62 protein-coding genes (2 of these 62 running past the window's edge) are annotated in these 56,387 nt (G+C 69.3%); 33 read left to right on the top strand and 29 right to left on the bottom strand.

Going from position 1 to position 56,387, the window contains the following annotated elements; translation table 11 throughout:
- From OG205_RS37505 to OG205_RS37495, 3 genes are all read right to left on the bottom strand, one after another.
- Positions 1–626 carry the 5' portion of a glycosyltransferase family 2 protein gene (locus OG205_RS37505; RefSeq protein WP_442916855.1) on the bottom strand. 253 nt of this gene lie to the left of the window's left edge, so the window shows 626 of its 879 coding nt (coding positions 1–626); it begins with the start codon at positions 624–626; the stop codon falls past the left edge of the window.
- 89 nt (positions 627–715) lie between these two features.
- Positions 716–1,843 (bottom strand): glycosyltransferase family 4 protein, encoded by a 1,128-nt coding sequence (locus OG205_RS37500; protein WP_330278315.1) that lies wholly within the window; start codon positions 1,841–1,843, stop codon positions 716–718.
- Positions 1,844–1,923: 80 nt separating this feature from the next.
- The gene (locus tag OG205_RS37495) at positions 1,924–2,895 is read right to left on the bottom strand and encodes a glycosyltransferase family 4 protein (protein WP_330272568.1); all 972 of its coding nucleotides are present in this window, start codon (positions 2,893–2,895) and stop codon (positions 1,924–1,926) included.
- A 20-nt stretch (positions 2,896–2,915) separates the two neighbouring features.
- On the opposite strand from OG205_RS37495, the gene OG205_RS37490 reads away from it, so the two are divergent.
- Genes OG205_RS37490 through OG205_RS37470 form a run of 5 tightly spaced genes read left to right on the top strand, consistent with a single transcriptional unit; the run spans position 2,916 to position 8,463 of the window.
- A complete protein-coding gene (locus OG205_RS37490; RefSeq protein ID WP_330272567.1) occupies positions 2,916–3,818 on the top strand; it encodes a glycosyltransferase family 2 protein in 903 nt (300 codons plus the stop codon).
- The gene (locus tag OG205_RS37485; RefSeq protein ID WP_330272566.1) at positions 3,815–4,333 is read left to right on the top strand and encodes a hypothetical protein; all 519 of its coding nucleotides are present in this window, start codon (positions 3,815–3,817) and stop codon (positions 4,331–4,333) included. The genes OG205_RS37490 and OG205_RS37485 overlap by 4 nt, the downstream gene beginning before the upstream one ends.
- Positions 4,330–4,881: a hypothetical protein gene (locus tag OG205_RS37480; RefSeq protein WP_330272565.1), complete on the top strand. Its 552-nt coding sequence runs from the start codon at positions 4,330–4,332 to the stop codon at positions 4,879–4,881. The genes OG205_RS37485 and OG205_RS37480 overlap by 4 nt, the downstream gene beginning before the upstream one ends.
- Positions 4,882–4,884: 3 nt before the next feature.
- A complete protein-coding gene (locus tag OG205_RS37475; protein WP_330272564.1) occupies positions 4,885–7,371 on the top strand; it encodes a glycosyltransferase in 2,487 nt (828 codons plus the stop codon).
- Positions 7,372–8,463 carry a glycosyltransferase family 4 protein gene (locus tag OG205_RS37470; RefSeq protein ID WP_330272563.1) on the top strand — a complete coding sequence of 364 codons (1,092 nt, stop codon included), beginning with the start codon at positions 7,372–7,374 and terminating at the stop codon, positions 8,461–8,463.
- A 237-nt stretch (positions 8,464–8,700) separates the two neighbouring features.
- On the opposite strand, the gene rfbD is transcribed toward OG205_RS37470, so the two are convergent.
- Both rfbD and rfbB read right to left on the bottom strand, forming a co-directional pair.
- Positions 8,701–9,549 carry a dTDP-4-dehydrorhamnose reductase gene (gene rfbD, locus OG205_RS37465; RefSeq protein WP_330272562.1) on the bottom strand — a complete coding sequence of 283 codons (849 nt, stop codon included), beginning with the start codon at positions 9,547–9,549 and terminating at the stop codon, positions 8,701–8,703.
- Positions 9,550–9,553: 4 nt separating this feature from the next.
- Positions 9,554–10,540 carry a dTDP-glucose 4,6-dehydratase gene (rfbB, locus tag OG205_RS37460; RefSeq protein WP_330272561.1) on the bottom strand — a complete coding sequence of 329 codons (987 nt, stop codon included), beginning with the start codon at positions 10,538–10,540 and terminating at the stop codon, positions 9,554–9,556.
- Between the two features lie 194 nt (positions 10,541–10,734).
- Here rfbB and OG205_RS37455 point away from each other — a divergent pair, with 194 nt between their 5' ends.
- The 3 genes from OG205_RS37455 (at position 10,735) to OG205_RS37445 (ending at position 14,160) form a co-directional block, all read left to right on the top strand.
- Positions 10,735–12,210, top strand: coding sequence for an LCP family protein (locus OG205_RS37455; protein WP_330272560.1), 1,476 nt, complete (start codon positions 10,735–10,737; stop codon positions 12,208–12,210).
- A 68-nt stretch (positions 12,211–12,278) separates the two neighbouring features.
- Positions 12,279–13,466, top strand: a complete 1,188-nt coding sequence (locus OG205_RS37450; protein ID WP_330272559.1) for an LCP family protein — start codon at positions 12,279–12,281, stop codon at positions 13,464–13,466.
- A 10-nt stretch (positions 13,467–13,476) separates the two neighbouring features.
- Positions 13,477–14,160 carry a TIGR03089 family protein gene (locus OG205_RS37445; protein WP_330272558.1) on the top strand — a complete coding sequence of 228 codons (684 nt, stop codon included), beginning with the start codon at positions 13,477–13,479 and terminating at the stop codon, positions 14,158–14,160.
- On the opposite strand, the gene OG205_RS37440 is transcribed toward OG205_RS37445, so the two are convergent.
- From OG205_RS37440 to OG205_RS37430, 3 genes are all read right to left on the bottom strand, one after another.
- Positions 14,141–14,557 carry a DoxX family protein gene (locus OG205_RS37440; protein ID WP_330272557.1) on the bottom strand — a complete coding sequence of 139 codons (417 nt, stop codon included), beginning with the start codon at positions 14,555–14,557 and terminating at the stop codon, positions 14,141–14,143. The genes OG205_RS37445 and OG205_RS37440 overlap by 20 nt on opposite strands.
- Positions 14,558–14,686: 129 nt before the next feature.
- Complete coding sequence (locus OG205_RS37435; protein WP_330272556.1) at positions 14,687–15,445, bottom strand: META domain-containing protein; 759 nt, start codon at positions 15,443–15,445, stop codon at positions 14,687–14,689.
- A gap of 85 nt (positions 15,446–15,530) precedes the next feature.
- Entirely contained in the window at positions 15,531–16,463 is a 933-nt protein-coding gene (locus tag OG205_RS37430; protein ID WP_330272555.1) for a trypsin-like serine peptidase, read from the bottom strand.
- Positions 16,464–16,776: 313 nt separating this feature from the next.
- Here OG205_RS37430 and OG205_RS37425 point away from each other — a divergent pair, with 313 nt between their 5' ends.
- From OG205_RS37425 to OG205_RS37410, 4 genes are all read left to right on the top strand, one after another.
- Positions 16,777–17,103 carry an ArsR/SmtB family transcription factor gene (locus OG205_RS37425; RefSeq protein WP_330278314.1) on the top strand — a complete coding sequence of 109 codons (327 nt, stop codon included), beginning with the start codon at positions 16,777–16,779 and terminating at the stop codon, positions 17,101–17,103.
- Positions 17,100–17,579, top strand: a complete 480-nt coding sequence (locus tag OG205_RS37420) for an SRPBCC family protein (protein ID WP_330272554.1) — start codon at positions 17,100–17,102, stop codon at positions 17,577–17,579. Before OG205_RS37425 ends, OG205_RS37420 begins: the two co-directional genes overlap by 4 nt.
- A 71-nt stretch (positions 17,580–17,650) precedes the next feature.
- Entirely contained in the window at positions 17,651–18,373 is a 723-nt protein-coding gene (locus OG205_RS37415; protein WP_330272553.1) for a hypothetical protein, read from the top strand.
- A gap of 182 nt (positions 18,374–18,555) precedes the next feature.
- A complete protein-coding gene (locus OG205_RS37410) occupies positions 18,556–19,011 on the top strand; it encodes a macro domain-containing protein (protein WP_330272552.1) in 456 nt (151 codons plus the stop codon).
- 70 nt (positions 19,012–19,081) lie between these two features.
- On the opposite strand, the gene OG205_RS37405 is transcribed toward OG205_RS37410, so the two are convergent.
- The 7 genes from OG205_RS37405 to OG205_RS37375 all read right to left on the bottom strand — a co-directional run bounded on the left by OG205_RS37405 (position 19,082) and on the right by OG205_RS37375 (position 25,154).
- Positions 19,082–20,245, bottom strand: a complete 1,164-nt coding sequence (locus OG205_RS37405) for an acyl-CoA dehydrogenase family protein (protein ID WP_330272551.1) — start codon at positions 20,243–20,245, stop codon at positions 19,082–19,084.
- Between the two features lie 79 nt (positions 20,246–20,324).
- On the bottom strand, positions 20,325–20,813 hold the full coding sequence (gene purE, locus OG205_RS37400) for a 5-(carboxyamino)imidazole ribonucleotide mutase (RefSeq protein ID WP_319975146.1): 489 nt from the start codon (positions 20,811–20,813) through the stop codon (positions 20,325–20,327).
- Positions 20,810–22,006, bottom strand: a complete 1,197-nt coding sequence (locus tag OG205_RS37395; RefSeq protein ID WP_330272550.1) for a 5-(carboxyamino)imidazole ribonucleotide synthase — start codon at positions 22,004–22,006, stop codon at positions 20,810–20,812. The genes purE and OG205_RS37395 overlap by 4 nt, the downstream gene beginning before the upstream one ends.
- Positions 22,007–22,038: 32 nt before the next feature.
- Complete coding sequence (locus OG205_RS37390; RefSeq protein ID WP_330272549.1) at positions 22,039–23,106, bottom strand: hypothetical protein; 1,068 nt, start codon at positions 23,104–23,106, stop codon at positions 22,039–22,041.
- Positions 23,103–23,897, bottom strand: coding sequence for an ABC transporter ATP-binding protein (locus OG205_RS37385; RefSeq protein ID WP_330272548.1), 795 nt, complete (start codon positions 23,895–23,897; stop codon positions 23,103–23,105). The genes OG205_RS37390 and OG205_RS37385 overlap by 4 nt, the downstream gene beginning before the upstream one ends.
- A complete protein-coding gene (locus OG205_RS37380) occupies positions 23,894–24,274 on the bottom strand; it encodes a GntR family transcriptional regulator (RefSeq protein ID WP_330272547.1) in 381 nt (126 codons plus the stop codon). Before OG205_RS37380 ends, OG205_RS37385 begins: the two co-directional genes overlap by 4 nt.
- A gap of 112 nt (positions 24,275–24,386) precedes the next feature.
- Positions 24,387–25,154 (bottom strand): GGDEF domain-containing protein, encoded by a 768-nt coding sequence (locus OG205_RS37375; RefSeq protein WP_330272546.1) that lies wholly within the window; start codon positions 25,152–25,154, stop codon positions 24,387–24,389.
- Between the two features lie 142 nt (positions 25,155–25,296).
- Here OG205_RS37375 and OG205_RS37370 point away from each other — a divergent pair, with 142 nt between their 5' ends.
- The 3 genes from OG205_RS37370 to OG205_RS37360 all read left to right on the top strand — a co-directional run bounded on the left by OG205_RS37370 (position 25,297) and on the right by OG205_RS37360 (position 28,691).
- Complete coding sequence (locus tag OG205_RS37370; protein ID WP_330272545.1) at positions 25,297–27,516, top strand: sigma-70 family RNA polymerase sigma factor; 2,220 nt, start codon at positions 25,297–25,299, stop codon at positions 27,514–27,516.
- 112 nt (positions 27,517–27,628) lie between these two features.
- Positions 27,629–28,228: a GtrA family protein gene (locus tag OG205_RS37365; RefSeq protein WP_442916854.1), complete on the top strand. Its 600-nt coding sequence runs from the start codon at positions 27,629–27,631 to the stop codon at positions 28,226–28,228.
- Entirely contained in the window at positions 28,158–28,691 is a 534-nt protein-coding gene (locus tag OG205_RS37360; RefSeq protein WP_330272544.1) for a GtrA family protein, read from the top strand. The genes OG205_RS37365 and OG205_RS37360 overlap by 71 nt, the downstream gene beginning before the upstream one ends.
- Position 28,692: 1 nt before the next feature.
- Here OG205_RS37360 and OG205_RS37355 read toward each other — a convergent pair whose 3' ends face one another.
- Both OG205_RS37355 and OG205_RS37350 read right to left on the bottom strand, forming a co-directional pair.
- Positions 28,693–29,967 (bottom strand): ATP-binding protein, encoded by a 1,275-nt coding sequence (locus tag OG205_RS37355; protein WP_330272543.1) that lies wholly within the window; start codon positions 29,965–29,967, stop codon positions 28,693–28,695.
- The gene (locus tag OG205_RS37350; RefSeq protein WP_330272542.1) at positions 29,967–30,641 is read right to left on the bottom strand and encodes a response regulator transcription factor; all 675 of its coding nucleotides are present in this window, start codon (positions 30,639–30,641) and stop codon (positions 29,967–29,969) included. Before OG205_RS37350 ends, OG205_RS37355 begins: the two co-directional genes overlap by 1 nt.
- A gap of 32 nt (positions 30,642–30,673) precedes the next feature.
- Between OG205_RS37350 and hisN the strand changes: the two genes are divergently transcribed.
- Positions 30,674–31,453 carry a histidinol-phosphatase gene (hisN, locus tag OG205_RS37345; protein ID WP_330272541.1) on the top strand — a complete coding sequence of 260 codons (780 nt, stop codon included), beginning with the start codon at positions 30,674–30,676 and terminating at the stop codon, positions 31,451–31,453.
- On the opposite strand, the gene OG205_RS37340 is transcribed toward hisN, so the two are convergent.
- Genes OG205_RS37340 through OG205_RS37325 form a run of 4 tightly spaced genes read right to left on the bottom strand, consistent with a single transcriptional unit; the run spans position 31,434 to position 35,125 of the window.
- Positions 31,434–31,688: a hypothetical protein gene (locus OG205_RS37340; RefSeq protein ID WP_319975136.1), complete on the bottom strand. Its 255-nt coding sequence runs from the start codon at positions 31,686–31,688 to the stop codon at positions 31,434–31,436. The genes hisN and OG205_RS37340 overlap by 20 nt on opposite strands.
- Positions 31,685–34,327 (bottom strand): TNT domain-containing protein, encoded by a 2,643-nt coding sequence (locus OG205_RS37335; RefSeq protein WP_330272540.1) that lies wholly within the window; start codon positions 34,325–34,327, stop codon positions 31,685–31,687. Before OG205_RS37335 ends, OG205_RS37340 begins: the two co-directional genes overlap by 4 nt.
- A 1-nt stretch (position 34,328) precedes the next feature.
- Positions 34,329–34,643, bottom strand: a complete 315-nt coding sequence (locus tag OG205_RS37330; protein WP_330272539.1) for a hypothetical protein — start codon at positions 34,641–34,643, stop codon at positions 34,329–34,331.
- Positions 34,640–35,125, bottom strand: coding sequence for a YbaB/EbfC family nucleoid-associated protein (locus tag OG205_RS37325; RefSeq protein WP_330272538.1), 486 nt, complete (start codon positions 35,123–35,125; stop codon positions 34,640–34,642). The genes OG205_RS37330 and OG205_RS37325 overlap by 4 nt, the downstream gene beginning before the upstream one ends.
- Before the next feature lie 96 nt (positions 35,126–35,221).
- On the opposite strand from OG205_RS37325, the gene OG205_RS37320 reads away from it, so the two are divergent.
- Positions 35,222–35,659 carry a MaoC family dehydratase gene (locus tag OG205_RS37320; RefSeq protein ID WP_330272537.1) on the top strand — a complete coding sequence of 146 codons (438 nt, stop codon included), beginning with the start codon at positions 35,222–35,224 and terminating at the stop codon, positions 35,657–35,659.
- A gap of 1 nt (position 35,660) precedes the next feature.
- Here OG205_RS37320 and OG205_RS37315 read toward each other — a convergent pair whose 3' ends face one another.
- Genes OG205_RS37315 through OG205_RS37305 form a run of 3 tightly spaced genes read right to left on the bottom strand, consistent with a single transcriptional unit; the run spans position 35,661 to position 37,918 of the window.
- Positions 35,661–36,590, bottom strand: a complete 930-nt coding sequence (locus OG205_RS37315) for a hydroxymethylglutaryl-CoA lyase (RefSeq protein ID WP_330272536.1) — start codon at positions 36,588–36,590, stop codon at positions 35,661–35,663.
- Positions 36,577–37,101 carry a PH domain-containing protein gene (locus OG205_RS37310; protein ID WP_330272535.1) on the bottom strand — a complete coding sequence of 175 codons (525 nt, stop codon included), beginning with the start codon at positions 37,099–37,101 and terminating at the stop codon, positions 36,577–36,579. The genes OG205_RS37315 and OG205_RS37310 overlap by 14 nt, the downstream gene beginning before the upstream one ends.
- Before the next feature lie 13 nt (positions 37,102–37,114).
- Positions 37,115–37,918, bottom strand: a complete 804-nt coding sequence (locus OG205_RS37305) for a biotin--[acetyl-CoA-carboxylase] ligase (RefSeq protein WP_330272534.1) — start codon at positions 37,916–37,918, stop codon at positions 37,115–37,117.
- Between the two features lie 117 nt (positions 37,919–38,035).
- On the opposite strand from OG205_RS37305, the gene OG205_RS37300 reads away from it, so the two are divergent.
- Positions 38,036–39,682 carry an acyl-CoA carboxylase subunit beta gene (locus OG205_RS37300; protein WP_330272533.1) on the top strand — a complete coding sequence of 549 codons (1,647 nt, stop codon included), beginning with the start codon at positions 38,036–38,038 and terminating at the stop codon, positions 39,680–39,682.
- Positions 39,679–39,900 carry an acyl-CoA carboxylase subunit epsilon gene (locus OG205_RS37295; RefSeq protein WP_330272532.1) on the top strand — a complete coding sequence of 74 codons (222 nt, stop codon included), beginning with the start codon at positions 39,679–39,681 and terminating at the stop codon, positions 39,898–39,900. Before OG205_RS37300 ends, OG205_RS37295 begins: the two co-directional genes overlap by 4 nt.
- Positions 39,901–39,925: 25 nt before the next feature.
- Here the strand turns inward: OG205_RS37295 and OG205_RS37290 are convergent, their stop codons facing one another.
- Positions 39,926–40,378, bottom strand: coding sequence for a hypothetical protein (locus OG205_RS37290; RefSeq protein ID WP_330272531.1), 453 nt, complete (start codon positions 40,376–40,378; stop codon positions 39,926–39,928).
- Positions 40,378–40,764 (bottom strand): hypothetical protein, encoded by a 387-nt coding sequence (locus OG205_RS37285; RefSeq protein WP_330272530.1) that lies wholly within the window; start codon positions 40,762–40,764, stop codon positions 40,378–40,380. The genes OG205_RS37290 and OG205_RS37285 overlap by 1 nt, the downstream gene beginning before the upstream one ends.
- A 77-nt stretch (positions 40,765–40,841) precedes the next feature.
- Here OG205_RS37285 and OG205_RS37280 point away from each other — a divergent pair, with 77 nt between their 5' ends.
- From OG205_RS37280 to OG205_RS37270, 3 genes are all read left to right on the top strand, one after another.
- On the top strand, positions 40,842–42,251 hold the full coding sequence (locus OG205_RS37280; RefSeq protein WP_330272529.1) for an MFS transporter: 1,410 nt from the start codon (positions 40,842–40,844) through the stop codon (positions 42,249–42,251).
- The gene (locus OG205_RS37275; protein WP_330272528.1) at positions 42,211–42,810 is read left to right on the top strand and encodes a Maf family protein; all 600 of its coding nucleotides are present in this window, start codon (positions 42,211–42,213) and stop codon (positions 42,808–42,810) included. The genes OG205_RS37280 and OG205_RS37275 overlap by 41 nt, the downstream gene beginning before the upstream one ends.
- 183 nt (positions 42,811–42,993) lie before the next feature.
- Positions 42,994–44,280, top strand: coding sequence for a dicarboxylate/amino acid:cation symporter (locus OG205_RS37270; RefSeq protein WP_330272527.1), 1,287 nt, complete (start codon positions 42,994–42,996; stop codon positions 44,278–44,280).
- Here the strand turns inward: OG205_RS37270 and OG205_RS37265 are convergent.
- The gene (locus tag OG205_RS37265; RefSeq protein WP_330272526.1) at positions 44,277–44,933 is read right to left on the bottom strand and encodes a hypothetical protein; all 657 of its coding nucleotides are present in this window, start codon (positions 44,931–44,933) and stop codon (positions 44,277–44,279) included. The two genes, OG205_RS37270 and OG205_RS37265, sit on opposite strands and share 4 nt — an antisense overlap.
- Positions 44,934–45,067: 134 nt before the next feature.
- Here OG205_RS37265 and OG205_RS37260 point away from each other — a divergent pair, with 134 nt between their 5' ends.
- The 8 genes from OG205_RS37260 to OG205_RS37225 all read left to right on the top strand — a co-directional run bounded on the left by OG205_RS37260 (position 45,068) and on the right by OG205_RS37225 (position 51,932).
- Entirely contained in the window at positions 45,068–46,834 is a 1,767-nt protein-coding gene (locus OG205_RS37260; protein WP_330272525.1) for an acetyl/propionyl/methylcrotonyl-CoA carboxylase subunit alpha, read from the top strand.
- A gap of 318 nt (positions 46,835–47,152) precedes the next feature.
- Positions 47,153–47,539: a DUF1707 SHOCT-like domain-containing protein gene (locus tag OG205_RS37255; protein WP_330272524.1), complete on the top strand. Its 387-nt coding sequence runs from the start codon at positions 47,153–47,155 to the stop codon at positions 47,537–47,539.
- On the top strand, positions 47,518–48,294 hold the full coding sequence (locus OG205_RS37250; RefSeq protein WP_330272523.1) for an HAD-IA family hydrolase: 777 nt from the start codon (positions 47,518–47,520) through the stop codon (positions 48,292–48,294). The genes OG205_RS37255 and OG205_RS37250 overlap by 22 nt, the downstream gene beginning before the upstream one ends.
- Positions 48,295–48,303: 9 nt before the next feature.
- A complete protein-coding gene (locus OG205_RS37245) occupies positions 48,304–48,870 on the top strand; it encodes a GNAT family N-acetyltransferase (RefSeq protein ID WP_330272522.1) in 567 nt (188 codons plus the stop codon).
- A 6-nt stretch (positions 48,871–48,876) separates the two neighbouring features.
- Positions 48,877–49,461, top strand: coding sequence for a DUF3558 domain-containing protein (locus tag OG205_RS37240; protein ID WP_319975116.1), 585 nt, complete (start codon positions 48,877–48,879; stop codon positions 49,459–49,461).
- Between the two features lie 157 nt (positions 49,462–49,618).
- Positions 49,619–49,924 (top strand): transcriptional regulator, encoded by a 306-nt coding sequence (locus OG205_RS37235; RefSeq protein ID WP_330272521.1) that lies wholly within the window; start codon positions 49,619–49,621, stop codon positions 49,922–49,924.
- 2 nt (positions 49,925–49,926) lie between these two features.
- The gene (locus tag OG205_RS37230) at positions 49,927–51,126 is read left to right on the top strand and encodes a PPE domain-containing protein (RefSeq protein ID WP_330272520.1); all 1,200 of its coding nucleotides are present in this window, start codon (positions 49,927–49,929) and stop codon (positions 51,124–51,126) included.
- A complete protein-coding gene (locus OG205_RS37225; protein WP_330272519.1) occupies positions 51,126–51,932 on the top strand; it encodes an ESX secretion-associated protein EspG in 807 nt (268 codons plus the stop codon). Before OG205_RS37230 ends, OG205_RS37225 begins: the two co-directional genes overlap by 1 nt.
- A gap of 28 nt (positions 51,933–51,960) precedes the next feature.
- On the opposite strand, the gene OG205_RS37220 is transcribed toward OG205_RS37225, so the two are convergent.
- On the bottom strand, positions 51,961–52,410 hold the full coding sequence (locus OG205_RS37220; protein WP_319975113.1) for a gamma-glutamylcyclotransferase family protein: 450 nt from the start codon (positions 52,408–52,410) through the stop codon (positions 51,961–51,963).
- Positions 52,411–52,519: 109 nt separating this feature from the next.
- On the opposite strand from OG205_RS37220, the gene OG205_RS37215 reads away from it, so the two are divergent.
- The 3 genes from OG205_RS37215 to OG205_RS37200 all read left to right on the top strand — a co-directional run bounded on the left by OG205_RS37215 (position 52,520) and on the right by OG205_RS37200 (position 55,437).
- Positions 52,520–53,923 carry an NAD(P)H-quinone dehydrogenase gene (locus tag OG205_RS37215; RefSeq protein WP_330272518.1) on the top strand — a complete coding sequence of 468 codons (1,404 nt, stop codon included), beginning with the start codon at positions 52,520–52,522 and terminating at the stop codon, positions 53,921–53,923.
- 63 nt (positions 53,924–53,986) lie between these two features.
- Positions 53,987–54,622 carry a hypothetical protein gene (locus OG205_RS37210; RefSeq protein ID WP_330272517.1) on the top strand — a complete coding sequence of 212 codons (636 nt, stop codon included), beginning with the start codon at positions 53,987–53,989 and terminating at the stop codon, positions 54,620–54,622.
- 272 nt (positions 54,623–54,894) lie between these two features.
- Positions 54,895–55,437: a sortase domain-containing protein gene (locus OG205_RS37200; protein ID WP_330272516.1), complete on the top strand. Its 543-nt coding sequence runs from the start codon at positions 54,895–54,897 to the stop codon at positions 55,435–55,437.
- Positions 55,438–55,599: 162 nt separating this feature from the next.
- Here OG205_RS37200 and glpK read toward each other — a convergent pair whose 3' ends face one another.
- Positions 55,600–56,387 carry the 3' portion of a glycerol kinase GlpK gene (glpK, locus tag OG205_RS37195; protein ID WP_330272515.1) on the bottom strand. 721 nt of this gene lie beyond the right edge of the window, so only the last 788 of its 1,509 coding nucleotides appear in the window; its start codon lies off the right edge, out of view; its stop codon occupies positions 55,600–55,602.

Here is a 56,387-nt window from a genome sequence, read left to right as displayed (position 1 = left end):
AAGTACATGAAGTACCGCTCATCGAACCCGCCGACGGAGTCAAAAGCCTCACGCCGCATCAAAAAACAGGACCCCGACAACCACCCGGCAGTCCGCTCGACGGGCGACTTCTCCTGCCGATAGGCCCGAGTCCAAGGATTCGACTTCCAGACAGCCCCAAACAAAGCATGCCCAACCCCACGCCCGAACGAGGGCAACAGCCGAGCAGACGGGTAGACCTCCCCAGAGGGTTCCCGAATCAAGGGCCCGAACATCCCACCCCGAGGCCACCGCTCACCAGCAGCGATCAACGCGTCCACACTGCCGGGCGCGAACTCGATGTCAGGGTTGGAAATCAACACCCACCCGACATCGGACCCAAGAGCGGCAACCCCGCGATTGGCCCCGCCGCCATACCCGAGGTTTCCCCCAGTGGGCAGAAAGGTCACATGATCCCGAGACGCGGCAACCTCCTCCGGCACCCCGTCGGTGGACCCGTTGTCGGCCAGGATCACCTGCACCGGCCGGGAAGTTGCCTTCGAAAGGGTGTCCACAAAGGGAGCCAGCGTCTCGCCCGGCGAGTACGTGACCGTCACGACACCAAGTCCGTCGCCGTAGTTCACGCGCGTCACCCTAGCGTCGCCCAGTCAGCCGCCGAAGCCGCACCAAGCCAGCGCACCGAACCAGTACACCAAGCCAGCGCACCGGGCCAGCACACAGCGCAGCACACCGGACGTCAGCGCCGGCGTCGCACCAACGCCGCGCGCTCGTAGGCCAGCCGATGACGATCGGCGCTGACCGCCCACGAGAAGTCCTTGGCCCGCTGCTGCCCGGAAGCCGCGAGCGAGGCCCGGCGAGCCGGGTCGTCCAGCAGGTCGGCGACGGCAGCGGCGATGTCCCCGGCGCCGACACCGCAGTAGGCAACGGCCTCGCCACCCACCTCGGGCAGCGACAGCCGACGCGTCGTCAGAACACACGCGCCACAAGCCATGGCCTCCAGCACCGGGAGCCCGAAGCCCTCACCCAAGGACGGATAGGCCACCAGTTCGGCACCGCCCAGGAAGCCGGCGAGTTGCTCGAACGGCAGGTAGCCGGCGCGGATCACGCGAACGCGGTGCGGAACGGAGTCCAGGGCACGCTCCACCTGGCTGTCCCAGCCGGGCTGACCGGCCAGCACCAGGGCCGGCGGCTCGGCTCGGCCCACCATCGCCTGGGCGAAGCCGCGGATCAGTGCCGGGACGTTCTTGCGCGGCTCCAGGGCCCCCAGGAACGCGACGTAGGGCGTGTCCCCCAACGACAGGGCCTTCCGGACCGCCAGGACCTCGTCCGGTGACGGTGGGTGGAAGCGTTCGGTGTCGACGCCGTGCTGGGCGATGTGCAGGACTCGGCGGTCGGCGCCGGCCACGCGGACCAGTTCGTCAGCCGTTGCCTGGGACGGGACCACGCACAGGTCCGCGCGTCTGAGGGACGCTCGGGTCCAGGTGCGGAAGAAGCGGGCCTTCACCGACGAGTGCAGCACCGGGTCGGTGAAGAACGTGGCGTCGTGCAGCGTCACGACCGAGGCGGCCTTGCCGGCCAACGGGAGTGTGTAGTGCGGTGAGTGCACCACGTCGATGCCCAGGGTCCGGATCAGGCGCGGCAGTGTCGTCTGTTCCCAGGCCAGGCGGGCCGTCCTGGTGGCGACTGCGTCAGCGGCCCTGATGACCCTGGCGTTCGGCGCGATCTTGGTGAACAGGTCCTCGTCGCGTGGCTGGCACACGACGGAGAGCCTGGCCCCGTCCGCGTCCAGTGCCGCGACGAGCGAATCCACGTAACGGCCGACGCCGCCCCGGTCTGCGGGGATCGCGGTGGCGTCGATCAACACGCTGGGTTCGACGGTGGGCACGATCAGCTAGCGTAATGTCATTTGCTAAAGCGTTTAACGGGAATGCACTAATCCGGTCGTTAAGCGTGTGTGTCCCAGACACCCTGTGCCGTATTTTCCCAGGTGAACTCACTCGCGCGGGTGATTCCGGCCTCGACGGTGTGATGAGGATCAGCCAGGACGGCCCGCAGACCTTCCGTCAACGAGGCCAGATCGCCACGCCGCACGACGGTTCCGGCGCCTCCCGCGACCTCCACCAGAGCCGGGTCGTCGGAGTGCACGACGGGCACGCCCGCGGCCATCGCCTCCAGCACCGGCAGGCCGAAACCCTCGGCCAGGCTGGGCGCGGCGAGCACGGTGGCACCAGCCAGCACCGAGGCGAGCCGCTGGTCGGAGACCTTGCCCAGCAACGTCACGTGCGGCGCGCCCAGGTCGACGTCACCCCAGCCCTGCTGGCCGATCACCACCAGCGGCACCCGCAGCCGTTCGGTCGCGCGCACCAGCAGCCCGAAGCCCTTGCGCGGCTCCACGGTGCCGATGGCGAGCACGTACGACGACGGCAGGTCGTCGGCTGGCGGGGCAACGAGTCGCGTCACGCCGTTGGGCACCACGTGCACAGGAACCTCGACGCGCACACACGCCGCCAACTGAGACGCAACGGCATGCGTCGGCACGACCAGAGCGCGCGCCTCGCGTGCCGCCCGCGCGATCACCTTGCGGTGCCAGGCGACCCCGCGCGGAGTCAGCGTCTCCGGATGCGTCCACGGCACAACGTCGTGCACGGTGACGACAGCGCCCGGCAGCGGAGCGAGCGGCGTCGGGGCGTGCACGTGCGGGCCGAGTTTCGGCGGAAGACCGCGCTCCCACAACGCCACCAGCGCCCGGCGCGGCACCCTGATCACGCGGTCGGCGCGGGACGTCGCCGCGGTCACCACGGACCAGCCGTCAGGAACGCTCTCCCCCAACGCCTTGAGCAGCTCCGCCGTGTAGCGGCCGGTTCCGCCGGGGACCGGGGCGTTGAGTTGCTCGGTCAGCACTACTAGCTCGGGCACGTCGCGTACCGTCTCACGCCGTGTCGGCAGTCAGCACCGTGGTGGTCGTGACGTGGCGAGGCCGTGACCACATCACGGCGTGCCTGGACGCTCTCGCGGCCCAGAAGAGTCCACATAGGACGATCATCGTGGACAACGCGTCCGATGACGGCACTGCCGAGCTGATCAGCGGACATGAGGTCGTGCGGCTGCCGCGCAACCGCGGTTACGCGGGCGGTCTCGCCGCCGTTCTGGACATGGTCGACACCCAGTTCGTCGCGTGGCTCAACGACGACGCGGCGCCGGAGCCGTCGTGGCTCGCCGAGCTGGAGAGCGCTCTCAACGGTGAGCCCGGAGCAGCCGCCGCCACCTCGTCGATCTTGCTCACGGACGGCTCGACGCAATCCGTCGGCGTGGCGCTGACCGCGGACGGCCACGGCAGGGACGTCATGCTCGCCGGACGCGAAGTGTTCGGGTTCTGCGGCGGCGCGGCACTGCTCAGGACCGACGAACTCAGGGCCGTGGGCGGCGTCCCGGCGAGCTTCTTCTGCTACTACGAGGACACCGACACGGCCTGGCGGCTGCGGCTGGCCGGGCACCGGGTGATCTCGGTCGGACCGGCGCGGGTCAGGCACAAGCACGGCGCCAGCACGCGTCCCGGCTCGACGCTCTTCCACCGCTGGAACGAACGCAACCGCCTGCTGATGCTGCTGCGGTGCGCGCCCGCCTCGGTCGCACTCACCCAGCTCGCCCGGTTCGTCGCGATCACCGCGATGCTGCCGTTCCGCAAGAACGTCCCGGACGCGGCCAACTTCCGGCTCGGCCTGCGCACCCGTGTGCTGGCCGAGGTGCTGCTCCGGCTCCCGGCGACGCTCGTCCAACGCCTCGGGATCAAGACCGAGGTCACCCGCACAAGCGTCTGGCAGGACTGGGCCGGCCGGTGAAGACCGCCTGGCGGTTGGTCGCCGGCGGGCTGACCGCACTGACGATCGGCATCGGCCTGAGCATCACGCTGACCTACGGCCTGATGTTCATCGGCCTGCTCGGTGGCCTCGCCTACGCGCTGGGCGTGAGCGGGCTCGCCGAACGCAAGTGGATCGCACTGCCCGCGTTCGTCCTCGGTCTCACGGCGCCGTTCGTGCTGACGTTCGGTGTGCACAGCGTGCTGATGCAGCGGACCGGGCACGTCGAGCGGTGCGCCGTCACCGCGACCGACGAGCACCCGTTCGCCAAGAACCCCGGCGTCGACTACGTGCTGGCGTGCCCGAGCGGTGAGGTCGAGCTGGACCGCGACTGGAACGACCGGCTGAAGACGAAGGAAGCCGACGTGCTCGTCGGCCCGCCGCTGCGGCCGATGTTCGCGGACAGCTCCCGATGGAACCTCCTACCGGTCACAAGCGTCCCCGCAACGATGACACTTCTCGTTCCCGTCGCCAGGCTGCTCAGGAAGCAGTCGTGAGGCGGCCGGCGCCACTCATCGTGATCGGGCTCGCCGCGGTCGCCGTCGCGATCGTGCTGGGCGCCGTCGTGCCCGAGCAGTACGAGCTCGCGGTGCTGATGCCGTGCTGCCTGCTGTCGATCGCGTTCGCGTGGGGCGTCGGCAAGCTCGGGCCTGCGTGGCTCGTGCTGCCCGCGTTCATGGTCGTGATTCCCGGCACAGCGGTGCTGGTCGGCGACGGTCACCGCGCGTTGATGGACGTCCTCGCCACGCCCCAGACGTGCGTGATCACCAGCGTCGAGGCCGTGCCGGGGCCGGACAACCCCGCGTACGCGCACCGCGTCACCTGCCCGGACGGCGCCGAGCTGCGGATAGTCGTGCGGGGCGAGCAGGACAAGAAGATGCAGCCCGGCCCGGCCACCGTCCTGCGGCATCCGCTGATGCGGCCGTTGCTCGCCGAGCGCAACGACTGGTCCACCGAGTGGGTCTTCGGGGTCCCTCTCGCTGTCCTGTTGCTCCTGATCTGTGCAACCACACTGCGGGCGCGCAGAGTGATGAGGCAGGCTTAGCGCGTGGATCGAGTCTCGCTGCCCGTCGTGTCCGTCGTGGTCGTCAACTATCGCGGCGCGGAAGACACCGTGACCTGCGTGCGCGGACTGGCCGAGGTGGACTACCCGGCCGAGCTGCTCCAGGTGATCGTCGTCGACAACGAGGCGCACGACACCGCACGGCTGAAGGCGGAACTGCCGGGCGTCCAGATCGTCACCTCGGAGAAGAACCTCGGCTTCGCGGGCGGCTGCAACCTCGGCGTCGACCACGCCACGGGCGGGGTGCTCGCGTTCCTCAACAACGATGCCCGCGCGGACCGGAACTGGATCAAGGCCGCGATCAGGGTGTTCCACGCCGAACCGGCGGTCGGCGCGGTCGCGAGCAAGGTCCTCGACTGGGACGGCGAGAAGATCGACTTCGTCGACGGCGGGCTGACCTGGTTCGGCATGGGCTACAAGCGGCACGCCGGTCAGGACGACGACGGCAGTCACGACGGCCCGAAGGACGTGCTGTTCGGCACCGGGTCCGCGATGTTCGTGCGCGCCGATCTCTACAAGAAGCTCGGCGGGTTCGACGAGCGGTTCTTCATGTTCTACGAGGACGTCGACCTCGGCTGGCGGCTGAACCTGCGCGGCTGGCGGGTCCGCTACGAACCGGCGTCGCTCACGTTCCACCGCCACCACGCGTCGATGAGCTCGATCCACGAGAGCCGCGAGCTGTACCTGCTGGAACGCAACGCGCTCATGTCGCTGTACAAGAACTTCTCCGACGAGACGCTGGCGAAGGTGCTGCCGGCCGCGCTCGCGCTGTGCGTGCGCCGGGCGACGGCCCGCGGTGAGATCGACCCCACACAGCTGGAGATCACCCGCCGCCCCGCCGACCCCGCGCAGGACCGCGAGCCGGTCGGGATGTCCCGCCAGTCGCTCGCGGGGTTCCTCGCGATCGACCAGTTCGTCGAGCTGATGCCGTCGCTGGCCAAGTCGCGGGGGATCGAGCAGGCCGCGCGCCGGATGTCGGACACCGACCTGGTTCCGTTGATGCGCAAGGCTCTCGAACCGGCCTATCCCCTGCCGCGCTACCTCGCCGCGCACGACATCCTCGTGGACGTCCTGGGCATCGACGACGTGTTCGGCAGGCCCCGCAAGATCCTGGTGATCACCGGCGACGCGATCTCGGACCGGATGGCCGGCCCCGCGATCCGCGCCTGGCACATGGCCGACGTGCTGTCCGGCGAGCACCAGGTGCGGCTGGTCACCACGAACCCGCTGTGCGCGCCGCCCGACGCCCCGTTCGGCGTCGAACGCGCCCGGCCGAAGGAACTGCCGCCGCACGTCGCGTGGGCGGACGTGGTCGTGCTGCAGGGCCACGCGCTCGAGATGGTCGGCGAGCTGAAGAAGGAGTCGTCGACCAAGATCGTGGTCTGCGACATGTACGACCCGATGCACCTGGAACTGCTGGAACAGGGCAAGGACAAGGCCGACGACAAGCGCGCCCTCGACCTCGCCGCCGTCACCAAGGTGCTGAACACGCAGCTCGAACGTGGCGACTTCTTCCTGTGCGCGTCGGAACGGCAGCGGCACTTCTGGCTCGGCCACCTGGCCGCGCTGGGCCGGTTGACGCCGACGTTGTACGACAACGACCCCACGACGCAGTCACTGCTCGGGATCGTCCCCTTCGGACTGTCGGGCAAGCCGCCGCAGCGCACCGGCCCGGCGATCAAGGGTGTCGTGCCGGGCGTCACGGACGCGGACAAGGTCGTGATCTGGGCCGGCGGCGTCTACAGCTGGTTCGACCCGCTGTCCCTGATCGAGGCGATGGCCCACCTGCGCAGGCGGCAGCCGTCCGCGAAGCTGTACTTCCTCGGCATGAAGCACCCGAACCCCGAGGTCCCGGACATGGACATCGCCGGCCAGACGCGGGCGCGGTCCGCACAGTTGGGGCTGACCGGCGAGACCGTGTTCTTCAACGACGGCTGGGTGCCGTACAACGACCGGCAGAACTGGCTGCTCGACGCGAACTGCGGTGTCACCACGCACTACGAGCACGTGGAGACCACGTTCGCGTTCCGCACGCGGGTGCTCGACTACCTGTGGGCGGGCCTGCCGATCGTCACCACGTCCGGCGACTCGTTCGCGGACCTGGTGGAGCGCGAAGGTTTGGGCGTCGTCGTGCCGCCGGAGGACCCGGAGGCACTGGCCGACGCGCTGGAGAAGGTGCTCTACGACGAGGAGTTCGCGGCCGCGTGCCGTGAGCGCATCGCCGTCGTCCGCGAACGGTTCACCTGGGAGACGGCACTCGCGCCGCTGGCCGAGTTCTGCCGCAACCCCAGGCCCGCCGCGGACCGTCTGCCCGGCTCGGCCCCCATGGTGCGCACACCGGGGCTCAGCACGACGGACAAGGTGAAGCGGGACCTGCAACTGGTGCGCGAGTACCTGGACGCGGGTGGCCCGACCGAGTTGGCCAAGCGGGCGACGGGGCGTCTGCGGAAAATCGCGCGTGGTGGCAGGTAAATGGCGAGATCCCCGAAACCCCTCAAGGTGCTGCTCGACGGCACCCCTCTGCTAGGACATCGCACCGGAATCGGCCGCTACACCTCGGCGCTGGCCGAGGAACTGGCGTCGATGACGGACGACGTCGACGTGCGGGCCGTGGCGTTCACGCTGCGCGGCTGGCGTGCGTTGCGCACCGTTCTCCCGCACGACGTGACCGCGCGGGGCCTGCCCGTCTCGGCACGGGCGCTGCGCGAGCTGTGGCTGCGCGGCCCGTTCCCGCCGGTCGAGATGCTGGCCGGGTTCACCGACGTCATGCACGCCACGAACTTCGTGCTGCCGCCGACGATCCGGGCCGGCAAGGTCGTCACGATCCACGACCTGGCGTTCCTGGACGCGCCCGGCGACCTCCCGCCGTCGGACCGCCGGTTGCCCGAACTCGTCCGGCTGTCGGCTCAGCGCGCGGACGTGATCTGCACGCCGACCGCGGCCGTCGCCTCGGTCGTCGCGGACCGGTTCTCGGTGCCGCTGGAGAAGATCGTGGTGACGCCGCTGGGCGTCGACCCCGCCTGGTTCGCCTCGCGGCCGCCGTCGCCGACGTTGCGCGGACGGCTGGGCCTGGGCTCGGAGTACCTGCTGTTCGTGGGTGCGGCCGGGCCGCGCAAGGGCCTCGAGTACCTGATCAAGGCGCACGCGTCCGATCCGTCGCTGCCGCCGCTGGTGATCGTCGGGCCGGGCCGGTCCGGCGTGGAGGGCCGGGTGCTGCGGACCGGCTACCTGTCCGACGTGCACCTGCGTTCGGTGGTGGCCGGGGCGACGGCGCTGGTGCTGCCGTCGCGGGACGAGGGCTTCGGGCTGCCCGTGCTGGAAGCATTGGCCTGCAACGTTCCTGTGGTGTGCTCGGACGTGCCCGCGTTGCGCGAGGTCGCCGGTGGGCACGCGCTGCACGTGCCGGTCGGGGACGTCGAGGCGCTGGCGGATGGAATGGCGCAGGCAGTCGCCGCACCGACCACTCCCGAGGCGCAGTCCGAACGGCGTGCGCACGCGTCCGGGTTCACCTGGCGGCGGTGCGCGGAGAAGACCGTCGAGGCGTACCGGCGGAGCAGGGCCTGAGGTACACGTCGGAGGGCGTCAGGAAATCCTGACGCCCCAACGACTTCACCGAGAGCGCGGCCTCGGCGAACGCTTGTCGAGCTGACTCATCGACACCTGTCGCGAGCCCGTGACAACGGCAACGCACTTCAGGAAACGTTGCCGATCGGAATCCGCTGTCGCGGGACGCTGAGGTGTGCGCCCGGAATCGAACATGCCGAACAGGCTCCCGCACTTGGGACTACCGTGCCAGACCGGTCACCCCAATGGCGCAGCACCGGCACGGGGAGCTACCACCCCGGCCCTGACCGCCTCCGAAAGAGCGCTTCGCCAGTGCGGCAACGGGCGCAGTCCCGCCGCTGCCCACGCGGCACCCGACAGCACCGAGTAGGCGGGTCGCGGGGCCGGGCGCGGGAAGTCCGCCGTGGTGCAGGGATGGACGCGTGCGGGATCGGCGCCGAGCTCCTCGAAAATGGCCTGTGCGAACCGGAACCAGGTGGTCTCGCCACCGCCGGTCGCGTGCAGCAGACGCGTCTCCGGCAGAACCGAGGCAAGCTCGAGAAGTCCGGCCGCGAGGTCGTGCGACCACGTCGGCGAACCGGCCTGGTCGTCCACAACGGACAGTGAAGGCCGCGAGGATTCCAGCGCTGCCATGGTCTTCACGAAGTTCGAGCCTTGCACGCCGTACACCCACGAGGTGCGCACCACATAGCCGCCCGCCTCCAGCACACGGCGTTCGCCTTCGAGTTTTGTGCGGCCGTAAGCGGACTTCGGACCGACCGGGTCAGAAGTCTCGTAGGGCCGCGTGCCATCACCGGCGAACACGTAGTCCGTCGAGACGTGGATCATCGGAATGCCAAGGGAAGCGCACGCTTCGGCCAGCAGACCAGGACCGATGGCGTTGACCGCGAACGCGCGGTCCTCGTCGGTCTCGGCGGCGTCGACGGCGGTGTACGCGGCGCAGTTGATCACTGCGGTGGCACCGGCCAGGTCCGCGGCCGCGACCTTCGTCACGTCCAGCTCGGCGGAGGACACCGCGCGGACGTCGGCGGACAGGGCGGCGAGGTCGTGACCGAGCTGGCCACGACCACCGGGAACGAGGATCAACTTCTCAGCCCTTCGCCAGCGCCGCGCGCTCCTTGAGCGGCTCCCACCAGGCGCGGTTCTCGCGGTACCACTCGACCGTGTCGGAGAGACCGACGGTGAAGTCGACCTGCGGCGCGTAGCCCAGTTCGGAGGCGATCTTGGAGATGTCGACCGAGTAGCGGCGGTCGTGGCCCTTGCGGTCCTGCACCGGCTCGACGGCCGTCCAGTCGCGGCCCGTCGCCTCCAGCAGCTTCTCGGTCAGCTCGCGGTTGGTGAGCTCGGTGCCGCCGCCGATGTTGTAGATCTCGCCCGCCCGGCCGGCCTCGGCGACGAGCTGGATGCCGCGGCAGTGGTCGGCCACGTGCAGCCAGTCGCGCACGTTCAGGCCGTCGCCGTAGAGAGGCACCTTCTTGCCGTCGATCAAATTGGTGACGAAGAGCGGAATCACCTTTTCGGGGAACTGATACGGCCCGTAATTGTTCGAACACCGAGTGATGCTCACGGGCAGTCCGTGAGTGCGGTGGAACGCACGCGCCAACAGGTCGGAAGATGCCTTGGAGGCCGAGTACGGGGAGTTCGGTTCGAGGATGTGCGTCTCGGTCCAGGAGCCGTCCTCGATCGAGCCGTAGACCTCGTCCGTCGAGACGTGCACGAACCGGCCCACGCCCGCGTTCAGGGCGCCCTGCAGCAGCGTCTGCGTGCCCAGGACGTTCGTGAGCACGAAGTCCGCCGATCCGGTGATCGACCGGTCCACGTGCGATTCGGCCGCGAAGTGCACGACGACGTCGATGCCGCGCATCTGCTCGGCGACCACGTCCGCGTCGCAGATGTCGCCCTGCACGAACTCGAACTTGCCCGCGACCGGCGCGAGGTTGGTCTCGCTGCCCGCGTAGGTGAGCTTGTCGAGCACCACCACTTCGGCACCGGCGAACGCCGGGTAGGACCCGCTCACCAACTCCCGCACGTAGTGCGAGCCGATGAACCCGGCCCCACCTGTCACCAGTACGCGCATGCCATTTCCTCCCGTGGTGTTCCCCGCTCGCAGTCTGTCACGTACCTAATCGCTGCAACCCACAGCAATGTCACGTCGTCTGACTTATAAAGAACTAAGCTCGCGGTGTGGGGGAGGAAACGGCTGTGGAAGGCAGAACTCTGCCGGTCAGGGTGGTGGGCACCCGGCCGTCTGGGGCCTTTCGCGCTTTCCTGGTGACGGGAAGGATCTTCGTCGCGCTCGTCTCGGCCGCTGTGCTTCTCATCACGTCGTACGGCTGGAACAAGCTGCGCACGACGAACGACGGCATCGTCAAGACAGAGGTCATCTCCGAGGAACTCGCCAAGCAGGGGCCCAAGCCGCTCGACGGCGCGGTCGACATCCTGCTGGTCGGCATCGACAGCCGCACCGACGCGCAGGGCAACCCGCTGTCGGATGAGGTGCTGGCCATGCTCAACGGCGGCATCGCCGACGGCGAGCAGAACACCGACACCATGATCCTGGTGCACATCCCGGTCGACGGCACCCGCGCGGTCGCGATCTCGTTCCCCCGCGACTCCTACGTCGAGATGGCGGACGGGTTCGGCAAGCACAAGCTCAACTCGGCGTTCGCGCGCCAGCGCAACACCGTCGACCAGCAGCTTCGCTCACAGGGCGTGACGGACGAGGCGCGGATCCGCACCGAGTCGATGGCCGCCGGCCGCAAGACGCTGATCAAGACGATCGAGGGCCTCTCCGGCAACCAGGTGCGGATCGACCGCTACGCCGAGGTCAACCTCGCCAGCTTCTACGAGGTCACCAAAGCCATCGGCGGCGTCGAGGTGTGCCTGAAGGAGCCGACCTCCGACAGCGACTCCGGCGCGAACTTCCAGGCGGGCCAGCAGACGATCGAGGGCGCGGCCGCGCTGTCGTTCGTGCGGCAGCGCAAGAACCTGCCCGGCGGCGACCTCGACCGGATCGTGCGCCAGCAGGTGTTCATCGGGGCCCTCGCGAAGAAGGTGCTGTCGACCGGCACGCTGACGGACTCGGACAAGCTCAACGGGCTGGTCGAGGCCGTGCAGAAGTCGGTGATCCTCAGTTCCGGCTGGGACATCACCACGTTCGCCGAGCAGATGCAGGGACTCGTGGGCGGCAACTTCGAGTTCAAGACCATCCCGGTGGGTGACCCGACGGACACCTACAGCGACGGCAACGTGCTGCCGGTGAACCCCGCGCAGGTGCGCAAGTTCCTCACCGAGCTGGCCGAGGAGAAGGACACGACGAGCAAGGCCCCGACGACGACCACCAGCCTCCCCGCGCCGCCGAACTCCTCGATCACCGTGCAGGTCTTCAACGCGGCCGGCATCCAGGGTCTCGCGTCACAGGTGATGAACACGTTGACGGCCAAGGGTTTCCAGCGCGGACCCGTGGCGTCGGCGCCGCAGAACAGCGACACCACCGTCGTGCGGTACGCGACCGGTGAAGAGGGCTCCGCGCGCAAGGTCGCGGCGGAACTCGGCGCCGGCGTCGGCGTCGAAGAGGACGCGACCGTCCGAAAGGGACAGATCCAGGTCTTCGTCGGCAGCGACTACCAGGCGCCGGGCGACGACGCAGAGGACATCGATCCGCAGGGCGTTCCCGGCACGTCGACGGCCGCCAGCTCGAGCAGCACCCCGCCGATCACGGCGGGCGGACTGGTCTGCGTGAACTGAATCCCCGGCGTAACGGGCTTGCGATAGTTACGCTGAGCACGCAGAACCAGCACACGAAGGGCCAACCGTTGAGCACTGCCGCACGCGCGAAGAAAACCGCACGGGTCATCGGCCGTACGGTGATCGCGCTTGTCGCCGTGACGACGCTGGCGTTCTCCGGCTACTTCTGGACCGCGTTGCGGCTGGTGAAGCAGAACACCAACACCACGCAGATCCTCCAGGTGCTGGAGGACATCCCGAACTCGCCGCCCGTCGACGACGGCGCGATCGACATCCTGCTGGTGGGCAGCGACAGCCGGACGGACGCGCAGGGGCGGCCACTTCCCGCGGACGTGTTGCGCAAGTTGCGCACCGAGGGCACGGACACGGTGAACACGGACACGATCATCGTGATGCGCGTGCCCCGCAACGGCGGCAAGGCGAGCGCCATCTCGATTCCACGCGACACGTACGTCCCGATCGCCGGCTATCAGGAAGACAAGATCAATTCCGCGTACGGCGCGGTGAAGTACCTGACCGCGGAACGGTTGCAGGCCGAGGGCGTGAGCGACCAGCAGGAGCGCGAACGCAGGTCGGACGAGGCCGGGCGCAAGGCGCTGGTGCAGGCGGTGCAGGACCTGACGGGGATGCGCGTCGACCACTACGCGGAGATCAACCTCTACGGGTTCTACCTGCTGACCGAGGTGATCGGTGGCGTGCAGGTGTGCCTGAAGGCGGGCACGTCGGACCCGAACTCCGGCGCGGACTTCCGCGCGGGCCCGCAGACGGTCTCGGGCGGCGACGCGTTGTCGTTCGTGCGGCAGCGGAACATGCCCGGCGGTGACCTGGGTCGCATCGCCCGGCAGCAGGTGTTCATGTCGCAGGCGATGAAGCAGCTCCTGTCCGCGGGCACGTTCACCGATCCGGGGAAGATGAGCGGGCTGCTCGACGCGGTGTCGAAGTCCGTTGTCGTGGACCAGAACCTCGACCTCGCGACGCTGGCGGCGCAGGCGCAGGGCCTCGCGTCGGGCAACGTGGAGTTCGCCACGATCCCGGTGACGAGCATCGACGGCCGCAACGAACGCGGGCAGAGCATCGTGACGGTCGACCGCGAGGCGGTGAAGGCGTGGGTGGCGCAGCTGATCGGCGAGACCCCGAAGCCCGTTCCGTCGTCGACGACCCCGAGTACGCCCGCGCGGTTCGGCCCTGAAAAGCTGCTCTCGCTGGACGGCGCGCACGCTGCCGCAGCGCGCCAGGATGTGCCGTGCGTCGACTAGGGAGTACCGCGTGAGCGTGACCGAGATCCTCTTCACGCCGTTGCTGAAGGCCGATCCGGGTCGTCCGCTGATCACGCACTACGACGACGCGGCGAACACGCGGATCGAACTGTCGCGTGCGACCGTGAAGAACTGGGCCGCGAAGACGGCGAACTGGCTGCGCGACGAGCACGACGTCGAACCGGGCGACTCGGTCGCGGTGCTGCTGCCCGCGCACTGGCAGACCGTGGGCCTGCTGCTCGGCGCCTGGTGGTGCGGTGCCCGCGTGGTCGGCGCCGGAACCGACGCCAAGGTGGCCGTGGTGCCGCCCGGCGGCACTGCCGACGCGGACGTCGTGGCCGTGGCCTCGTTGCACCCCATGGGCCTGGGCTCCGGCGCCCCGGTCGACTACGCGGACGACGTGCGTGTGCACGGCGACGACTTCATGCCGTGGGAGCCGATCGCGGGCTCCACGCTCGCACTGGGCGAGTCCACTGTGGATGAGGTGGTCGCTCAGGCGCGTGAGCTCGGCGCGAAGCTCGGCTCCGAGCCGCGCGTGCTGTCCACTCTGGAGTGGGATTCGCCTTCCGCTGTGCTGGAAGGCTTTCTGGCCGTGCTCGCAGCCGGCGGCTCGCTGGTGCAGGTGAGCAATCCCGACGCGGGCCAGATGGCCGCGCGCCGGGAGAGCGAGAAGGTCACACAGCTGCTGGGTTGAGCACCTTGTTGTTCTTGAACAGCACGCGGTCCAGCGCGTAGGCGCCACCGTTGAAGCCGAGCGCGAGGGCGGCCGCACCGAGCACGACGACCAGCTCGGCACCACCCTCGCCGAGCAGGCCGTTCGGCAGGTGCACCAGGATCCACGCGCCGGCCATGTTGACGGCGAGCAGCACACCGGCGACCGGCAGCGCCAGACCGGCGATCAGCGCGAGGCCGCCGGCGAGTTCGACCGACGCGGCGAACCACGCGGACAGCGTCGGCAGCGGCACGCCCATCTTGTCGAACGAGCCAGCGGTACCCGCCATGCCGAACTCGGTGAACTTCTGCCAGCCGTGCGCGACGAACACGATGCCGACGGCGATCCGCCCGATGAGTGCGGCGATGTCCTTGACCATGTTGCTTGCTCCCCGATCCTGTCGTTCAGCTGTAGGTCGTTCAGCCTCGAACCAAAACTAGTGCCGGTTTGAACGACCTCATGATTTCGACAGGAATCCAACAGCGAGTCCTTAGGTTCGCTGGTCCCGCTACTTCTTGAGCGTCAGGCCGCTGCCCTCGGCGTTGGTCAGGATCAGCGAGGTGCGGTTGATCTTGTAGGTGAACTCTCCCTTTCCCAACGCCTCCGTGACGGCCGTCTCCACCTCGTTCACCTCGCCGCATCCCTTGTCGGTGATGGGCCCGAGCTCGACCTTGATCGTCTGGCCGGACAGTTCGTACGGCAGGTCTCCGCCCCTGAGGTTGCATCCGGTGTCCACCGCCATGACGCTCCCGCGGAACGAGACCGTGACCTTCACTCCCGCGGGCAGCGACGAGACGGCGTCGCGCGTGACGAGTCCGTCGACGGTCCAGGTGCCCTCCAGGGTGGCGGGCTGTTCCGTCGCGAGCACGATCTCCGTGTCCGCTCCGGTGATCACGAGGTTGGTGCCGTCGAGCTTCCAGGACGGTGTCGAGCGGAGCAGCTTCGACAGCCACTCGTCCTGCTGGTGCAGCTCGGGTTTGGGGCAGCCCATCGCGGTCATGCCGAGCTCGGCGACGGTGAGCTTGCCGTCATCGAGCGTCACCGGGCCCTGCATCTGGTTGCAGCCCGCGGTGGCGATGAGCCTGCCGTCGTCGGTGAATCTCAGTTCCACCCTCGTGCCCTCGACCATGGCGCGCGGCTTGCCCTGTTCGGTGACGGAGGACGAGACGTACACCTTGCCCCGCAGGTTCGCGCTCTGACCCGTGGAAGGGCTACCGCACGCCGTGGCGGTCAACAGGAGGACGGCGAGGGCGATTCGGTTGCTCATGCGAGTAGGACGGAACGTCGTGGCCCTGTGGTTGCCCGAAGGCCGGGAGCGGGATTTCCGCGCCCGGCCAACGGAGAATTCGATGTCACGGGGACAGCGACTCAGCGAAGTCGTAGAGGCTCTTGATGTCGTTGTCGAAGTACGGCCCGTCCATCTGGCTCGCGTCGGCGTGCCGGTGGCTGACCACACTGTTGATGTAGCCCAGCCCGTTCTGGTCGTTGTACTCCTGCAACCACGGTCCGCCGGACGATCCGCCGGTCATGTTGCACCAGGCCCGCACCTGCTGGCTGTGGCCGTTCCAGGTCGTGCCCTGGCAGAAGTACTGCAGCTCACCGGTGAACGGCGCACCCGCGGGGTAGCCGAGGATCGTGACGGACACCGAGTAGCCCCAGTTCCAGCGCAACCCGTTGCCGCCCACGACGTTCGCGATCGAGCTGCCGCCGAGGGTCTGCATGATGACGATGCCCATGTCCTCGTCACTGTTGCTGGAGTTGATCCAGGCAGTGCGAGCCGTGAGCTGGTAGGCACTCCACGTGCCGAAGGGGCGCGCGCCGTTGCGGTAGCGAGGCACGAACACCCAGTTGCTCATCCACTGACCGCCGGCACCGCCGTGCACGCAGTGCCCCGCCGTCTGGACCAGCTTCCTCTTGGCACTGCTCACGGTCGCGCCGGAGCAGACGTAGTTCAGGCCGTTGGCCGGGTTGGTGAAGTACACCTTTCCGACTGTCGCCGACTCGTTGAGCATCGTCCCGATGCCCTGCGCCTGCTCGGTCTTGACCTTCACCGAGGGTGCGACCCCGTCGATGCTGCCCGCACGACCCGAGGGCTGGTGTGGGGAAGCGGCCTGAACCGTGGCGGGAGCCTGAGCAGGGATCGCGGCGGCCATGCGCTCCGGAGTCCAGTACGCCTCGGCCGCGGCGGCCGACTGGATCTTGTTGTCGGAGGTTCTGGCCAGGCTGGCAGCGCTGCCGTTAGGTGCCGCCTGCGCGGTCGGCACGAGCACGGAAGCAGCCAGCAAAAATCCGAACGCTAATGAAACAGTTCTTTTCGCTCTCATTCGAAATACCTCACTAAACGAGGTTCACTTGCGGCTTTTCGAACGTAGCGATGCCTCTGACCTGGTGTCCAGGCATATTTTGAAGTTGCTCTGTTCAGCCCCGCTTCCATTCCATGCCTGCCAGAAAAAGGTCCATCCGGGCCATTTCTTCGACCGATGTGCCGGATTGGAAAGCGCTATCCAAACAGTTGATCTTGAACTTGGGGGTTGACAGACCGCACGCCCGTCGCTGTACTTAACCCAGCGGTTAGATAACCAAGTGGTTAGGTACGAGATGGACCAGCTGAGCGCCACCTTCGCCGCACTGGCGGACCCGACCCGCCGGGCGATCCTCGCGCGGCTCACCGAGGGCCCGGCAACGGTGAAGGAGCTCTCCGAGCCGTTCGACATCAGCGGCCCGGCGATCTCCAAACACCTACGCGTGCTGGAGAAGGCAGGCCTGATCACCCGCGGCAGGGAGGCCCAGTGGCGTCCCTGCCAGCTCGACGCGACACCGCTGAAGGAGGTCGCCGTGTGGGCTGAGAACTACCGCCGCTTCTGGGATGCGAGCTACTCGCGCCTGGACGCACTCTTGACCGAGATGAAGGAGAACGAGAAATGACCACGGTGAAGTTCGGCACGACCGTCACCCTCCCGTCCGACACCGAGATCGCGATGTCGCGCACGTTCGACGCGCCCGCTTCGTTGGTGTGGAAGGCGTTCACGACCCCCGAACTGCTGCGGCGCTGGCTGCTCGGCCCCGACGGCTGGGACATGCCGATCTGCGAGGTCGACCTGCGCGTGGGCGGCAAGTGGCGTTACGGCTGGGCGCAGCCGGACGGCTCTGGCGCGTTCGAGATGCACGGCGAGTACACCGAGGTCACGCCGTTCTCGCGGATCGTGAACACGGAGATCTTCGAGGACAACCCGCCGGCCGTTTCGACGGTCGAGTTCGTGGAGGTGGACGGTCAGACGACGATGACCACCACCATGCGGCTCGTCTCGCAGGAGGCCCGGGACGCGGTGCTGGCGACCGGCATGGCCGACGGCGCTGGTCGTTCGTACGAGCGCCTGGGCGAGGTCCTCGCCACGCTGTGACCCGTTCGGCGGAGTAATGCGGGCGGCGATCTGGGCGATGCTCCGCGTGACCGGTCACGCGGAGGGTTGCCATGAACTCGATACTGCTGCTGCTACCGGCGATCCTCGTGCTGGCCGCCATCGGCGTGTACGGCTGGCGAAACGCCTCGAAGACCGCCCGCCGCGCCGAACACAAGAGCGCGACCGCCGTCGAGGCCGCCAAGCTGGCGATAGTCACCGCGACCACCCACGAGCGCCCGGCCGACCTGGAGCAGGGACGCATCCGCACGTTCCTGATGCTCGACGAGAGCTCGATCATGAGCATGTACGGCCAAACCCCGCAGGCCGCCGCCGAGGCACGCCTCCGCGAGGTCGAACGCGGCACGTCACGCGAGGGGGCACTGGGCCTCCGCGGTTCGCTGGTCGAGGCGGGCGGCAGGCGTTCGGGCAGCGAGACCGTGCGGGAGACGTTCGAAGCGGAGACGAACGCCGCCCGCGCACTCGACGTGGTGCTGCGGCACCTGGTCGCCCGCGACGAGCTGGTGCAGCTGGACCTGACCGCCGGGGGAACCGTCTCGGGTTCCCCGCAGGGCTACGTGAAGGTCAAAGCGTCGTACCGGATCGCGTTGCGAGACAACGACATCGCCGTTTCCGGTCCCGGTATCGCCTTCACCGTGCCGCTCTCACGGGTGCCGGCCTCCGCCTCGGCCGTGTTCGTGGACGGCTCGACCATCACCGCCATCTGCTTCGGGCGTGCGGTGCGCCGGGAATCGTCCACAGTGGTCGTTCTGCCGACTGCCCTTTACCTGGCTTGAGGGTGGCGGACCGTAATCACCTTTGGTGACAACGGTTCCCCGGTCGGGTCGGTGGTCGTGCGCTTGGGGCGAAGGGCGCTGTCGGCGAGGCGATCGGCACGTGCGTGGCCGCCTGAGTCAGCGATCTTGTCGGTGGTGTCCGGCACCATGCGTTTCAGGACACCACTTCCGGGGGGATTGCTGTGATCGTGCGAGGTTCGGGCGACCTGTTGGACGCCGACGTCGAGGCACTCGTGAACGCGGTGAACTGCGTCGGTGTGATGGGCAAGGGGCTGGCGCTGCAGTTCAAGCAGCGCCACCCCGCCTACTTCTCGGCGTACGCGGCGGCCTGTGCCGCCGGGGACGTGCGGCTGGGGCGCGTGCACGTGGTGTCGCTGGACCGGCACTTCATCAGCTTCCCGACCAAGGGGCACTTCCGGTCGCGGTCGAAGCTGTCCGACGTGGCCGACGGACTGGACGATCTGGCTCGCGTGATCGGCGAACTCGGGATCCAGTCGGTGGCGGTGCCGCCGCTCGGCGCCGGGCTGGGCGGGCTCCCGTGGGATGAGGTGGAGGCGTTGATCGGGGAGAAGCTCGGACGACTGGACGCGACCATCGTGGTCTACAGCCCGGAAAATGCCGCGCGACTTCGTCTGTAGCTCCTGCTCACCCCACGAACGCTGATCGGCCTGGAGGGCGAGCCTCCAGGCCGATCACGGGGTCGTCGATCTAGCCGTTGAGCACGGCGCGCGACATCACGACGCGCTGGACCTGGTTCGTGCCCTCGTAGATCTGCGTGATCTTCGCGTCCCGCATCATCCGCTCGACCGGGAAGTCGCGCGTGTAGCCGGCGCCGCCGAAGAGCTGCACCGCGTCCGTGGTGACCTCCATGGCCACATCGGAGGCGAAGCACTTGGCTGCCGCGGTGATGAAGCCGATGTTCGGCTCGCCGCGTTCTGCCTTGGCGGCGGCGACGTAGACCATGTGGCGGGCCGCCTCGATCTTCATCGCCATGTCGGCGAGCATGAACTGGACGCCCTGGAAGTCCGAAATGGACTTTCCGAACTGCTTGCGGTCCTTGACGTACGCGACCGCGGCTTCGAGCGCACCCTGTGCGATGCCTACGGCCTGGGCGCCGATGGTCGGGCGGGTGTGGTCCAGGGTGCGAAGAGCGGTCTTGAGGCCCGTGCCCGGCTCGCCGATGATGCGGTTGGCCGGGATGGTGCAGTTCTCGAAGTAGATCTCGCGGGTCGGTGAGCCCTTGATGCCGAGCTTGCGCTCCTTCGGGCCCACCGAGAAGCCCGGGTCGTCCTTGTGCACGACGAACGCCGAGATGCCGGCGGACTTCTTCGCGGCGTTGGGGTCCGTCACGGCCATGACGGTGTACCAGGTGGACTCGCCGGCGTTGGTGATCCAGCACTTGGTGCCGTTGAGCACCCAGTCCGAGCCGTCCAGCACAGCGCGGGTGCGCATCGACGCCGTGTCGGAGCCTGCCTCGCGCTCGGACAGAGCGTAGGAGGCCATTGCCTCGCCTGAGGCGATGGACGGCATGACGAGCTGCTTCAGTTCGTCGGACGCCGAGAGGAGGATCGGCATGGTGCCGAGCTTGTTCACCGCGGGGATCAGCGAGGACGACGCGCAGACGCGGGCCACTTCCTCGATGACGATGCAGGTGGCCACGGAGTCCGCGCCCTGGCCGTCGTAGGTCTCTGGCACGTGGACGGCCGCGAAGCCTGCCTTGACCAGGGCGTTGTGGGCCTCTACCGGGAAGCGCTCGTTCTCGTCGACCTCGGCCGCGTACGGCTTGATCTCCTTCTCGGCGAGCGAGCGGACGGCCTCTCGCAGCGCCTCGTGCTCCTCGGCGAGCTGATAGGTGCCGAAGCTCGGGTTCACCTTGTTACCTCCCAGTAGCGAGTACTCGTGCACGATGTTAGCGCCCGTTCACGTCGGGCGCCGCTGTGCTGTTGAGCACTCAGAGGGACTTCTGCAGCGCCGCGTCCTTGTCTAGTACGAGCTGCTCGAGTTCTGCCTGGAAGCGGGCCATGCGCTCCTGCAGTGCGACGTCCGAGGCAGCCAGCACGCGGACGGCCAGCAGGCCCGCGTTGCGCGCACCACCGACTGAGACCGTGGCGACCGGGACGCCCGCGGGCATCTGCACGATCGAGAGCAGCGAGTCCATGCCGTCGAGGTACTTCAACGGGACGGGCACGCCGATGACCGGGAGCACCGTGGCGGAGGCGACCATGCCGGGCAGGTGGGCGGCGCCGCCGGCACCCGCGATGATCACGCGCAGACCGCGTGAGGCGGCCGAACCGGCGTAGTCGAGCATGCGCTGCGGGGTGCGGTGGGCGGAGACGACGCTCACCTCGAACGGCACGTCGAACTCGGCGAGGGCCTCGGTGGCCGCCTTCATCACCGGCCAGTCCGAGTCGCTGCCCATGATCACGCCAACCTGAGTCACTCCGCACTCCGCTTCTCGCCGTGAATGTCGTATCCGTCTGACCAAATGCCCGTGGACAGCCACTGAGCCGCGAGCTGCGCGCGGTGGCGGACCTCGGTCATGTCGTTGCCGAGGAACGTCACGTGCCCGACCTTGCGGCCCGGACGTTCCTCTTTGCCGTACAGGTGCACGTGCGCGTCCGGGAATCGGGCGAACAGGTGGTGCACGCGCTCGTCCGGGCCCATCGCGGGCACGTCGGACGCCCCGAGGACGTTCGCCATCACGACGGCCGGCGCCATCAGGTCGGTGCGGCCGAGCGGGTAGTCCAGGACGGCGCGCAGGTGCTGTTCGAACTGGGACGTGCGCGCGCCCTCGATCGACCAGTGGCCGGAGTTGTGGGGGCGCATCGCGAGCTCGTTCACGACCACGCCGTCCGCGGTCTCGAACAGCTCGACGGCCAGCACGCCCACGACGCCCAGCGCGTCGGCGACCTTCAGCGCCAGCTCCTGGGCCTCGGCGCCGTCCAGGGCGGGAGCCGGTGCGAGGACCTCGACGCAGATGCCGTCGGACTGCACGGTCTCGACGACCGGCCACGCCGCGCCCTGCCCGAACGGCGAGCGCGCCACGACGGCGGCCAGTTCGCGGCGCATCGGGACGCACTGCTCGACCATCAGCGGCGTCCCGGCCTCCAGCAGCTCGGGGACGACCCGCTCGGCGCTCTGCGGGGTGTTCAGCATCCACACGCCGCGCCCGTCGTAGCCGCCGCGGATCGCCTTCAGCACGCACGGCCAGCCGTGGGCCGCGCCGAACTTCTGCACGTCGCGAACCTCGTGCACCTCGGCGAACGGCGGCACCGGCAGCCCCAGCTCGGCCAGCCGCACCCGCATCTTGAGCTTGTCCTGCGCGTACTGCAGCGCGTCCGGACCGGGGTGCACCTTCACGCCCTCGGCGACCAGCGCGCGCAGGTGCTCCTGCGGCACGTGCTCGTGGTCGAACGTGACGACCTCGCAGCCCTTCGCGAACGCGCGCAACGCGTCGAGGTCGGTGTGCGTGCCGAGCACCACGTCCCGCGCGACGAGGGCGGCCGGGTCGTTCTCGGAGACTGCGAGCACGCGCAGCGACTGTCCCAGTGGGATCGCGGCCTGGTGCGTCATGCGGGCGAGCTGCCCGCCGCCGATCATTCCGACGACGGGGAGACGGGTACGAGAGTCCACGGTTCAGGCATTCTACCTGCGCTTCTTTCTCGCTATCCCTCGGTCTTGGCGGTGGCGGTCCCGGACGTGGCCTGGTCGCCTGGCGCGGGTTCGGAAACGCGTTCGGGTGCGGGATCCGAGGCCTCGCCGGTCTCGACGTCCGGGTCAGCGTCCGGCTCCGGCGTCGCGGTGGTCTCCGGGGCCGGAAGGTCCGGCGTGGGCTCGGGCACCGGCGGACCGAGGCGGCGGTGCGCACGGGAGGGCTTCCACCCACCGCCGTTGCGCATCAGCCGGAAGACCACGGCCAGCAATCCCGCCGTGATCAGCGCGTACACCAGGAACTCGGCGATCTGGAACCACACCACGCGCTCGACCGGCTGGTAGTCGACGTACGTGCCGATGGCGGCGTCCACACGGCGCATGCAGCTGGTCTCGTTGACGGCCGTCAGGCAGTCGCTCCGGGCGGGCACCGGTTGCAGGTCGGACCCGGCGTAGCCGTGGCCGAGCTCCAAGCCTCGATCAGGCACTACCGGCGTGTCGTCCCAGCGGGCGATCACGCGTGCCGGTGGCCAGTAGAAGGGACGCACCCACACGGCCAGGACGATGCGCACGACCACGAAGAGCACGGTCGTCACCGCGATCGCCGTCACGACGTTCCTGCTCAACAGACCGATGAGCACGCCGAGCGCGAGCCCGAGCGCGGCGTAACCGATCTGCACGAGCGAGTTGCCCTCGAAGCTGTTCCACGTCCGCACGGAACCGAAGTAGCCGTCGCCGTTGCCGATGAGCGCCGCCAGCAGCACGGCCAGGCCACCGAGCACGATCAGCTTGCCGCGCAACCACTGCACGGGCGTGACGTCCTGACCCCACGCCACGAAGTAGGTGCGTTCCTCGAGTTCGCGGGCGATCAGCGGAGCACCCCAGAACGCACCGACCAACGCACCGAACGCGGTCTGCACGATCAAGGAGTAGAAGCCGCCGAGTGGCATCGAGGACTCGGCGAACCTGAGCGACTCGATCGACCACAGGTTCCAGATGGCGATCAGCGCGACGGTCCCGACGCCGGAGATGGCCCAGCGGTGCTGGCGCCAGGTCAGCCAGATGAGTGATTTCAGGTTCACAGGTCACGCTCCAGGTGCGCCACGACCAGTTCCTCCAGCGTCACGTACCGGGCCGTCCAGGGTTCGTCGATCCGCTGGCCGCCCGATCTCACCAGGAACGACGACTGGGCCCTGCCGTGCTTCGCCAGCACCACGTGCCCCTCCACGGGCGACTTCGAGGCGTGCGGACCGGTGTAGAGGACGTGCTCTTCCAGCAGTTCGTCGGCATCGCCGTCCACCAGCAGCCGGCCGCGTGACAGCACCAGCAACCGGTCGGCGACACCCGCGATCTCCCCCACGGCATGCGTGGAGAAGATCAGCGTCATGCCCTTGTCGTTGACCTCGGTCAGCAACTCCCGCATGACCTTCCGGCGCGCCAGCGGATCCAGTTCGGCCAGCGGCTCGTCCAGCATCAGGACGTCCGGGCGGGACCCCAGCGCCAGCGCGAGCACCACGTGCGTGCGCTCACCACCGGACAGGTCCTCGATCTGGAGCTTGCGCGGGATCCGGAACCGGTTGAGCCACTGCTCGGCCCGGCCGTGGTCCCAGACGGTGTTCATGCGGCGGCCGAACTCCAGCACGTCCGCGACCCTGAACGACTTGTACATGGGCTTGTGCTGGGGCACGTACGCCACCCGGCCCGCGATCGACGTGTGGCCCGTTTCCGGCATCAGGTGCCCGGCCAGCACGTTGAGCAACGTCGTCTTGCCGGAGCCGTTGGCCCCCACCATCGCCGTGACGCTGCCCGGCGGTAGTTCGAACGAGACGTCCCGTAAAGCCCACTTCGACACTTCGGCCGCAACCACGCTCATCGCGCTCCCCCACTCAGCACTTCGCGCACCAGCGCGTCGATGTCCTCGTCCTCCAACCCGGCGGAGCGTGCCTCCGCGACCCATGCGGCGAGCTTGGCGCGCAACGGGTCCAGGTCCTCGGGGGCGGCGGACCCCAGGGACCCTGTGACGAAGGTGCCGGAGCCCTGACGGGCTTCGACGAGGCCGGCGAGTTCGAGCTCGCGGTAGGCCTTGAGCACGGTGTTCGCGTTCACGCCGCTCGTGGCGACGACGTCGCGGACCGTCGGCAGCCGATCACCCGGCTGCAACCAGCCGAGCCTCAGGGCCTCCCTGACCTGCCTGCCGAGTTGCAGGTAGGCGGGAAGACCACTGCCGCGGTCAACGTGGAACTCGACCACGCACGCTCCCCAGATTGTTCTAGTGAACTAGCACAATAGAACACTTCTCGGAGCGTTGGAAAGCCACCCCCGGTGGGGACACGGGGAGCCCGTGGGCGCGGGACAGGGGAGTTCAGCGCCCAAGCGAGGTGAGGAGCGCACGCGCCTCGGCGTGCGTGTCCGGCAGTTGCTCGACCCAGACCTTGGCGGGTCCGACCGGCCGGACCTGCGGGTCGTCGGCGAGCCGGTCGGCCGCCAGGACTCTGAGGTTCGACACTCTGCGTGCCAGCAGTTCGTCACGGCGAACCAGCACCGCGGCCACGCACGGCCCGAGGGTCGCCAACGTCTCACCACCGTCGAAGACGGTGCGCAAAGCGTCGGACGCGAGCGTCATCGCGACCACACGGGACCATCCCGAGGCCCGGTGCACGTCGAGACGCAGCATGACCAGCGCGTAGTCGAGCGAGGCGACGGGTGTCTCCCGGTACACCTCGCCGAGCCTCGTGCGCAGGTACGCGGCGGTCGCCAGCCCGGTCAGAGGGTCCTCGGCCGCGCACTCGCCGGCCTGCTTCGTCACCACGTCCGCCCATCCCAGCGCTGTCATCCGCAACATCCGCGCGGGGAGCGAGTCGACGTCCGGCGACACGACGTGCGACACGGCGGTCAGCACGGCGTGCAGCGCGGCCAGGTCCAGCAGCGTCTCGCTCAGGCCCGCTCCCGCCTCGGCACGAGCCCGGCCCAGCCGGACCAGCGCGTCGCCGGGGTCGGTGTTCTCCAGCATCGCCGCGCACACGTCGTCGACCTCGGCGAGCGGCCAGTCTGCGGGGAACGCCCAGCCTGCGGCCATGGTGGCGGTCCGCCACCTCGACTTCAGCAGGCGTTCCGCTTGTGCGACACCCACCCGGTCTCCCTTCAGCTCACCCGATTCCAGGTGGGAGACGCAGCCGTCGCTCATTCGTGACGCAACCCGCGCGGGGGATTGAGATGACTCTGTCAGGCGCCGTAAGTCACACTGAGCGCCGCGAGGGAGGGAAACGAAGACTGTGGCAATCGTTCCTGCGGACGTCCAGGGACCCAGCGACGCCGAACTGATCGACTCAGTGCGTGGCGGGACCATCGACGCCTACGGCCAGTTGTACGAACGCCACGTCTCGGCGGCCTACAACCTCGCCCGCCAGTTGGCCCGCTCCCAGGCGGAGGCCGACGACCTCGTCTCCGAGGCGTTCGCGAAGGTGCTGGACACGCTCCGTGCCGGCCGCGGACCCGACTCGGCGTTCCGCGCGTACCTGCTCACGGCGCTGCGGCACACCGCGTACGACAAGACGCGCCGCGACAAGAAGGTCGACCTCACCGAGGACATGACCGACGTCGCGCCGGCGGTGCAGTTCAGCGACACCGCGGTGGCCGGGCTCGAGAAGTCGATGGCCGCCCGCGCGTTCGCCGCACTGCCCGAGCGCTGGCAGATGGTGCTCTGGCACACCGAGATCGAGGGCCAGTCGCCCGCCGAGGTCGCCCCGTTGCTCGGGCTGACGGCCAACGGCGTGTCCGCGCTCGCCTACCGCGCCCGTGAGGGCCTCAAGCAGCAGTACCTGCAGATGCACCTGACCGACACGGAGGCGGAGCGCTGCAGGGCGACCGTCGACCGGCTCGGCGCCTGGACCCGCGCGGGCCTGTCCAAGCGCGAGGCGACCCAGGTCGAGGCGCACCTCGACGAGTGCGGCCGGTGCCGCGCGCTGGCCGCCGAACTCGCGGACGTCAACGGCGCGCTGCGGATCTTCGTCGCCCCGCTGGTGCTGGGCATCGGTGCCACGACGTACCTGATCGCCGCGGGCACCACGACGGCCGTCGTCGGTGCCGGAGCGGCCGCGGGTGGTGCGGGCGCCGTGGGTGCCGCGATCCCCCGTCAGCTCGTCACGGTCGGTGGATCCGCTGCCGCCGTGGCCGCCGCTGTGGCGATCGCGCTGGCCGCGGCCGGTGGCGAGCAGCAGGCGCCCGTGGTCCAGGCCGTCGAACCGCCGCCCTCGCAGACGCAGGTCCAGCCGCCGCGGCCGGTGCCGCCGGCACCCGTTCCGCCCGCTCCCACGCCCCAGCCGCCGCAGCCCACGACGGAGCCGCCGCCCCCGGTGACTCCGCCCGCGCCGCCGGCACCGGCCCCCGAGCCCCCGGCACCCGAACCGCCCGCTCCCACGCCGCCGTCGCTCACGCCGACCACTCCGAGCGGGTACACGCTGACGCCCGGCGAGGAGCCCAAGGACTTCCCGATCTCCATCCTGAACACCGGCGGCACCGCGGCGCCGCCCGCGAGCATGGTGCTGAACCTGCCGCCGGGCGTCGTCTCGACGGGCGGGCCCGCGTCGTTCGGCGCCGCGCGCCTGCTGCAGCCGGACGGCGCGGCCGACCAGACCGTGAACTGCCCGGCGGGCACCGGCACGATCACGTGCGTGACTCCGCAGGGCATCGCGCCCGGCGGGAAGGCGACGTTCCACTTCCTGCTGCGGGCGACCGACGCCGCGGTGCCCGGCACCATCACCGGTGTCATCAGCGCGGGCGCGGCGATCTCCGTCAACGTCAACGTCGCGGTCAACGTGCCGCCGGTGAACGACGACCTCGAACTCTCCGTGAAGACGTGGCAGGACGAGGTGTTCTGGGACCCGCGCGCCGACGTCGAGGTGCGCAACACGGGTCCGCGCGCGGGCACGTTGAAGCTGGACGTGTCGACGTCGGAGAACCTCGTGCTCTACACGCCGTACCGCGAGTGCACGTCGGCCGGCAAGACGACGCTCCGCTGCGTCACCGACCTCGACAAGGGCGGCCGGTACCGGATGTCCCTCTGGGCGTTCGGGCATCGGGGCGGCAACGTCACCGTCACGGCCACGCTGGGCAACGTGACGAAGTCCGTGACCGTGCCGGTGAAGGCCTGGCCGGACCCGCCGGGCGAGGAACCGCCGAACCCGCCGACGTCCACGACGACGACGCCTCCTCCGACGACCACCACGACGACGCAGCCCACGAAACCGACCGAGCCGACGCGGCCGACCGAGCCCTCGCCGACCAAGCCGACGGAACCCACGGTCCCCACGAAGCCGACGGTGACCTCGCCGACGATCACCGTGCCGACGCTGCCGGACCCGTCCGAGACGCCGCCGCCACCGTCGTCGACCACGCCGCCGCCTACATCGGAGCCGTGCGACCAGTGGCCGGGACTGCTGCCGCCGCTGATCCCCGACCTGTTCGGGTGGCCGTGTCCCGCGCCGCGAAGTTGATCAAAAGTTGATCTTTGGCCGTCACTGAACGTGCAGGTCATGTGCCTCTGAGTGGCAGAAGGTAACACCCGGAGGCAGTGGCCGTTACCTTGATCCGTAAGCTGGGCAGGTGCTGCCAGTCGTTCGCCGTGCCATGAGCCGGTTGCCGGAACCACTCCAGTTCCTGCTTCACAAGCACCGCGAGATCATCAGGTTCGCCCTGGTCGGCGGCACGACATTCCTGATCGACAACGGCGTCTGGTACGCGCTCAAGCTCACCGTGCTGACCGACAAGGTCGTCACGGCGAAGGTCATCGGCGTGCTGGTGGCGATCATCGCCTCGTACGTGCTGTCCCGCGAGTGGTCCTTCCACACGCGAGGCGGCCGCGAACGCCACCACGAAGCCGCACTGTTCTTCTTGGTCAGCGGCATCGGCGTGGGGATCAACATCGCCCCGCTGTGGCTGTCACGGCACCTGTTCGGCCTTCAGGCCCCGTTCGTCTCGGTCATGACCGAGGAGATCGCCGACTTCGTCTCAGGCTCGATCATCGGCATGCTGCTCGCCACCGGGTTCAAGTTCTGGGCGATGCGGCGCTGGGTGTTCCCGGACGCCGACGCGCGGCCGGACCGGCGCGTTCACCCGATCTCCGTAGACTCGTCGCGTGTCCCTAGGCGAAACAGTGATCTCGCGGTTTCCGGAGCCGATCCGGTCGATCGCGCTGAAGCATCGTGAACTAGTCAAGTTCGCCCTGGTCGGCGGCACCTGCTTCGTGATCGACACCGTCCTGTTCTTCGGGATCAAGACGGTCGTCCTGCCGAACAACCCGGTGACCGCGAAGATCATCGCGACCCTGGTCGCCACGATCGTGTCGTACATCCTGAACAGGGAGTGGTCGTTCCGCACCCGCGGCGGCCGCGAGCGTCACCACGAGGCGCTGCTGTTCTTCCTGGTCAACGGCATCGGCATCGTGCTGAACTCCGCGCCGCTGTACATCGCGCGGTACGCGTTCCACCTGCAGGAGCCGCACGTGTCGCGACTCACCGAGGAGATCTCGGACTTCCTGAGCGCGCAGATCATCGGCACGCTCATCGCGATGGCCTTCCGCTGGTACGGCTACAAGAACTGGGTCTTCCCCGAGGAGAACGGCCGCAAGAAGCGGTCGATCGAGGACGAGAAGGAACTCGGCCACTCGTAGGTCAGCGCGGCGTGCCCGGCGTCTTCCAGGAGATGCCCACCACGTCCTGAGCCTTCGGCACCGGCAGGAACACGGCGAACGTCGCCGGCCGTGCCGTGGACAGCTCCAACCGGCCGCCGTCCGCGTCGACCAGTGCCCGTGCGAGCGCCAGCCCCACACCGGTCGAGCCGCCGCCGGAGACGCCGCGTTCGAAGATGTGCGCCGCCAGGTCGTCCGGCACGCCCGAGCCGCCGTCGCTGACCTCGACCACGACCGTGCCCTCTTCGCTGCGCGCGGTGACCATGACGGACCCCTCGCCGTGACGCAGGGCGTTGTCCAGCAGCACCCCGATGGCCTCGCGCAGACGGGCGGGGGTGGCGCGGGCCAGCAGGCCGTCCGGGACGCGGACGCGCAACGCCCTGCCCTGGCTCCTGACCTGCTCGCGCCACTCCTCGGCGATCAGGTTCAGCGCGGGCCGCAGTTCCAGCGGTTCGGCGTCGACGGCTCGGGCCGCGCGGGCGGCGGCGAGGAGTTCGTCCAGCACGGCGGCGAGGCGTTCTGCCTGTTCCAGGGCCGCGCGGGCCTCGGCGGCCGTGTCGGGTTCGGGGTGCTCCGCCAGGGCTTCCAGCCGCAGTTGGAGGGCCGTGAGACGGCTGCGGAGCTGGTGGGAGACGTCGCCGACCAGCTCGCGTTCGCGCTGGACCAGGCGGGCGAGGGCCGTGGCGGAGGTGTCGAGGGCTTCGGAGACGGCGTCGAGTTCCTCGATGTTGTAGCGCTGCTCGTCGGCGCGGAAGTCGCCCGCACCCAGCCGGGACGCGCGGGCGGCCACGTGCCCCAGCGGGCGGGCAAGCGTTTGCGCCGTCACCAGGGCCACGACGGTGCCGGTGCCCACCGATAGCGCCAGCAGGAGCAGCACCAGTCCTGCCACCTGGGCCTGCTGCGTGTGCATCGGCCCGGAGGGGACCTCCAGGCGGACGGTGCCCTGCTGGGCGATCGTCAGTTCGACGGCCAGCGGGTCGTCGCCCGGCGAGGGTCCCGTGGCCTTGGTGACGCCTGCCGAGACGACCGTGAGGCGGCCGTCGGTCGGTATGGCGACCCTGACGGCGTCGATGTCGATGCTCTGCTGCTTGGCGAGCTGGTCGTCCAGCGTCGTCGCGATCTGCTGGGCTCGTTCGGTGAGGCTGCCGCGGGCGGTGTCCTCGACGAGTTGGAGCGCGGTGTAGCCGAGCGGGAGGCCGAGCACGAAACCCGTGACGGCGACGGCGAGCAGAATCGCCCGCAGGATCCGGCGGCGCATCAGTCGGCGTTGAAGCGGAAGCCGCGGCCACGCACGGTCGCGATGCGCTTCTCTGCCGAATTCGGGGTGCCGTCGCTGAGCTTCCTGCGCAGCCACGACATGTGCATGTCGAGCGTCTTGCTGCCCTTGAGATCGGGGTCGTTCCAGACCTCGGACAGGATCTCGTCGCGGCTCACGACCTGCCCCGCGCGCTGGATCAGCACCTTGAGCAGCTCGAACTCCTTGTTCGCCAGCTGGATCTCGCCGCCGTCGACCGTGACGCGGCGGGCGGCCAGGTCGACGCGGACGCCGTTGACCTCCAGCGTCCCCGGCGCTCGGCGGCGCAACAGGGCCCGGATGCGGGCCATCAGCTCGGCCAGGCGGAACGGCTTGGCGACGTAGTCGTCCGCTCCCGCGTCGAGCCCGACGACGAAGTCGACCTCGTCGGCTCGGGCGGTGAGCATCAGCACGGGCACGCCCCTGCCGCTCTGGCGCAACCTGCGGCACACCTCCAACCCGTCCATGCCCGGCAGGCCGAGGTCCAGCACCAGGAGGTCGATACCCCCGGCGATGGCGGCTTCGAAGGCCTTTGGCCCGTCGCCCACGACCTGCACCGAATAGCCCTCCCGCGTCAACGCGCGGGAGAGAGGTTCCGCGATGGCCGGATCGTCCTCGGCCAGCAACACCACGCTCACGGGGCCCAGCGTATTCGTGGAACGATCGCCGCGTGTCACGCCACGATGCTGATCTCGAACTCGCCCTCCGCCTCGCCGACGCCGCCGACGCGATCACCGCGACCCGATTCCGCGCTCACGACCTCGCCGTGGAGCGCAAACCGGACCGCACACCCGTCACCGATGCCGACGTCGCGGTGGAGGACGCGGTCCGCGCCTTGCTGGCATCTGAACGTCCCGACGACGTCGTGATGGGCGAAGAACGCGGCGGCACGCTGGACGCGGCGCGCGTCTGGGTGCTCGACCCGATCGACGGCACCAAGAACTTCCTGCGCGGCGTGCCGATCTGGGCGACGCTGATCGCCCTGGTCGAGGACGGTGTCCCGGTCGTGGGCGTCGTGTCCGCGCCCGCCATGAGCCGCCGCTGGTGGGCCGCCGCCGGTGGAGGCGCGTTCGCGGCGGACGCCTCCGGTGAGCGCGCGATCTCCGTATCCGGTGTGCGTTCTCTTGAGGACGCCTACGTGTCCACGACGGACATCAAGTCGTGGGTCACGTACCACTCTCGCGAGGCGTGGCTGCGTTTGGTGGATGCGACCTGGGAGAGCCGTGCGTTCGGCGACTTCTACCAGCACTGCCTGGTCGCCGAGGGCGCGATCGACCTCGCGCCCGAATGCGTGGCGAACCCGTGGGACATCGCCCCGTTCCAGGTGCTGGTGACCGAGGCGGGTGGCCGTTTCACCTCACTGGACGGTGAGGAGCGCTACGACGGCGGCAGTGTGCTGACGTCGAACGGCCACCTGCACGAGGCGGCGCTCAAGCTGTTGGAACGGTAAGACTTCCGCGCGCGACCTGGGCCCAGGCGAGGCGGCCGAAGAGGTAGTGGCACGCCACGCTCTCGTCGTCGAACCGGGCCCAGTCGTAGCGGTTGCCCTGCTCCTGCCAGAACACCTCGTGCCCGGTCTCGTCGCTGAGCAGGCACCAGCGCTGGTCCGTCTCCTCGCCGATGCTGACGACGTCGTCCGGCACGCCGATCCTGGTCAGCCACTCGGGCAGCGACTCGACGTTCATGCGGTGATCTCCGTGAGGTAGCCGAGCGCGACGAGGTCCGCGACGGGGTAGGTGGTGCGGTACCGGCTCGCCCCGCCGGGCTGGCCGAACCAGGGCGCGCTGATCGTGCGGTGCACGGGCAGGTCCTTGGTGACGCGGTAGCGCCGGTAGCCCTCGTCCGCTGCCTGGGGCGGCAGCGAGCGCTGGGCGAACGGAGTGCCCGCCGCACTCAGGACGCGGCCTTCCGGGGTGCCGAACCTGTCCAGTTCGGCGCCTTCCTTCAGGATCTCGGCCTGGCTCTCCTCGTAACCGCCCTCGCGTTCGAGAGGCCAGCGCGGGGCGCCGTTCTCGTGCTGGAACAGGCTTTCCCAGTCGCGTTCGTGCATGCCCGCGAGCGGGTCGTGGCCCTCCAGGAGCTCCTGCACGATCGGGTGATCTTTGCCGAGGCCACCCGACTGCGTGGACGGTCGCGGGCCGGACGTGTCGACTCGCTGCGGGTGGTCGTCCGGTGCGAACCTCGGGACGACCTGCTCGTCGGCCTGCGGGGGTGGCGGGAGCTGGCGGGCGGGCTTCGGGGCCAGGCGCGGGGCTCGGCCCGCGCTCAGGAAGATCGCCATGAACCAGCTGCCGGCCGCCGCGGCGGTGTAGCCGTGGCCGAGGATCTCGCCGACGACGCCGGTGGACAGGGCCTGGTTCTCGCGGTTCTCGAGGCGGTCGCTCAGTGCGTGCGAGGCCGGGTGGCCGCCGGGGTCGACGGTCGCCAGCGGTCCCGAGGTGACGGTCTCGCGGGTGCCCGTGTCGGTTCCGGCGCCAGTCGCCCCGAGGTCGACGTCCGCGCCCGGAGCGGCCGGGGTGGCGATGGTGTCGCCGACCTTCTGCGGGCCGAAGCCCGTCTCGGGATCGAAGTCGACGGACTCCGAGTCGTGGAACAGCGCGTCCTTGGCCGCCTGGTCCTTGGCCAGCGCGTCCTTGGTGACCGCGGAGGTCTGGCCGGACGACTGGTTGCCGGACTGGCTCTGGCTCGGTCCCTGGTTGCCGGACTGGCCCGGTCCCTGGGTGCCGATCTGGTTCTGCGCCTGGCCGGGCTGGTTGCCGAACTGGCCGCTCATGGCCTGAGCCGCGGCCGGTGAACCGGTCTTGGCGACGCCCTGCGCACCCGCCTTGGCCTCGCCGACCTTGGCCTCACCGGACTTGAGCTCGGCGGCCTTCGCGTCCGCTGCCTTGGCGTCGGCGGACTTGGCGGCCTGCTGGGCGGCTTGGCCCTGCTGACCTGCCTGTCCCTGTCCCTGCTGCGAGGGGACCTGTGCACCGCCCTGCTGGCCTGCGACGGCACCGGCCTGGGAGGCCGCTGCCGGAACACCACCGACAGCGCCGCCCACGGCACCGCCGACAGCACCCACAGCACCACCGATCGGGCCGCCCATCGGACCACCGGCCGGGGCCGCGCCCATCGCCGGACCCGCGGGAGCGGCCGGGGCGGCAGCGGGTGCCGCGGCCTGGGGAGCGGAGGAGACCTGGCCGTGCACGTCGGAGCCGCGGACCAGCGTCGGGTCGAGCACGGCACCGGAAGCCTGGGTCGTGCCCTCGACGATCGGGCCGATGTTGCCGTGCACGCTCGGGATCACGTCCGCCACGACGTGCGCGACGGGCGCGGCGACCGGGCCGACCGCGTGACCCGCGTCGGCCACGACGCCGGGCAGCAGGCCCTTGCCTTCGCCCCGGCCCGGGGTCTCGCCACGGGGCCCTTCGCCATTGCCGTTGTCGAACACCGGACCGGCGGCGTCACGGCCACCGGGCACCGCGTCGAGCACCGGGTGCACCACGGCGGCGGCGGGCGCGGTGACGGGAGCGGCGGCGTCGAGGATCGGCGCGGCGGCGTCCGTGACGGCACCGACGACGGGCGCGAGCGGTGCCGTCACCGCGCCGACGACCGGCGCGACGGGAGCGGTCACCGCTCCGACGACCGGGGCCACGGCTTCGGTCACCGGAGCGACCACGGCGGCGACGGGCTCGACGATGGGAGCGACAACGCCCGCCACCGGGGCCACCACACCACCGACGATGTCCGTGACGGGTCCCAGCAGGCCACCACCACCGCCACCGCCGGGCCCGTGGGCGCCGGGGGCGGTGTTGACGGGCTGCGAGCCCTGGCTCATGTCGATGCCGCTGTCGAGGCGGATCGCGGAGCTCAACGTGTTCTGGAGGTTCGCGACGTTGGCCGCGGCGCCCTTGGTCAGCGTGTCGAGGCCGAGCAGCGCGTTGGGGTTGCCGGCGTTGGCGGAGGCCGTCGCGGCGTCGTTGTTCTTGGCGAGGATCACGAGCTCGCGGACGATCTCGACCTTCGCGGCGCCGACCTGCTTGGCGGCGTGGTCGAGACGGTCGGCGGCGGCGTGACACCCGCGGGCAGCGCGCTGGAAGTCGCCGTCCGGTGCCACGACCTTGGCCCAACGGCCACGCGCGGCGTCACCGGTCCCGCCGGTCATGCCGCCCAGGGCACGGTTGGCGGCACCGTCGGAGGAGGTTCCGAGGCTCTTGATCTTGTCGCCCGCCTCGCGCCACGCGGTGGCGCTGGAACGCATGGCGTCCTCGTCGGCCTTGGGCCAGGTGACCCCGGCCTTGGCGGCGATCGCGGTGAGTTCGGCGGGAAGCTCGATGCCCATGTCAGCCCTCCAGCCTTCTCATCGAGGACACGTTGCTCTGCTCGACGTGCCGGTACGTCTCGGCCGTCGCGGCGAGCTTGTCGCCCACGTCCCCCAGCACGGTCGCGAGGCCGGACAACGCGCCCGACGCGTCCCCGGAGGGCTTCTCGTGCGAAGCGGCGAAACTGCGCCCGACCGCGTCGTCGCCCCAGCAGACACCGAACGCGGCCAGCGCCTTGTCGAGCGACCCCGCGATCTCGGTCGCCTGCCCGGCGAACCCCTTCAAGTCCCGTGCCCCGGCGTCCAAGCGCTCGAGGTCGGCCGAGTACCCGATCATCGGACCCTCCTGTTGATGAGCTCGGAGTCGAGCCAGCTCTCCCGTTGCTCGTTGTCCTCGTCGTCGTCGACACGACGGCGAACGGGCTGCCGTCCCAGATCCACGGTCTCGTACTCGTCGGACGCGTACTCCGCAGGCTGCAGATCAGCGGTACCGGCGACCACCGCGGCAGGATCCGCCGCGGCGGGCAACACCACGCTCAACGCCTGATAGGTGTCCTCGGCCGCACTGGCCGCGGCCGCGGCGACGGTCTGCACGATCAACTCGGCCAGCTGTTCTGGCCGATGCCTGCGATAGGCCAGTTCGGAGAGCACGAGCCCCACGAGCTTGCCCCCGGGACCCACGGTCGCCTCGACCGTCCCGTCAGGACTGGAAGCCGTCGCGGACACGGCAGCGAGCTCGCGCTGAACCGAGGTCAGTTGCTCGCGGCTGCGCCGGTAGTCGGCCAGCAGCTCCTCGACCTGCGCACGGTGGTCATCCACCGAGTCCCCCTCACACGCATAGCCCTGGGCTCGGGCTCTAGGACGCCGTCGCCCGTAGATCGGTTCCCAGCGGATTCAGTTACTAGGATCAACGACGTGATCGCCTTCGAGGATCTGCCCGCAGGCCGCATCATCCCGCTTGGCGAGGTGATCGTCGACCGGGACGACATGCTGGACTTCGCGAAGAAGTTCGACCCGCAACCGTTCCACCTGAACGAGGACGCGGGCAAGAACTCGATTTTCGGCGGTTTGTCCGCCTCTGGCTGGTACACGGCCTCACTCTGGATGCGCAGCTGGGTCGACGCGGTGCTGGCCGACTCCACCTCCCAGGGCTCACCGGGAGGCCGCGAACTCTCCTGGCTGGCCCCGGTCTACCCAGGCGACACGCTGACGTTCGCCGCCGAGGTCCTGAGCGCGCGACTGTCGAAGAAGCGCCCGGACCTCGGCCTGGTGGAGTTCGAGGGGACGGCGAGGCGCGGCGACGAGCTGGTCTACCGGTTCATCGCGACGGGAATGTTCACCGCGCGCGGCTGACCTACTTCGTCAGCGCGCGCACCACCCGTGACGGGGACGGCCGCCCCAGCTGTTCCGCCATCCACGCCGAGGTCTCGACCAGCTTGTCCAGGTCGACGCCGGTCTCGATGCCCAGACCGTCGAGCATCCAGACCAGGTCCTCGGTGGCGAGGTTGCCGGTCGCCGACTCCGCGTACGGGCACCCGCCCAGCCCACCGGCCGACGAGTCCACAGTCGTCACGCCGCAACGCAAAGCGGCGAGCGTGTTCGACAGGGCCTGCCCGTACGTGTCGTGGAAGTGCACGGCCAGCCGGGAAACGTCGCGGAAGCCTTCCAGCAACGACTCGACCTGACCCGGGGTCGCCACGCCGATGGTGTCGCCCAGAGACAACTGCGAGCAGCCCATCTCCAGCAACCGCTCGCCCACGGCCACGACCTGGGACCGCGCCACGGCCCCCTCCCACGGGTCGCCGAAGCACATCGACACGTACCCGCGCACGTCCAGACCCGCTGCCAGCGCACGGGACACCGTCGGCTCGAACATCTCGAACTGCGAGTCCAGCGTCCGGTTCAGGTTCCGCGAGGCGAACGTCTCCGTGGCCGAAGCGAAGATCGCGATGTGCGTGACGCCGGCCTCCAGGGCACGGTCCAGGCCACGCTCGTTCGGCACCAGCACGGGGTAGACGACACCAGGACGTTGTTCCAGCCCGGCCAGCAACTCGGCGGCGTCGGCCAGCTGCGGCACCCACTTGGGGTGCACGAAGGACGTGGCCTCCAAAACGGACAGTCCCGCCGAGGCCAGCCTGTCCAGGAACTCCAGCTTCACCGCCACCGGCACGACGACCGACTCGTTCTGCAGCCCGTCCCTGGCGCCGACCTCCCAGATCGTCACCCGCGAGGGCAGCGAGCCGGAGCCGACGACGTCGGGCAGACCGGCCTCACGCGCGCCCATCGACCACTCCAGGGCGGAAGTCGTCGTCCGGGTTGTCGTTGACCTCGCGGTACAGCATGGTGTGCACCTTCTCCACGGACGGGATGTCGTCGAACTCGAGCGGCTCGTCCGAGGCCGACTCGATGATCAGCGTGCCGCAGCCGAGCAGCCTGTCCAGGAAACTGTGCTCGAAGCGGACGCTGTTCACACGAGCCAAAGGGATGTCGAGGCCTGTGCGCTTGAACACGCCCTCGCGGTACATCACGCGGTCCGACGTGATGATGAAGTGCGTCGTCCGCCAGCGCGCGAGCGGCGTCAGCGTCAGCCACAGGATCAGCACGACGCCGACGACGGCGAGCGCGATCCACGCGACGGCGGCCCACGACTGATCGCCGACCAACCCGGCCAGGTAGGTGCCGAGCGCGACCACCACCAGCAGCCAGAACACCGGGAAGATCAGCATCTTCCAGTGGGGGTGCTTGTGGATCACGACGTGCTCGCCGGAGCTCAGCAGGTCGTCGGGATAGGCCATGGGCCAACCCTAACTACGCCGGGCGCAAATGCACCACGTCACCAGCGGACACGCCGTGGTCCGCACCGTCGGCGCCGCGCACGACCAGCGTGCCGTCGGCCTCGATGCGCTGCGCCACCCCGAGAAGCTCGACACCGTCCGAGAGTTCGACCCGAACCTGCGAGCCGACGGTCGACGAGTGCTCCTCGTATTCCTCCAGCACGCCGGACTCGACCGCGTCGCCGCCGTTCTTGCGCCACACGCCTTCCAGGCCGGCCAGTTCGACCAGCAGCCGGAACGCCAGCTCGCCGCGATCCAGTTCGGCGGCGCCCAGGTCCTCCAGCGACGTCGGCGCGAGGCCGCCCGGCGCGGGCTGGACGTCGGAGGGCAGCTTCGCCACGTTGAGACCGATGCCGACGACGACCGCCCCGTCGGCGGTGATCTCGGACAGGATCCCGGCGCCCTTGCCCGCGTCAGAGCCGAGCAGCAGGTCGTTCGGCCACTTCAGCGTCGCCTCGACTCCAGCCGACTGGGCGACGCGCACCAGGGCCAGTCCGGCGATCAGGTTCAGCCACGGCAGCTTCGCGGCGGGCACGCCGGCGGGCCGGAACAGCACGCTCAGGTAGAGCCCGCCCGCGGGCGACGACCAGCTGCGGCCGCGACGGCCCTGCCCCGCGCTCTGCTCCAGCGCGATCAGCACGGTGCGGTCGGCGGCGCCGGAAGCGGCCAGATCGGCGTTCGTGGACGCGGTGGTCTCCACGACGTCGAGAGCGGCGTACGGGCCGTTGGGTGCGACAAGCCGGGAGCGCAGCTCTTCTGCGTCGAGTGCGGTGGTCATCGCGCCAGGTTATGGGAACGGAAGAGAGTACGTGCGATCAGAGATTGCCAACAGGTTGCCGTGACCTGGACAACTGCACGGGGCAGTTCAGCAATGGTCTCGTTAGGCTGCGAGCCCATGAGCAGTGCGACCGAGCCGATCGGGCACGTCCCCACCGGCGCTTCAGGCGCCCCGGACGTCCACACCACCGCGGGCAAGCTCGTTGACCTGTACCGACGCAACGACGAGGCGGTTCACGCCGGCTCGGAACGCGCGGTCGAGAAGCAGCACGCGAAGGGCAAGAAGACAGCCCGCGAGCGCATCGACCTCCTGCTCGATCCCGGTTCGTTCGTCGAACTGGACGAGCTCGCCCGGCACCGCTCCACGAACTTCGGCCAGGAGAAGAACCGCCCGTACGGCGATGGCGTCGTGACGGGCTACGGCACCGTCGACGGCCGTCCCGTGTGCGTGTTCTCCCAGGACGTCACGGTCTTCGGCGGCTCGCTCGGCGAGGTGTACGGCGAGAAGATCGTCAAGATCATGGATCTGGCCATCAAGACGGGCCGCCCGATCGTCGGCATCAACGAGGGCGGCGGCGCGCGCATCCAGGAGGGCGTCGTCTCGCTCGGCCTCTACGGCGAGATCTTCTCCCGCAACGTCAAGGCCTCCGGCGTGATCCCGCAGATCTCGCTGATCATGGGCTCGAACGCGGGCGGGCACGTCTACTCCCCCGCGCTGACCGACTTCGTCGTGATGGTCGACCAGACCTCGCACATGTTCATCACCGGCCCGGACGTCATCAAGACCGTCACCGGCGAAGACGTGACGATGGAGGAGCTCGGCGGCGGTCGCACGCACAACACCAAGTCCGGCAACGCGCACTACCTCGGCAACGACGAGGAAGACGCGATCGCGTACGTCAAGGAGCTCCTGAGCTACCTGCCGTCGAACAACCTCTCGGACACGCCCGCGTTCGAGGGCACGCTGGCCGAGGGGTCGATCTCCGACTCGATCACGGACGACGACCGCGAGCTCGACACGCTCATCCCGGACTCGGCGAACCAGCCGTACGACATGCACGAGGTCATCAACCGCGTGCTCGACGAGGGCGACTTCCTCGAGGTGCAGCCGTTGTTCGCGCCGAACATCCTCGTCGGCTTCGGCCGCGTGGACGGGCATTCGGTCGGTGTCGTCGCGAACCAGCCCACCCAGTTCGCCGGCTGTCTCGACATCGACGCGTCCGAGAAGGCCGCACGGTTCGTGCGCACCTGCGACGCGTTCAACATCCCGGTGCTGACGTTCGTCGACGTGCCCGGCTTCCTGCCCGGCACCGACCAGGAGTGGAACGGCATCATCCGGCGCGGCGCCAAGCTGATCTACGCCTACGCCGAGGCCACGGTTCCGCTGGTCACCGTGATCACGCGCAAGGCGTACGGCGGCGCGTACGACGTCATGGGTTCCAAGCACCTCGGCGCCGACATCAACCTCGCGTGGCCGACCGCGCAGATCGCCGTGATGGGCGCGTCGGGTGCGGCGAACATCGTGCACCGCAAGACTCTCGCGGCGGCGGCGGCCAACAGCGAGGACGTCGACGCACTGCGCGCGAAGCTCCAGCAGGAGTACGAGGACGCGCTGTGCAACCCGTACGTCGCCGCTGAGCGCGGCTACGTCGACTCGGTGATCCCGCCGTCGTACACCCGCGGTTACGTGGCGCGGGCGTTGTCGATGCTGCGGGACAAGCGGGAGACGCTGCCGCCCAAGAAGCACGGGAACATCCCGCTGTGACCGCGCCAGAGGAGAAGCCGCTGCTCAAGGTCGTCAAGGGCACGCCCGACGACTACCAGCTGGCCGCGCTGACCGCTGTCATCGCCGGGCTGGCTTCGGCCGCGCCCGTCGAGGAGAAGCCGAAGCAACGCTCCGAGTGGGCGAACCCGGCGCGCCGGGTTCGCCGGCCGTTGCACCATGGGCCGGGCGCCTGGCGCGCCTCCGGTTTCCCCGGCTAGATCGAGGAACGGCCTCTCGCGTGGTTCAGCGGGAGGCCGTCTTCGGGTCGAACTCGACGGTCTGATCGATGTCGCCGTAGCCGTCGACCCGCGTGGGAAGGCCCGGCGGGCATTCGAGAGCCGAGGCCTCGGCTGCAGGGGAACGGTCACGGCGGACCAGGACGCGCACGCACGTCCGCACCTTGACCTGTTCGTAGGTCCACCCGCCGCCGGCTTCACCGTGGCCGTACACGACCATGTCCAGCTCGAAGCCGCCATCGAGCGGCCGGCTGTCGAAGATCTTGGGCCCGTGAGCGGCGACGAGCCTGTCTCTGTCGCTCCCCTGCGACACGGCCGAGCCGATGCCGGTGAGGTCGCTCTCGACCATTTCGTGCACGCTCGTGATCGCACGATCGAGGGCGAAGTCCCTCTCGGTGACGCACCCCGCAGCGGTGCAGGCGAGCGTGGCCAGCACGGCAGCACCGGCCCAGGCCCTCATCAGCACTCCACCCGGCGGCTCGTCACGTTCAGGCCGACGGCGACCTCGCGACAGCGGGTCTCGCCGTCGACCTGCATCTTCAGCGTCCAGAACGCGCTGCCGTACGCGGAGGTCTGACGCAGCACCTGCACCCCGGCGTGGTTGAGCGGCGAGCCGGAACGCACCGCTGGCACGATCTGCGAGAGCAACGCGTTCTCCGCGCGGTCGGCGGTGTCGGCGAACGGCCAGATGGGCACTCCGTAGCCGATCGGGTCACTCGCGAGCACGCTTCCAACGCCCCACGATCCAATGAGGCCGCCGAGCACGACGAGCAGTGCCGCGATCCGTCTGCGCTTGCCTTCGCGATCGGAGCCGCGTTCGGTGAGGACAAGCACCCAGCGCTTCACTCTGCCGAGAGTGCCGACCGAGGAGGTGATCGCGCATCAGTAGTACTACTCGAACGGACCGCGACAACTGGCGGACCGTGTACGCGCTCTGCGTCGGGTTCTTCATGACGCTGCTGGACACGACCATCGTCAACGTCGCGCTGCAGTCGATGATCACCGACCTGAACGCCTCCCTGAACGACGTCATCTGGGTCGTCAGCGCCTACCTGCTGGCGTTCGCGGTGCCGTTGCTGCTGACGGGACGGCTGGGTGACCGGTACGGGCCCAAGAGGCTCTACGGCATCGGGCTCACGCTGTTCCTCGTGGCATCGCTGGCCTGCGGTCTCGCCACCAGTGCCGACGCGCTGATCACGGCGCGCGTCTTCCAGGGCCTGGGCGCGGCGGCCATGACCCCGCAGACGATGGCGTTCATCACGCACCTGTTCCCGCCGGCCAGGCGGGGCGCGGCACTGGGCATGTGGGGGTCGGTGGCCGGGCTCGCGACGGTCTCCGGGCCGTTGCTCGGCGGTGTGCTGGTCACGCACCTGGGCTGGGAATGGATCTTCTTCGTGAACCTCCCGATCGGGGTGGTCGCGCTGGTGCTTCTGTTCGTGTGGGTGCCCGACCTGCGGCCGAACCGCGCGCCCAGGTTCGACGTGCTCGGGGTCGTGCTGTGCTGCCTCGGGCTCGGGCTGCTGGTGTTCGGGATCCAGAACGGCGAGCACTACCAGTGGGGCAGGGTCGCGGGACCGCTGACGATCGCCGAGATCATCGCGGCCGGGGTGCTGTTCCTCGCGCTGTTCGTGTTCTGGCAGGCGTCCGCGCGCAACCCGGAGCCGCTGATGCCGTTGCGGATCTTCCGCAACCGCAACTTCTCGCTCGGCAACGTCGCGAACGTCGCCATCGGCATCACGGTGACCGGGGTGTTCGTGCCGCTGGCGCTGTTCCTGCAGACCGTGCCGAAGCTGTCGCCGCTGATGACGGGCCTGGTCACGGCACCGGCGTCGCTGATGTCCGGCGTGGTGGCGATCGTCGCGGGACGGTTGTCGAACCGGGCGGACGCCAAGTACCTGCCGATCACCGGGTTCGCGCTGATGGCCGCGGGCATCCTGGCGATGACGTTCCTGCTCGGAGACGGCTCGCAGTGGGTGCTGCTGCCGTCGATGGTCGCGCTGGGCATCGGCATGGGGCTCGTGTTCTCACCGCTGACGAACATCTCCACGCGCACGCTCGACAGGTCGCTGCTGGGCGCCGGGTCCGGCATCTACAACACGTCGCGGCAGTTCGGGAACGTGCTGGGCAGCGCGCTGACGGCGGCCGTGCTGCAGATCGTGCTGGCCGCCACCGGTGACTTCACCACGGCCGTGCGGGCGTCGTTCTACCTGCTGCTGGCGGTGCTCGTGGTGGGGATCGCGGCCTCGTTCGCCTTTCGGCAGGTCGCCGCCCCGAGCGTGACAGACTCGGAGCGTGCGTCTGATCCTGGCCTCCCAGTCACCCGCCCGTCTTAGCGTCCTGCGGTCCGCGGGCATCGAACCCGTCGTCCGCGTCTCCGGTGTCGACGAGGACGCGCTGATCGCGTCGCTCGACAACCCGACGCCGGAGGAGACCGTCGTCGTGCTGTCCGCGGCCAAGGCCGAGGCGATCGAGCACGACGACGACTGCGTGGTCGTCGGCTGCGACTCGATGCTGCTGTTCGAGGGCGAACTCGTGGGCAAGCCCGGCACTCCCGAGGTCGCGCTGGAGCGGTGGCGGCGGGTGGCGGGCAAGAGCGGCGTGCTGATCACCGGGCACACCGTGCTGCGGGTCGCCGCGGGAGAGATCACCGGCCGCGCCTCGGCCGCCGAGTCGACGACCGTGCGGTTCGGCACGCCGTCGGAGGAGGAGCTGGAGGCGTACATCGCGACGGGCGAGCCGTTGCACGTCGCCGGCGGCTTCACGATCGACGGGCTCGGCGGCTGGTTCATCGACGGCATCGACGGCGACCACACGTCCGTCATCGGCATCAGCCTGCCGCTCACCCGAAGGCTGCTCAGCCAGGTGGGTGTTTCCGTGTCCACACTCTGGTAGACGCTGGTCACAGTTCACCCGATCGAGGAAGACTTCCCCTGACGCCGGCGTTGGGGGCTAGCGGTGAACGAGTACTTGACGCGTCGCAGGAACATCGACCTGGCACGCAGGACGAGCACGGGCTGTCGGAGCTGACCGCTTCCGACGCCCCCTTTCGCTCATCCCTGCCCAGGAGATGTTCCAGTGTCGCTCGTTCAGACATACCGCAAGCCCAAGGTCTTCGGACTGACAGTTCTCGGCGCGCTCGTCCTCGGCGCGCTGGCAGGCTGGCTCGGCAAGGGCACGTGGCTCGCGCCCGTCCTCGCCAAGATCGGCTCCACCTTCACGGCGCTGCTGCAGCTGACCGTGATCCCGCTGGTGTTCACCGCGATCGTCGTCGGCATCGCGTCGCTGCGGAACCTGGGCGGCGGCCGCACGGCAGCCCGTCTCGGCGGCAAGACGTTCCTGTGGTTCGCCATCACGTCCTTCATCGCGGTGCTGATCGGCATCGCGGTCGCCTCGGTCCTGCGGCTCGGTCAGGGCGTGCAGATCGAACCCGCCGCAGGTGCCGTCGACAAGCTCGCCAAGCGCGCTTCCGGTTCGTGGCAGACGTTGCTCGACAACCTGGTGCCCACCAACATCTTCAGCTCGTTCACCGAGGGCGACGTGCTGCAGGTCGTGTTCATCGCGGTGCTGGTCGGCTTCGCCGCCTACGCGCTCGGTGAGAAGGCCGCGCCGTTCACGAACCTCGTGAAGTCGTTCTTCGAGATCATCCAGAAGGTCGTCGGCTGGATCATCCTGCTGGCCCCGATCGGCATCTTCGGCCTCATCGGCAACGCCGTCGCGTCCTACGGCAACGCGTTCGTGAAGCCGCTGTTCTCGTTGATCCTGGCCGTGTACCTCGGTTCCGCTCTGGTGCTGTTCGTCGTCTACCCGGTGCTGCTGAAGTTCGTCGGCAAGACCTCACCGGTCGAGTTCTTCCGCAAGGCGGGCACGGCGCTGCAGTTCGCGTTCGTGTCGCGGTCGTCCGGCGCCACGCTTCCGTTGTCCCGCAAGGCAGCCACCGACCTCGGCGTCCCGCAGGAGTACGCGAACTTCGCCGTGCCGCTGGGCACCACGACCAAGATGGACGGCTGCGCCGCGGTCTACCCGGCCGTCGCGACGATCTTCATCGCGAACCTGTTCGGCATCCAGCTCTCGGTGTGGCAGTACGTCGGCATCGTGCTCGTGGCCGTGTTCGGCGCTCTGGCCACGGCCGGAACGACCGGCTGGTACACGATGCTCACCCTGACGCTGAGCGTCGTCGGCCTGCCGCCGGCCGTGATCGCGACCGGTGTGGCCGTGGTCTACGCGATCGACCCGATCCTCGACATGATGCGCACCGCGACCAACGTGGCCGGCCAGATCACCGTGCCGGTGCTGGTGGCGCGCAGCGAGAACCTGATCGAGGAGCCCGCCGCTCCGGCGGAGAAGGACCTCGTCAACGCTTAACTGTCAGCGCACGGACGTAGTTGCGACAACTTCGGCACCGGTGCGGGCCAGCCTGGAAGCTGCTCCCGCGCCGGTGCCGGTGTCGTACAGCCGACGTTCGCGCCGAGTGCCGAGAACACCTGGACGAACGCGTCGTTGCACTGGCCGTCGCAGGCGCGCTGGGCCGAGACGATGTCCGCGGTGCCGTCCTCGTTGACGTCGTGCAGCCCGAGGTACCCGGCACTGGACAGATAGGCGGCCTGCGCGCGCGACCACGTGCCGTTCTTGCGGAACAGCACCTCGCCGAGCACCTTGCCGCCGCCGTCTCCGCGCACGAGGCACACGCTGATCGCCGCCGCCCGGCAGTCCAGCGACTCGGCGGTGATCGTCGCGCCGGACTCGGCGATGGTCATCTCGAAGATGTACGGGCCCGACTCGCCGGTCACCCTGATCCGCCCGCCGCCGGTTCCGGCGAGCAGCTCCACGAGGTCCTTGCCGACCGATTTGCCGATGACGACCTGGCAGACGGTGGTACCGCAGCGCATTCCGGGGTCGGTGCCGGATTGACCTGAATCGGTGTTGTTCGGCCTCCGGAAATAGGCGAACGTCAGCCCCGCGACGACGACCACGGCAGCGACGATGGCGATCACCTGCACCGACCTGGTTCCACCCACATCGCAGATTGTTGCCGATGGGCTCACGATTGATGTGAAGTGAGCCGTCTCTCCCTCTCGGAGTTCGTCGATTTCCGTAGACTGCGGCACCAGCCAGAGCCGTAATTAACCGGTCCAGCAGGAGGTACGACGCCGTGTCGCTGCGCAAGGTCCTCATCGCGAATCGCGGTGAGATCGCCGTCCGGGTCATCCGCGCCTGCCGTGACGCCGGTCTGACGAGCGTCGCCGTCTACGCCGAACCCGACCGCGACGCCCCGTTCGTGCGGCTCGCCGACGAGGCGTTCGCGCTGGGCGGCAACACTCCCGGCGAGAGCTACCTGTCGTTCGAGAAGGTGCTGGCGGCCGCCGCGCAGTCCGGTGCCGACTCCGTGCACCCCGGTTACGGCTTCCTGTCCGAGAACGCGGAGTTCGCGCAGGCCGTGATCGACGCCGGTCTGGTCTGGATCGGCCCGACCCCGCAGGCCATCCGCGACCTCGGCGACAAGGTGACCGCGCGGCACATCGCCATGCGGGCGGGTGCACCGCTGGTACCCGGCACCAAGGACCCGGTCAACGGACCGGACGAGATCATCGCGTTCGCCTCCGAGCACGGACTGCCGGTCGCGATCAAGGCGGCGTTCGGCGGTGGCGGCCGCGGCCTGAAGGTCGCGCGCACTCTCGAAGAGATCCCTGAGCTGTTCGACTCCGCGGTCCGCGAGGCCGTCACGGCGTTCGGCCGCGGCGAGTGCTTCGTCGAGCGCTACCTGGACAAGCCGCGCCACGTCGAGGCGCAGGTCCTCGCCGACACCCACGGCAACGTGATCGTCGTCGGCACGCGCGACTGCTCGTTGCAGCGCCGCCACCAGAAGCTGGTCGAGGAGGCGCCCGCGCCGTTCCTGACCGACGAGCAGCGCGCCACGATCCACTCCTCGGCTCGCGCGATCTGCCTGGAAGCGGGTTACCACGGCGCCGGCACCGTCGAGTACCTCGTCGGGCAGGACGGGTCGATCTCGTTCCTGGAGGTCAACACCCGCCTGCAGGTCGAACACCCGGTGTCGGAGGAGACGACGGGCCTCGACCTGGTGCGCGAGCAGTTCCGGATCGCGGCCGGCGAGAAGCTGCGGTTCACCGAGGACCCGACGCCGCGGGCGCACTCCATCGAGTTCCGGATCAACGGCGAGGACGCGGGTCGTGGCTTCCTGCCCGCACCCGGCACCGTGACGACGTTCATCGCGCCGTCCGGTCCCGGTGTCCGCGTGGACGCCGGTGTCGAGTCGGGTTCGGTGATCGGCGGGCAGTTCGACTCGTTGCTGGCCAAGCTGATCGTGACCGGCGAGAACCGCGACGAGGCCCTGGCCCGTGCGCGGCGCGCGCTGGACGAGATGGTCGTCGAAGGCATGGCGACGGTGCTGCCGTTCCACCGCGTGATCGTGCGGGACGCGGCGTTCACCGCCGAGAAGCCCGAAGGTTTCACCGTGCACACGCGGTGGATCGAGACGGAGTTCGACAACCAGATCGCGCCGTTCGCCGGTGCTGCCGACGCGGCGGAGGAAGAGACGCCGCGCCAGACCGTGGTGGTCGAGGTCGGCGGGCGTCGCCTGGAGGTGTCGCTGCCGGGCGATCTCGCCGTCGGTTCCCGGCCTGCCGCCGCCGCTGCCAAGAAGCCGAAGACGAAGCGCGCGGGTGGCGGTTCGGCGGCCGTGTCGGGTGACGCGGTGGCGGCGCCGATGCAGGGCACGATCGTGAAGGTGGCCGTCGAGGACGGGCAGACCGTCGAGGCGGGCGACCTGATCGTGGTGCTGGAGGCCATGAAGATGGAGAACCCGGTGACGGCGCACAAGGCCGGCACGGTGACGGGTCTCGCGGCCGCGCCCGGCGACCCGATCACCCAGGGCACCGTGATCTGCGAGCTGAAGGACTGAGCTCGCAGGCTCGCGCAGGGGTCCCCCTGGGCGTTGGGTCCCCCGCGTCCCAACGTACTCAGGGGGTCTGACACTCGCGGTGGACCCGGCGGCGGGCCGTGATCTGCACGCTTCCGAACGGACCGGCCGGGTCGCTCACCCGGTGCGGCGACCGCAACCCTCCTCGGTCGATTTCCGCCGTCCAGGCGGGTGCATCACGCCGCCGGCCCCGCGCCCTCATATCGGGTATATGGGGGCGCGGGGCCGGCGGCGTGAGGTGCCCCACTGGGCGCCGGAAGCGGCCGGGGAGGATTGCGGTCGCCGCACTAGGATTGGTTCGTGAGCGACCCGAGCAGGGACATCCGCATCGGTGACACCGAGCGTCAGCAGGCGTTGCAGGTGCTCGGTGAGCACATGAGCGCGGGCCGCATCGACATCAACGAGTACGGCGACCGGTCCGCCAAGATCACCACCGCGAAGACCCGCGGCGAGCTGATGGCGTTGTTCTACGACCTGCCCGATCCGCGGCCGCAGTTCGTCGCGCCCGTGCCGATGTTCAACGAACCCTCCAGGGCGCCCGCGCGCCGGTGGGAGGGTGCGGTCATTCCCGTCGTCGGTGTGGCCGTGGCGATCGTGTTCTTCGCCTTCGTCAAGAATCCGTTGATCTTCCTGCTCATCCCCGCGGTGGCGATCCTGTGGGGCCAGTGGAACGGACGCCGGCGCTGAAACCCTTGCTGTTGCTGGATCTCGACGGTGTGGTGCGCAGGTTTCCGCCGATGCCCGCGGAGATCGCCGCGCGTGCTTTCGAGCCGTCGTTGCTGCACCGCGCGGTCACCGGGGAGATCTCCGACGAGCAGTGGCGGCAGGCGGTCGGCCCGGACTTCGTGGCCACGCCCGGCGAGGTGATCCCCGAGGCGCTGGCGCTGGTCCGCACCGCGCGACGGCAGTGTTTCGTGGCGTTGCTGTCCAACGCGACCACGCGGCTGGAGGCGGACCTGGCGCTGCTCGGCCTCGACGCCGAGTTCGACGCGGTCTTCAACTCGTCCCGGCTCGGTCTCGCGAAGCCGGATCCCGCGATCTACCGCAGGGTGCTGGACGAGCTCGGCCACCCGACCGCGGTCTTCTGCGACGACACGGCGGAGAACGCGGCCGCCGCCACCAAAGCCGGTCTGGACGGCGTGCACGTGCCGGACACGGCGGCGTTGCGGACGGCGCTGGCCGTGCGGGAGCTGATCCCGCCGACCGTGCTGCTGGTCCTGCCGGACCGCGACGAGGCCGAGGAACTGGCGACGGAGTTGCTGGAGGCCGGCTGGGGCCCGTGCGCCGTGCACAGGGACATGCTGGCGGGCGAGGACGACGCCGAGGACGTGGACTGGGTGGTCGAGCTGACCACCGCGCCGGACGGCCTGCCCGCGTCCGCGCACCACGCCGAGCTCGACGAACTGGCCGAGCGGCACGACGGTTTCACCAGCGACGGTTAGCCTCTGGCCGTGGAGCCAGTTGAGATCAACGCGGGCGAGTACTACCTGCGCGCCTTCCGCAGCGACGACCGCATCGACGACGTGCCGGCGCTGGCCGAGGCCTTCGCCGACGCCGAGACCAAGCGGTACATGCCGCGTCTGACCGCGGACGGCGCGCCGTCCGCGGAGACGTTCGTCCTGCTGATGACCGACGGCTGGGAGAAGGACTACCGCTGGTCGTGGGCGGTCTGCGAGTCCGTCACCGCCGAGGTGATGGCCGGGATCGTGATCCACAACGTCGACCACCACCTCGGGTCCGCCGAGGTGATGTGCTGGAGTCAGCCGAAGCACCGCGGCAAGGGCGTGCTGCCGGCCGCGCTGAACTCCGTGCTCGGCTGGGTCTACGGCGCGATGGACATGCACCGGGTCACCTACCGGCACGCGGTGTCGAACGCGGCCTCGCAGCGGGTCGCGGAGAAGTGCGGATTCACCCTGGAGGGTCGTCTTCGCGAGGAGGCGATGGTCGATGATCAGCGCGAAGACCAGTTGCTGTGGTCACGGCTGGCGTCGGACCCCCTCCCAGAGCAGCTACGGTGACCGGCCATGCGGACCACGGGGCTCCTCATCGTCGCGATGGCGCTGGCCGGGTGCACGGCGGCGCCCCAGCAGAGCGCGCTGACCACCCCGCCTCCCCCACCGCCGTCACCCACGACGACGCCCTCGCAGCTTGACTTCCCGCAACGGCCGCGCGCGGTGCCGCTCGACAAGGTGGACCCCTGTGCGGTGCTGACCGCCGACCAGCGCACGGCGCTGAGCCTCGACAACCCGCCCAGCGCGTACGTCGAACCGAGCTTCGGCAGTGCGAAGGCGTGCACGATCCGCAGCACGACGAGCGGGAATGTGGCGAGGATCGCACTGGTGCTCGCCTCGGGCGCGGACGTGTGGCTCTCGGAGAACGCCCAGGTGGATTACACGGTGAGCGCGATCGAGGGATTCGCGGCGATTACTGTCCGCACACCCGACGTGCACGACGTCTGCAATGTGGAAATAGACGTTGCCGATGGGCAGTTCCTCGACGTCATGTTCCGCGACGGCGGGAATTCCACTGCCGTACAACAAGATCATCTTTGCCTCGGCGCCCAGCGGGTGGCAGAGGCGGCGATGGCCAGTTTGCTCCAGAAGCGCTGACCCACTCGGGCGGATGTCACTGTTCGCACTCCACAGCGTTACCTTCGGTGGTTAGAGTGTCGATGCGCTTGCACGTACAACCGCCGGAGGTTCCACCATGCCGCCAGGGGGACGCAGCGGGGCAGACTCCTCGCCACCCGCTTCACATGAGCTGAACGTGGAGCCAGAGGCGATCCCGGCGCTGCGCAGCACGTTCTCGGCCGCCCTGATCAAGCTGGACAAGCAGATCGAGATGGCGATCACCGAGTTCCGCGTGCGCCCGTGGGCGGGTGACCCGGTCAGCCAGGAGGCCGCGGAGAAGTTCAACGACCGCTCGATCGCGGACGGGGACTCGGCTCTGCAGGCCCTGCTGAACTACCAGCGGCAGCTCAAGACCGCGATGGACAACCTCAACCAGATCGAACGGCAGTACAACGTGGTCGAGGGCGACAACACCGGCATGATGAACAAGAGCGGGTGCTGACCATGGCAGACAACCGCTGGCAGGGCTACAGCCACAAAGAACTCTACGAGCGCATCCACGCGGGTCCGGGCGCTTCCGCGTCGTTCGCGTCGATGGAGCGCTGGCAGGGCGTGTCGGCCGCGCTGTCCGAGATCAACGACGACCTGCACTCCGGCATCGCGCTCTCGGGCGCGAAGTGGCAGGGCAAGGCCGCCGACCTGGCTCAGGCAGGCCTGAACCCGATCGCCGCCTGGGCGGACAGCGCCCGCACCGGCTCGGACGTCATGCGCTACTCGGCCGAACTGCAGGCCGGGTACGTCTCGAAGGCCCGCGCGGACATGCCGGCGCCGGTCAACGTGACCGCGGAGCAGCCGGGTGCCCTCGTCAGCGGCATCACCCACCTCTTCGGCGGCCAGACCGACCACGAGAAGCAGGAGGCGGCCCAGGACGCCGCCGAGCGCCGCGCCCGTGAGGTCATGTCCACCTACGCGTCGTCCACGACCTCGAACACCTCGACGCTCGGCCAGTTCACCCAGCCTCCGCAGCTGCAGATCAGCGGCTCCGGCACCGTGCACGGCGGTGGTGCCCAGATCGGCGCGGCCACTGTCTGGGGCGCCGGTGCGTACGGCAACGGCGGCAGCGCCACCCGCGGCCGCACCTCGACGGGCACACGCGGTGCCGCTGCCCCGCCGCCCAAGAGCGGCACGCCCGCTCCGGGCTCCACGACGCGTACGTCCAGCACGGGCACCAGCACGGCTCCCGGCACCAAGGGCACGCACGGCTCGGTCACGGCCGGCACCACCGGTCCTGGTGGCACGGGCACCGCGGGCGTCGGCCTGGCTGGTCAGCGCACCTCCAGCCGTTCGGGGAACTCCGCCGGCCACGAGGTGAAGCAGATGGAGGACGGCGCGACCGCGGCCTCCGGTGCCGCCATGGGCACGGTCATGAACCAGGGCCACGCCGCCGGTGCCGCGAACGCGGCAGGTTCCGCCATGGGCTCGATGGGCACCGTCGGTGCCTCGAACAACGGCGACCAGGTCCACCGCAGGGCCGTGCCGATGCCACAGTCGTTCGACCCGTTCGGCGGCATGGGCGGCGGGCGCAAGGGCGAGGAAGAGGAGGACTTGGAACACAAGGCCGCCGACTACCTCCGCGAGCGCGATGACATCTACGGCGTGGGCAGCTACACGTTGCCCGTCATCGGGGAGAGCACGACCGACTGATGACTCTGTTCGGCTTGGACGCCGGGACGAGCGACACGCGCGACCCGGTGATCATCTCCACGCTGGAGTTCGACGTCCTCTGGGAGCACCTGGGCCTTGAGGTGATGCCGCTCGTCCTGAAGGTGCCCTCACCTGGCAAGACCACGGAGGAACGCCGCGCCATCGAGGACCAGGTCTGGCTGCAGCTCGGCGCCCGCGGCCTCGGCGGCCCGCGTTCCCTGGACCCGACCCTGGAAGACCTGCTGCACGTCCTGAACCGCCCGCAGCAGGAGATCGACGCCCGGATGTGGCTGAACGAACGCAGCCTCCGGGTGCTGGCAGCGGGCAAGGGCCAGGCGGGCGTGCTGGCGATCCTCGACGGCACCCAGCTGATCCTGCGCCCGGCGGAGGCCGACGGCCTCCCACGTGAGGCCCTCACCGCCCTGCCGACCGCTCCGGCGGGCGAGGGCCACTCCATCACCCTGCCGTCTGCGGACCTGGACGGAGCAGCGGCCTCAGCGACGACTCCGGAGGACCTGGAGGCCGCGCTGAGTGCGACGTTGCGCGCCGGCGACGCCCACACGCTGGCCGAGATGGTCCGCGACGCCTCGAACCGCGGCCAGTTCGGCGCGGCCGCCCGCGACAAGTGGGGCAAACGCGTCCGCCCCGACCGCGTGGTCGCCTTCTACGACACGCCGAAGGGCCGCTACCTGCAGATGCGCCGCGCGGCGGACGGTCAGCCTCCGTGGTCGACCATCACGCCGGTCGACTACCGGCGCATGCACCACCACCTGGTGGAACTGCTGGCAGAGGCCGCGGGCTCCTGACCACCGGGTCAGGAGCCTCAGCTCAGGATCAGGGCCCGATGCCCGAGCAGGGCCGGGTCCTCAGGTCGTTCACGTAGTCGTCGGGAGCCCCGGCGGCTTCCGCCGCGTCGGCGACCACCCCGATGTAGCGGGCGGACGGCAGCCCGCCCTCGTAGGCGTCCAGCACGTAGAGCCAGGCGACCACGGACCCCTCGAGGGTCTGCACCCGCAACCGGATCTTCTTGTACAGGCCGAGCGCACCCTCCCAGCGGTCCAGCCGCGACTCATCGCGAGGCGACACGTCGTAGAGCACGCAGAACGTCTGGTGGTCTGGCTCCTCGACGATCGTCGCAAGGGCACCCTCCCAGCCGAGGTCCTCGCCACCGAACGTCATGCGCCATCCAACGAGCCAGCCGGTCCCCGCGAGCGGGGAGTACGGGGCTCGCTCCATCATCTGGTTCGGATCCATGTTCGACCCGTACGCGGCATAGAGCGGCACGTCCGACAGCGTAGCGACACGACGATCAGCTTTCGGTACTGACGACACGGTCGATTCGGTCAACGCGTACGGTTGAGCCGCCCAGCAAGCCCGTGGAAGGGAACTGATCGTGACCCGCATCGTCATCATCGGCGGCGGACCCGCAGGTTACGAAGCAGCTCTGGTCGCGGCGCAGCACGGTGCCGACGTGACCGTCGTCGAGAACGACGGGGCAGGTGGCGCGTGCGTGCTGTACGACTGCGTGCCGTCCAAGACCTTCATCGCTTCCGCGGGGGCCCGCAGCGCCTTCCGCAATGCCGGTGAGCTGGGCATTCAGACCCACAACGAACTCGCGACGGTGGATCTTCCGGTCGTGCACGGACGGGTGAAGGGCCTCGCTCTGGCCCAGTCCGCGGACGTGCGCGCACGCCTTCAGCGGGAGGGCGTGCGGCTGATCAACGGGCGCGCGAAGTTCGTCGACGACTCGCGCGGGCTCGCCCAGCACCAGGTCGTGGCGACCGGCGCGGACGGCTCCGACGAGATCCTCAACGCCGATGTGGTTCTCATCGCAACCGGTGCGACGCCGCGCGTGTTGCAGGGCGCGGAGCCCGACGGCAAGCGGATTCTCACCTGGCGGCAGATCTACGACCTGCCTGAGCTGCCCGAACACCTCGCGGTGATCGGTTCCGGCGTCACCGGTGTCGAGTTCGCCAGCGCCTACACCGAGATGGGCGTGAAGGTGACAATGGTCTCCAGCCGGGACCGCGTCCTGCCGCACGAGGACGCCGACGCGGCCGCGGTGCTGGAGGACGTGTTCGCCGAGCGCGGCACGGCCGTCGTCAAGCACGCCCGCGCGGACAAGGTCGAGAACACCGGAGACGGCGTTCTGATCCACCTGGAAGACGGTCGCACGATCGAGGCATCGCACGCCCTGATGACCGTCGGTTCGGTGCCGAACACGACCGACATCGGCCTCGACAAGATCGGTATCGAGCTCGGGCGTGGCGGGTACATCCCCGTCGACCGGGTCAGCCGGACGAACGTCAGCGGCGTCTACGCGGCCGGCGACTGCACCGGCGTGCTGCTGCTCGCGTCCGTCGCCGCCATGCAGGGGCGCATCGCGATGTGGCACGCGCTGGGCGAGGGCGTCAGCCCGATCAAGCTCAAGACCGTCGCCGCGAACGTCTTCACCAACCCCGAGATCGCCAGCGTCGGCATCAGCCAGCAGGCGATCGACTCGGGCGAGGTGCCCGCGCGCACGATCATGCTGCCGCTGGCCACGAACCCCCGTGCCAAGATGGAGGGTCTGCGCCGCGGCTTCGTGAAGCTGTTCTGCCGCCCGGCAACCGGTGTGGTCATCGGTGGTGTGGTGGTCGCGCCGAACGCGAGCGAGCTCATCCTGCCGATCGCGCTGGCCCTGCAGAACCAGCTCACCGTCGAGCACCTCGCGACGACCTTCTCGGTCTACCCGTCGCTGTCCGGCTCGATCACCGAGGCCGGCCGCCAGCTCATGCGTCACGACGACCTGGACTGATCAAGGCAACCTCTCCCCGGAGTCGTGCGTGTCCTGGGCACGCAGGACTCTGGGGAGGAAGTCGTGGGAAAAAAGTTCGCAACGCTGCTGGCCGGGTTGAGCCTGGTGGCGGTCGTCCCGGCCGCCGCGCAGGCGCAGGACGACATCTATCTCGACATCTATCTGCGGTACACGATGCCGAGTTCCACGGTGTCGGTGACGCTACGGGGCTGCGCCGAGCCGACCGTCGCCACGTCCCCCGGCTTCGTCAGCCCCGCGCGACTGGAGCCGGACGAGTCGGGAAACACGACCGGCCGCACGCAGGTCGTGCTCCAGTGGGGCACTTACACCGCGACGGCGGAGTGCGCGGGCAAGTCCTATTCGGGCCAGGTCACCGTGCACGGGCCGGGCCTGAACGGCTGGAGCGGCATCGACCCGTCACTCGTCGAGCCGGGCGGAGAGGTCAGCTCCAGGCTCATCAAGAACCACTGCGACTATCAGGGCGCCATCACGTCGCCCGGCTTCGCCGAGCCGCTCTACTTCTACAACCACCAACCGCGTTGGGTCGAGGGCAAGACGACGGTGATCACGAGGCCCGGCACCTACACCGCGACCCTGCGCTGCGCGGAGTCCCCGGTTCCCTTCACCAGCGAGTTCACGATCAAGGGGACTCCGAGGCCCAAGGCGCCGCCCATCGTGATTCCCCCTGGCGCCCTGTAGACCGAGGAGAGCGATCGCACCCCTGCTGGGTCACGTCGACGGCGACAGGCAGCCCGGCATCTTCTTCCGGCTCAAGGAACTCGTGGCGGGCGACGAGGTCGAGGTGTCCAGAAAGGACGACACCACGCCCTGCACGAGGCTTCTGCGCGGAGGTCCCGGTGAGCACACCGCGATCCTGACCTGCGTGGGCGGCACCGCCTGATCATGATCACATTTCGGTCCGGTCTTGGCCGGACGCGCAACTAACCCACGAGATGTGCGTCAATGGGTCCGTGGGGACTCGTGTCTTGATCGCGGTGCTGTGTGTGGCTCTGGCCACCGCCTGTTCGCAGGGACCCGCACCGAAGCCGTCGGCGGCGACGAGCGACAGCGCGCCGCCGCCGGTGGTGTCACCGCTCGGCACCTCTGATCCGAAGGAGCTGCGGATCGAGCGGATCGGCGTGCGGTCGTCACTGGTCGCGCTCGGCCTCGACCCGCAGGGCGTCGTCCAGATGCCGCCCGCCAACGAGGGCATGCAGGCCGGTTGGTACCAAACGCAACCGCAGCAGTGGATCATCGTCGGACGGATCGAGAGCAACAAGGCCAGAGGCGTCTACTTCCGCCTGAACGACCTGTTGCAGGGCGACGTCATCGAAGTGTCCAAGAAGGACGGTTCGGTCGCCCGCTTCACCGTGACCCGCACGGAGAGGATCATCCGCGACGACTTCTTCGCAGAAGCCGTAGCGCGGGACAAGGACGAACAGGGGCTACGCCTGATCACGTGCGGCACCCGCGACAACGTGATCGTGCACGCAACCCCAGCCCCAGCCCAGTAACCACCCGCGAGGTCCGCGAACTCGCGAGGTTCGCGAGTTCGCGCTGGTCATCCGTTCGCCTCTTCGTCTCGATTCGGCGAAGCCCAATCGGGGCGAAGCGGCGGGCGGATGACCAGCTACTCGGCGAACTCGCGCGGAGTCTGCGGAGCAGCGACCAAAAACTCAGTCCTCGACCCAGTCGAAGGTCTTGCTCACTGCCTTCTTCCAGTTGGCGTACTCGGACGCGCGGCGGGATTCGTCCATCTGCGGCTCCCACTGCTTGTCCTGCGCCCAGTTCTCGCGGATCTCGTCCTCCGACTTCCAGAACCCGACCGCGAGACCGGCCGCGTAGGCGGCACCGAGCGCTGTCGTCTCCGCGACGACCGGCCTGATCACCGGCACGCCGAGGATGTCCGCCTGGAACTGCATCAGCAGTTCGTTCACGACCATGCCGCCGTCGACCTTCAACGCGGTCAGGTCGACGCCCGAGTCGGCGTTCATCGCGTCGAGCACCTCCCGCGTCTGGAAGGCCGTCGCCTCCAGCACGGCCCGCGCGAGGTGGCCCTTGTTGACGAACCTCGTGAGACCCACGATCGCGCCGCGGGCGTCGGAACGCCAGTACGGTGCGAACAGGCCGGAGAACGCGGGTACGAAGTACGCGCCGCCGTTGTCGTCCACCGACCGGGCGAACTCCTCGATCTCGGCCGCGCTGGAGATCATGCCGAGGTTGTCGCGCAGCCACTGCACCAGCGAGCCGGTGACCGCGATCGAGCCCTCCAGGGCGTAGACGGCGGGGGCCTCACCGATCTTGTAGCAGACGGTGGTGAGCAACCCGTTCTCGCTCATCACCTTCTCGGTGCCGGTGTTGAGCAGCATGAAGTTGCCGGTGCCGTAGGTGTTCTTGGCTTCACCGGGCGACAGGCAGGCCTGGCCGAACGTCGCCGCCTGCTGGTCGCCGAGGATGCCGGCGA

This window comes from Lentzea sp. NBC_00516, assembly GCF_036346835.1.
Taxonomy (GTDB): Bacteria; Actinomycetota; Actinomycetes; order Mycobacteriales; family Pseudonocardiaceae; genus Lentzea; species Lentzea sokolovensis.
This window is presented reverse-complemented; position numbering and strand designations above follow the sequence as displayed.

Coding starts and splice junctions, on each gene's coding strand:
- OG205_RS37355 (WP_330272543.1), bottom strand. CDS start 29,967: ATGCGCCGCCGGATCCTGCGGGCGATTCTGCTCGCCGTCGCCGTCACG.
- OG205_RS37385 (WP_330272548.1), bottom strand. CDS start 23,897: ATGAGCGTGGTTGCGGCCGAAGTGTCGAAGTGGGCTTTACGGGACGTC.
- OG205_RS37240 (WP_319975116.1), top strand. CDS start 48,877: ATGCGGACCACGGGGCTCCTCATCGTCGCGATGGCGCTGGCCGGGTGC.
- OG205_RS37470 (WP_330272563.1), top strand. CDS start 7,372: ATGGCGAGATCCCCGAAACCCCTCAAGGTGCTGCTCGACGGCACCCCT.
- OG205_RS37425 (WP_330278314.1), top strand. CDS start 16,777: ATGGACCAGCTGAGCGCCACCTTCGCCGCACTGGCGGACCCGACCCGC.
- OG205_RS37305 (WP_330272534.1), bottom strand. CDS start 37,918: ATGACCACCGCACTCGACGCAGAAGAGCTGCGCTCCCGGCTTGTCGCA.
- OG205_RS37440 (WP_330272557.1), bottom strand. CDS start 14,557: ATGGTCAAGGACATCGCCGCACTCATCGGGCGGATCGCCGTCGGCATC.
- OG205_RS37435 (WP_330272556.1), bottom strand. CDS start 15,445: ATGAGCAACCGAATCGCCCTCGCCGTCCTCCTGTTGACCGCCACGGCG.
- OG205_RS37415 (WP_330272553.1), top strand. CDS start 17,651: ATGAACTCGATACTGCTGCTGCTACCGGCGATCCTCGTGCTGGCCGCC.
- OG205_RS37290 (WP_330272531.1), bottom strand. CDS start 40,378: ATGAGGGCCTGGGCCGGTGCTGCCGTGCTGGCCACGCTCGCCTGCACC.
- OG205_RS37310 (WP_330272535.1), bottom strand. CDS start 37,101: ATGGCCTATCCCGACGACCTGCTGAGCTCCGGCGAGCACGTCGTGATC.
- OG205_RS37420 (WP_330272554.1), top strand. CDS start 17,100: ATGACCACGGTGAAGTTCGGCACGACCGTCACCCTCCCGTCCGACACC.
- OG205_RS37300 (WP_330272533.1), top strand. CDS start 38,036: ATGAGCAGTGCGACCGAGCCGATCGGGCACGTCCCCACCGGCGCTTCA.
- OG205_RS37340 (WP_319975136.1), bottom strand. CDS start 31,688: ATGAACGTCGAGTCGCTGCCCGAGTGGCTGACCAGGATCGGCGTGCCG.
- rfbB (WP_330272561.1), bottom strand. CDS start 10,540: ATGCGCGTACTGGTGACAGGTGGGGCCGGGTTCATCGGCTCGCACTAC.
- OG205_RS37230 (WP_330272520.1), top strand. CDS start 49,927: ATGGCAGACAACCGCTGGCAGGGCTACAGCCACAAAGAACTCTACGAG.
- OG205_RS37330 (WP_330272539.1), bottom strand. CDS start 34,643: ATGATCGGGTACTCGGCCGACCTCGAGCGCTTGGACGCCGGGGCACGG.
- OG205_RS37225 (WP_330272519.1), top strand. CDS start 51,126: ATGACTCTGTTCGGCTTGGACGCCGGGACGAGCGACACGCGCGACCCG.
- OG205_RS37315 (WP_330272536.1), bottom strand. CDS start 36,590: ATGGGCGCGCGTGAGGCCGGTCTGCCCGACGTCGTCGGCTCCGGCTCG.
- OG205_RS37335 (WP_330272540.1), bottom strand. CDS start 34,327: ATGGGCATCGAGCTTCCCGCCGAACTCACCGCGATCGCCGCCAAGGCC.